The sequence below is a fragment of the Collimonas sp. genome, assembly GCF_035566375.1.
GTDB lineage: Bacteria > Pseudomonadota > Gammaproteobacteria > Burkholderiales > Burkholderiaceae_D > Collimonas.
Map to the genome: position 1 here is coordinate 1 of NZ_DATMRK010000052.1, position 57,051 is coordinate 57,051.

General features: G+C 58.1%; 50 protein-coding genes and 1 pseudogene (1 of these 51 only partly in view). 28 read left to right on the forward strand and 23 right to left on the reverse strand.

Going from position 1 to position 57,051, the window contains the following annotated elements; all coding sequences use genetic code 11:
- Positions 1 to 52 precede the first annotated feature (52 nt).
- The 3 genes from VNZ60_RS17455 to VNZ60_RS17465 are packed head-to-tail and all read right to left on the reverse strand — an operon-like array spanning position 53 to position 2,729.
- A complete protein-coding gene (locus VNZ60_RS17455; RefSeq protein ID WP_325661328.1) occupies positions 53 to 1,063 on the reverse strand; it encodes an ABC transporter ATP-binding protein in 1,011 nt (336 codons plus the stop codon).
- Positions 1,060 to 2,040: an HlyD family secretion protein gene (locus VNZ60_RS17460; RefSeq protein WP_325661330.1), complete on the reverse strand. Its 981-nt coding sequence runs from the start codon at positions 2,038 to 2,040 to the stop codon at positions 1,060 to 1,062. Before VNZ60_RS17460 ends, VNZ60_RS17455 begins: the two co-directional genes overlap by 4 nt.
- A 14-nt stretch (positions 2,041 to 2,054) precedes the next feature.
- Positions 2,055 to 2,729, reverse strand: coding sequence for a TetR/AcrR family transcriptional regulator (locus VNZ60_RS17465; protein ID WP_325661331.1), 675 nt, complete (start codon positions 2,727 to 2,729; stop codon positions 2,055 to 2,057).
- A gap of 307 nt (positions 2,730 to 3,036) precedes the next feature.
- Here VNZ60_RS17465 and VNZ60_RS17470 point away from each other — a divergent pair, with 307 nt between their 5' ends.
- The 3 genes from VNZ60_RS17470 (at position 3,037) to VNZ60_RS17480 (ending at position 6,116) form a co-directional block, all read left to right on the forward strand.
- Positions 3,037 to 3,603, forward strand: a complete 567-nt coding sequence (locus VNZ60_RS17470; RefSeq protein WP_325661333.1) for a hypothetical protein — start codon at positions 3,037 to 3,039, stop codon at positions 3,601 to 3,603.
- A 328-nt stretch (positions 3,604 to 3,931) separates the two neighbouring features.
- Complete coding sequence (locus VNZ60_RS17475; RefSeq protein WP_325661335.1) at positions 3,932 to 4,693, forward strand: DUF8168 domain-containing protein; 762 nt, start codon at positions 3,932 to 3,934, stop codon at positions 4,691 to 4,693.
- Between the two features lie 133 nt (positions 4,694 to 4,826).
- Positions 4,827 to 6,116, forward strand: a complete 1,290-nt coding sequence (locus VNZ60_RS17480; protein ID WP_325661337.1) for a TCR/Tet family MFS transporter — start codon at positions 4,827 to 4,829, stop codon at positions 6,114 to 6,116.
- Between the two features lie 59 nt (positions 6,117 to 6,175).
- Here the strand turns inward: VNZ60_RS17480 and VNZ60_RS17485 are convergent, their stop codons facing one another.
- The 4 genes from VNZ60_RS17485 to VNZ60_RS17500 all read right to left on the reverse strand — a co-directional run bounded on the left by VNZ60_RS17485 (position 6,176) and on the right by VNZ60_RS17500 (position 12,007).
- Complete coding sequence (locus tag VNZ60_RS17485) at positions 6,176 to 7,318, reverse strand: acyltransferase family protein (protein ID WP_325661339.1); 1,143 nt, start codon at positions 7,316 to 7,318, stop codon at positions 6,176 to 6,178.
- Between the two features lie 136 nt (positions 7,319 to 7,454).
- Complete coding sequence (locus VNZ60_RS17490) at positions 7,455 to 8,807, reverse strand: sigma-54-dependent transcriptional regulator (protein ID WP_325661450.1); 1,353 nt, start codon at positions 8,805 to 8,807, stop codon at positions 7,455 to 7,457.
- Complete coding sequence (locus VNZ60_RS17495) at positions 8,807 to 10,591, reverse strand: sensor histidine kinase (RefSeq protein WP_325661341.1); 1,785 nt, start codon at positions 10,589 to 10,591, stop codon at positions 8,807 to 8,809. Before VNZ60_RS17495 ends, VNZ60_RS17490 begins: the two co-directional genes overlap by 1 nt.
- 63 nt (positions 10,592 to 10,654) lie before the next feature.
- Positions 10,655 to 12,007, reverse strand: a complete 1,353-nt coding sequence (locus VNZ60_RS17500) for an MFS family transporter (RefSeq protein ID WP_325661343.1) — start codon at positions 12,005 to 12,007, stop codon at positions 10,655 to 10,657.
- Positions 12,008 to 12,486: 479 nt separating this feature from the next.
- Here VNZ60_RS17500 and VNZ60_RS17505 point away from each other — a divergent pair, with 479 nt between their 5' ends.
- Positions 12,487 to 12,696, forward strand: coding sequence for a SlyX family protein (locus VNZ60_RS17505; protein WP_325661345.1), 210 nt, complete (start codon positions 12,487 to 12,489; stop codon positions 12,694 to 12,696).
- A 23-nt stretch (positions 12,697 to 12,719) separates the two neighbouring features.
- Here VNZ60_RS17505 and VNZ60_RS17510 read toward each other — a convergent pair whose 3' ends face one another.
- Positions 12,720 to 14,531, reverse strand: a complete 1,812-nt coding sequence (locus tag VNZ60_RS17510) for an aminopeptidase P family protein (protein ID WP_325661347.1) — start codon at positions 14,529 to 14,531, stop codon at positions 12,720 to 12,722.
- Positions 14,532 to 14,759: 228 nt separating this feature from the next.
- On the opposite strand from VNZ60_RS17510, the gene fusA reads away from it, so the two are divergent.
- Entirely contained in the window at positions 14,760 to 16,880 is a 2,121-nt protein-coding gene (gene fusA / locus VNZ60_RS17515) for an elongation factor G (RefSeq protein ID WP_325661349.1), read from the forward strand.
- A gap of 42 nt (positions 16,881 to 16,922) precedes the next feature.
- On the opposite strand, the gene ribA is transcribed toward fusA, so the two are convergent.
- On the reverse strand, positions 16,923 to 17,597 hold the full coding sequence (gene ribA / locus VNZ60_RS17520; protein WP_325661351.1) for a GTP cyclohydrolase II: 675 nt from the start codon (positions 17,595 to 17,597) through the stop codon (positions 16,923 to 16,925).
- Between the two features lie 290 nt (positions 17,598 to 17,887).
- Here ribA and VNZ60_RS17525 point away from each other — a divergent pair, with 290 nt between their 5' ends.
- From VNZ60_RS17525 to VNZ60_RS17540, 4 genes are read left to right on the forward strand one after another with little or no spacing between them, the layout of a single operon-like run.
- Complete coding sequence (locus VNZ60_RS17525; RefSeq protein WP_325661451.1) at positions 17,888 to 18,514, forward strand: paraquat-inducible protein A; 627 nt, start codon at positions 17,888 to 17,890, stop codon at positions 18,512 to 18,514.
- Positions 18,511 to 19,245: a paraquat-inducible protein A gene (locus tag VNZ60_RS17530; RefSeq protein ID WP_325661353.1), complete on the forward strand. Its 735-nt coding sequence runs from the start codon at positions 18,511 to 18,513 to the stop codon at positions 19,243 to 19,245. Before VNZ60_RS17525 ends, VNZ60_RS17530 begins: the two co-directional genes overlap by 4 nt.
- Entirely contained in the window at positions 19,242 to 20,888 is a 1,647-nt protein-coding gene (locus tag VNZ60_RS17535; protein ID WP_325661355.1) for a PqiB family protein, read from the forward strand. The genes VNZ60_RS17530 and VNZ60_RS17535 overlap by 4 nt, the downstream gene beginning before the upstream one ends.
- A complete protein-coding gene (locus tag VNZ60_RS17540) occupies positions 20,888 to 21,526 on the forward strand; it encodes a PqiC family protein (protein WP_325661357.1) in 639 nt (212 codons plus the stop codon). The genes VNZ60_RS17535 and VNZ60_RS17540 overlap by 1 nt, the downstream gene beginning before the upstream one ends.
- Positions 21,527 to 21,557: 31 nt before the next feature.
- On the opposite strand, the gene VNZ60_RS17545 is transcribed toward VNZ60_RS17540, so the two are convergent.
- The 3 genes from VNZ60_RS17545 to VNZ60_RS17555 form a co-directional block, all read right to left on the reverse strand.
- Positions 21,558 to 22,292, reverse strand: a complete 735-nt coding sequence (locus tag VNZ60_RS17545; protein WP_325661358.1) for an rRNA pseudouridine synthase — start codon at positions 22,290 to 22,292, stop codon at positions 21,558 to 21,560.
- An 85-nt stretch (positions 22,293 to 22,377) separates the two neighbouring features.
- Positions 22,378 to 22,602, reverse strand: coding sequence for a hypothetical protein (locus tag VNZ60_RS17550; protein ID WP_325661360.1), 225 nt, complete (start codon positions 22,600 to 22,602; stop codon positions 22,378 to 22,380).
- A gap of 100 nt (positions 22,603 to 22,702) precedes the next feature.
- Complete coding sequence (locus VNZ60_RS17555; RefSeq protein ID WP_325661362.1) at positions 22,703 to 24,253, reverse strand: CYTH and CHAD domain-containing protein; 1,551 nt, start codon at positions 24,251 to 24,253, stop codon at positions 22,703 to 22,705.
- A 151-nt stretch (positions 24,254 to 24,404) separates the two neighbouring features.
- Here VNZ60_RS17555 and VNZ60_RS17560 point away from each other — a divergent pair.
- Positions 24,405 to 25,133 (forward strand): annotated as a pseudogene (locus VNZ60_RS17560) (YoaK family protein); the annotation flags it as partial.
- 69 nt (positions 25,134 to 25,202) lie between these two features.
- On the opposite strand, the gene VNZ60_RS17565 reads toward VNZ60_RS17560, so the two are convergent.
- The 6 genes from VNZ60_RS17565 to VNZ60_RS17590 form a co-directional block, all read right to left on the reverse strand.
- Entirely contained in the window at positions 25,203 to 25,634 is a 432-nt protein-coding gene (locus tag VNZ60_RS17565; RefSeq protein WP_325661364.1) for a universal stress protein, read from the reverse strand.
- 205 nt (positions 25,635 to 25,839) lie between these two features.
- Positions 25,840 to 27,282, reverse strand: coding sequence for an aldehyde dehydrogenase family protein (locus VNZ60_RS17570; protein WP_325661366.1), 1,443 nt, complete (start codon positions 27,280 to 27,282; stop codon positions 25,840 to 25,842).
- A 393-nt stretch (positions 27,283 to 27,675) separates the two neighbouring features.
- Entirely contained in the window at positions 27,676 to 29,352 is a 1,677-nt protein-coding gene (locus VNZ60_RS17575; protein WP_325661368.1) for an acid phosphatase, read from the reverse strand.
- An 84-nt stretch (positions 29,353 to 29,436) separates the two neighbouring features.
- Positions 29,437 to 30,795, reverse strand: coding sequence for a glutathione-disulfide reductase (gene gorA / locus VNZ60_RS17580; RefSeq protein ID WP_325661370.1), 1,359 nt, complete (start codon positions 30,793 to 30,795; stop codon positions 29,437 to 29,439).
- A 76-nt stretch (positions 30,796 to 30,871) separates the two neighbouring features.
- Complete coding sequence (locus VNZ60_RS17585; RefSeq protein ID WP_325661372.1) at positions 30,872 to 31,144, reverse strand: DUF2917 domain-containing protein; 273 nt, start codon at positions 31,142 to 31,144, stop codon at positions 30,872 to 30,874.
- Between the two features lie 150 nt (positions 31,145 to 31,294).
- A complete protein-coding gene (locus VNZ60_RS17590) occupies positions 31,295 to 32,155 on the reverse strand; it encodes a fumarylacetoacetate hydrolase family protein (RefSeq protein WP_325661373.1) in 861 nt (286 codons plus the stop codon).
- Between the two features lie 219 nt (positions 32,156 to 32,374).
- On the opposite strand from VNZ60_RS17590, the gene VNZ60_RS17595 reads away from it, so the two are divergent.
- On the forward strand, positions 32,375 to 33,007 hold the full coding sequence (locus tag VNZ60_RS17595; protein ID WP_325661374.1) for a LysE family translocator: 633 nt from the start codon (positions 32,375 to 32,377) through the stop codon (positions 33,005 to 33,007).
- Positions 33,008 to 33,026: 19 nt separating this feature from the next.
- Here VNZ60_RS17595 and VNZ60_RS17600 read toward each other — a convergent pair whose 3' ends face one another.
- The gene (locus tag VNZ60_RS17600) at positions 33,027 to 33,563 is read right to left on the reverse strand and encodes a phenolic acid decarboxylase (protein ID WP_325661375.1); all 537 of its coding nucleotides are present in this window, start codon (positions 33,561 to 33,563) and stop codon (positions 33,027 to 33,029) included.
- A gap of 157 nt (positions 33,564 to 33,720) precedes the next feature.
- Here VNZ60_RS17600 and VNZ60_RS17605 point away from each other — a divergent pair, with 157 nt between their 5' ends.
- From VNZ60_RS17605 to dinB, 3 genes are all read left to right on the forward strand, one after another.
- On the forward strand, positions 33,721 to 34,158 hold the full coding sequence (locus VNZ60_RS17605; protein ID WP_325661377.1) for a MarR family winged helix-turn-helix transcriptional regulator: 438 nt from the start codon (positions 33,721 to 33,723) through the stop codon (positions 34,156 to 34,158).
- A gap of 37 nt (positions 34,159 to 34,195) precedes the next feature.
- Positions 34,196 to 35,617 (forward strand): cardiolipin synthase, encoded by a 1,422-nt coding sequence (gene cls, locus VNZ60_RS17610; protein ID WP_325661379.1) that lies wholly within the window; start codon positions 34,196 to 34,198, stop codon positions 35,615 to 35,617.
- A 132-nt stretch (positions 35,618 to 35,749) separates the two neighbouring features.
- On the forward strand, positions 35,750 to 36,907 hold the full coding sequence (gene dinB / locus VNZ60_RS17615) for a DNA polymerase IV (RefSeq protein ID WP_325661381.1): 1,158 nt from the start codon (positions 35,750 to 35,752) through the stop codon (positions 36,905 to 36,907).
- Positions 36,908 to 36,952: 45 nt separating this feature from the next.
- On the opposite strand, the gene VNZ60_RS17620 is transcribed toward dinB, so the two are convergent.
- Entirely contained in the window at positions 36,953 to 37,567 is a 615-nt protein-coding gene (locus VNZ60_RS17620) for a putative pterin-binding protein (protein WP_325661383.1), read from the reverse strand.
- A 59-nt stretch (positions 37,568 to 37,626) separates the two neighbouring features.
- Here VNZ60_RS17620 and VNZ60_RS17625 point away from each other — a divergent pair, with 59 nt between their 5' ends.
- The gene (locus tag VNZ60_RS17625) at positions 37,627 to 37,935 is read left to right on the forward strand and encodes a hypothetical protein (RefSeq protein WP_325661385.1); all 309 of its coding nucleotides are present in this window, start codon (positions 37,627 to 37,629) and stop codon (positions 37,933 to 37,935) included.
- 73 nt (positions 37,936 to 38,008) lie between these two features.
- On the opposite strand, the gene VNZ60_RS17630 is transcribed toward VNZ60_RS17625, so the two are convergent.
- Positions 38,009 to 39,454 carry an MFS transporter gene (locus tag VNZ60_RS17630; protein ID WP_325661387.1) on the reverse strand — a complete coding sequence of 482 codons (1,446 nt, stop codon included), beginning with the start codon at positions 39,452 to 39,454 and terminating at the stop codon, positions 38,009 to 38,011.
- Positions 39,455 to 39,546: 92 nt separating this feature from the next.
- Between VNZ60_RS17630 and VNZ60_RS17635 the strand changes: the two genes are divergently transcribed.
- Together VNZ60_RS17635 and VNZ60_RS17640 are read left to right on the forward strand one after the other, a co-directional pair.
- The gene (locus VNZ60_RS17635) at positions 39,547 to 40,236 is read left to right on the forward strand and encodes an ArsR/SmtB family transcription factor (protein ID WP_325661389.1); all 690 of its coding nucleotides are present in this window, start codon (positions 39,547 to 39,549) and stop codon (positions 40,234 to 40,236) included.
- Between the two features lie 20 nt (positions 40,237 to 40,256).
- Positions 40,257 to 41,339, forward strand: a complete 1,083-nt coding sequence (locus VNZ60_RS17640) for a DMT family transporter (protein ID WP_325661391.1) — start codon at positions 40,257 to 40,259, stop codon at positions 41,337 to 41,339.
- Positions 41,340 to 41,354: 15 nt separating this feature from the next.
- On the opposite strand, the gene VNZ60_RS17645 is transcribed toward VNZ60_RS17640, so the two are convergent.
- On the reverse strand, positions 41,355 to 42,008 hold the full coding sequence (locus VNZ60_RS17645; RefSeq protein ID WP_325661393.1) for a peroxiredoxin: 654 nt from the start codon (positions 42,006 to 42,008) through the stop codon (positions 41,355 to 41,357).
- Positions 42,009 to 42,160: 152 nt separating this feature from the next.
- Between VNZ60_RS17645 and VNZ60_RS17650 the strand changes: the two genes are divergently transcribed.
- The 9 genes from VNZ60_RS17650 (at position 42,161) to VNZ60_RS17690 (ending at position 52,002) form a co-directional block, all read left to right on the forward strand.
- A complete protein-coding gene (locus VNZ60_RS17650) occupies positions 42,161 to 42,373 on the forward strand; it encodes a GDCCVxC domain-containing (seleno)protein (protein ID WP_325661395.1) in 213 nt (70 codons plus the stop codon).
- A 66-nt stretch (positions 42,374 to 42,439) separates the two neighbouring features.
- Positions 42,440 to 43,390 (forward strand): chromate resistance protein ChrB domain-containing protein, encoded by a 951-nt coding sequence (locus VNZ60_RS17655; RefSeq protein ID WP_325661397.1) that lies wholly within the window; start codon positions 42,440 to 42,442, stop codon positions 43,388 to 43,390.
- 2 nt (positions 43,391 to 43,392) lie between these two features.
- Entirely contained in the window at positions 43,393 to 44,565 is a 1,173-nt protein-coding gene (locus VNZ60_RS17660) for a chromate transporter (protein WP_325661399.1), read from the forward strand.
- Between the two features lie 39 nt (positions 44,566 to 44,604).
- Positions 44,605 to 45,057: a chromate resistance protein ChrB domain-containing protein gene (locus VNZ60_RS17665; protein WP_325661402.1), complete on the forward strand. Its 453-nt coding sequence runs from the start codon at positions 44,605 to 44,607 to the stop codon at positions 45,055 to 45,057.
- 157 nt (positions 45,058 to 45,214) lie between these two features.
- Positions 45,215 to 45,619, forward strand: coding sequence for a hypothetical protein (locus VNZ60_RS17670; RefSeq protein ID WP_325661404.1), 405 nt, complete (start codon positions 45,215 to 45,217; stop codon positions 45,617 to 45,619).
- A gap of 75 nt (positions 45,620 to 45,694) precedes the next feature.
- Positions 45,695 to 47,056 (forward strand): TolC family protein, encoded by a 1,362-nt coding sequence (locus VNZ60_RS17675; protein ID WP_325661406.1) that lies wholly within the window; start codon positions 45,695 to 45,697, stop codon positions 47,054 to 47,056.
- Positions 47,053 to 48,393 (forward strand): efflux RND transporter periplasmic adaptor subunit, encoded by a 1,341-nt coding sequence (locus VNZ60_RS17680; protein WP_325661408.1) that lies wholly within the window; start codon positions 47,053 to 47,055, stop codon positions 48,391 to 48,393. The genes VNZ60_RS17675 and VNZ60_RS17680 overlap by 4 nt, the downstream gene beginning before the upstream one ends.
- Complete coding sequence (locus VNZ60_RS17685) at positions 48,390 to 51,545, forward strand: efflux RND transporter permease subunit (protein WP_325661410.1); 3,156 nt, start codon at positions 48,390 to 48,392, stop codon at positions 51,543 to 51,545. The genes VNZ60_RS17680 and VNZ60_RS17685 overlap by 4 nt, the downstream gene beginning before the upstream one ends.
- A gap of 70 nt (positions 51,546 to 51,615) precedes the next feature.
- A complete protein-coding gene (locus VNZ60_RS17690; protein ID WP_325661412.1) occupies positions 51,616 to 52,002 on the forward strand; it encodes a copper-binding protein in 387 nt (128 codons plus the stop codon).
- A 54-nt stretch (positions 52,003 to 52,056) separates the two neighbouring features.
- On the opposite strand, the gene VNZ60_RS17695 is transcribed toward VNZ60_RS17690, so the two are convergent.
- The gene (locus tag VNZ60_RS17695) at positions 52,057 to 54,129 is read right to left on the reverse strand and encodes an OPT family oligopeptide transporter (protein WP_325661453.1); all 2,073 of its coding nucleotides are present in this window, start codon (positions 54,127 to 54,129) and stop codon (positions 52,057 to 52,059) included.
- Positions 54,130 to 54,338: 209 nt separating this feature from the next.
- Between VNZ60_RS17695 and VNZ60_RS17700 the strand changes: the two genes are divergently transcribed.
- Entirely contained in the window at positions 54,339 to 54,827 is a 489-nt protein-coding gene (locus tag VNZ60_RS17700; RefSeq protein WP_325661414.1) for a (2Fe-2S)-binding protein, read from the forward strand.
- Positions 54,824 to 57,051 carry the 5' portion of a xanthine dehydrogenase family protein molybdopterin-binding subunit gene (locus VNZ60_RS17705; protein WP_325661416.1) on the forward strand. Its footprint extends 109 nt past the window's final position, so 2,228 of the gene's 2,337 nt are visible here — the first part of the coding sequence; its start codon is at positions 54,824 to 54,826; its stop codon lies beyond the right edge, outside the window. Before VNZ60_RS17700 ends, VNZ60_RS17705 begins: the two co-directional genes overlap by 4 nt.

The following is a 57,051-nucleotide window of genomic DNA, read 5'->3' on the forward strand; positions in this document are numbered from 1 at the left end:
TCCTTGAGGACGATGCTCCACCAGCGCGAGAATGATAATCCGGAGAGGCGATTCATGGCGGCTCCCCGAAATTGTCAGTTGAGCGATTCATCATGTAGATGAAGACGTCCTCCAGGCTGGTGTCTATCAACTCCATGCGCAAGTTCTGTCCCTGCGTCATCCGGCGCAGGGTTTGCTCCAGCAGCGCGGCGTCTTTGCCGCACACATGCAGTGAGGTGCCGAACACCACCAGCTGGTCTACCCCGGGCTGCTGGTGCAATTGCTGGGACAGGCCCACCAGCTGGTTTTCCTGGATATCGCCGTTGCGGTTGCTGTAGATCGCCCAAGTCGTGAGCCCCTGCCCGGCCGCCACTTCGGCCGCCGTGCCCTGCACCAGCAACTGGCCGTAGGACAGATAGGCCAGCTTGTGGCAACGTTCGGCCTCATCCATGTAATGGGTGCTGACCAGGACACTGATGCCCTCCGCTGCCAGCCGATGCAACTCTTCCCAGAAATCGCGGCGCGCCGCCGGATCGACGCCGGCGGTCGGTTCGTCCAACAGCAACAGTTCCGGCTGGTGCAGCATGCTGGCGGCCAGCGCCAGCCTTTGTTTCCAACCACCGGAGAGAGCACCGGCGAGTTGCTTGGCGCGGCTGCTCAAGCCGAGTTTTTCCAGGCTCTGCTCAACCACTTCCTTGCGGTTTTTCATTTCGTAGATGCGGGCGACGAAATCCAGGTTCTCGCGGATGCTGAGGTCATCCCAGTAAGAGAATTTCTGCGTCATGTAGCCGACCCGGCGCTTGATCTCGCCGCTTTGCTTGATGATGTCAAAACCCAGGCAGGTGCCGTGGCCGGAATCGGGTGTCAGCAAACCGCACATCATGCGGATCGAGGTGGTCTTGCCGCTGCCGTTGGGCCCCAGGAAGCCGAAGATCTCGCCGCGCCGCACCTGCAGCGACAAGTCTCTCACCACATGCTTGCTGCCGAAGTGTTTGTTGATGCGGTCGACATCGACTACCAGATCACCGTTGGTGTTGCCGGTGCTGTCGGCGTTGCGGGTATTGTTGTCGCTTGCGGTCGTCATGGCATGCTCACTTCGACCGGTTGCCCTGGGTGCAGTTTGAGCGCATCGGCCGGCGCCGGACGCGCTTCTATCATGTAGACCAGTTTGGCGCGCGATTGATTGCTGTAGATGATGGGCGGGTTATATTCGGATTCGGTCGAGATGTAGGAAATGTGCGCCGCTTGATTCGCCTGGCAGCCGTCGCAACTGAGCGTCACGGCCTGGTTCAGCTGGAGCCGACCGAGAATGGTTTCCGGCACGAAAAAGCGGATTTTGACGTTCTCCGGCGGCAGCATGCGCAATACCGGATTGCCGGCCGCCACCCATTCGCCTTCGCGGTACATGGTGTCGAACACCAAGCCGCTGCGGGTCGCGCTCACGGTCTTTTGGGCCAATTTCCAGTCGGCTTGCTCCAGCACCGCCTGCGCCGCCGCAACCTGCGCCTGTTGCGCCCGGATCTGCGCCTCGCGGCTGGGCAGGCGATCCACCGTCAATTGGCTTTGCCATTGCTTGACCTGGGCAGCAGCGGTCTGGGCTGCAGCACGCGAATCGTCGAGTTGCTGTTTAGCGATACCGCCGGCCTGGAACTGGATCTGATCGCGGCTGAGTTGAAGTGCCGCCTTGCTGGCGGCGGCCTGGGCTTGCACCAATTGTGCCCGCGTAACCTCTTGCTCTTGCGGCCGCCGGCCGCTCTGGATATCGGCCAGTTGCGCCTGGGCGGCGCTCAACTGGCGTTGCGCCTGGCGCTGAGCCGCGATTTCATCGCCCGATTCCAGCATGAACAAGGGCGCGCCGATCGCCACCTGCTGCCCACGCTGAACTGAAAGGTGATCAAGACGGCCCGCTTGCGACGAAGCTACATAGACATACTCGCCTTCCACATAGCCTTGCCAATCGTTGTCGTTGTTTGGCGCGCATCCTGTCAACGCCAGATAGCATAGGGACGCGCTTACCAGAGCTGACGATCGATGCGGGCGTTTGGCAAGGCGATGTGACATGGGATTTCCCTTTTTTATTCGTCGGTACGCGTGGTGGCCGGCAGCGCCAGCCCGTGTTGCAATAGCGCCTTGATGTGGCGCTGCAGCAGCGCCTTGTCCAGCAGCGCCGCCTGGTTCAAGGTTGGCAATAGGGGTTTGTTCTTCAAAGTGCGCGCCATCGCCAGCGGCAACATGGTCAAGCCGAGCACCGAGACAAAGATCAGGCTCGGTTCCAGCCCGGGATTAATGGTTCCGGCTTGCTGGCTGCGCCTGACGCTCTCCGCAAACAGAGCCAGCTTGGCCAAGGGCACGCGCCGGACCATGCGCTCGCGCAGCTGGCCGCCGTCGCTCAAGACTTCACGCACCCACAGGGCCGGCATCCACGGCATGTTTTCGGTAGTGGCGATCATGCGCTCGACGATGCCCATGATCATCTGCTCCGGAGACTCGGTGGCGCTGATCGGATCCCAGATACGGTTGACGAACAGGCAGACCCGCTCATCGACCACAGCCTCTATCAGCTGGTCGCGGTTCTTGAAGTAATAATGCACCATGGCCGAGGTGACCCCGGCCTGGCGCGCAACCGCCGCCACGGTGGTCGCCGCGATGCCTTGCGACGAGAACAGCAAGGTGGCGGTATCGAGTAGTTTTTCGCGTGAGTCCTGGTCTGATGCTAGCGGACGTCCGCGGGTTGGCGTTGGGGGGGTCATGCAATTTACATTAATCAATGGATTAATTAATTACAAGGCTGGACGCAAAAGAGAGTGTCTGTTGATGCTGAACAAATGCCTTAAGAAGCATCTGTAACAGATTGATTTAATAGAAAGTCATTCCGACTTGATCGGACAATAAGGCCTTGCCAAGTGGCGAGGGTTACCCGGTTTGATAGAGGCAACATTTCCGTGTATCATTGTTTTTTTTGCAAAACAAATTACGGCTCCAATCAAAAGATCCAGAATTCAATTGATGCAGCTCGCATCAATCTCAACAAATAAAACTCTTTCTCTTTAGCTTCCCATGAAAAAAACTCTACCGCTGCTTTTCGTCCTTTGTGCAATTGCGGGATGTGCGCACACCTCATCAGAAGATGCTGAATCAGACGACAGTGCCGTCGTCAACGTGGTCGCTGAGAACTCTGCAAAAATACGGGTGTTTAATGCCGATATCGTCCACTTGCATCCAGGCAAAAGCTGTTGGGCCTGGAACAATGAGGGCCGTATTACGGCTTCCCTGACCGTATTTTCGCGCTGGGCGCCTAATATAAAAGTCGGTATGCCCAAGCCAGCCGATATTCCAAAAATGTATGGAGAATATGTCGTTCCTGCCGGTCAGCCGCTCACCGTAGAAATAACTTACCGGAATGACGCTTCAGGCATGATAAGCACCTGCGGGCCGGTTGCTGTAACCTTTAAGCCAGAGATTAACAAGTATTACGACACATCGATGTTACATGCAGCATCCCGCTGTACCGTCAGAGTGCGGGAATTAATTGAAACGACGCCTGGCAAAGCCGACCCGATCCCGGTCGAAACTACTCCGGCGGACGCATGTAGTGCATCGGCAAATTTTTGGGGTAGACCATGAGCACTGCGTCAACGCACGCAGGATTCCATGGCGGCTAGTGATTGCAAAGTTGGCTGCTCGATTTCCTGCCAGGTACTCAAACGACTTCCAGGTAGTTGTTTGAATGGACGAGCATTCATGCCCGTCAATAACTCACTAATCGCTTGATTTATTTCTTCCAATGAGAAGAATTTTTTATTTCGCAGACGAAATAAAATCCATCTGGTGACAATTAGCACCGCAAACGCGGCATGTGCTTTATCTTTAGGTCGATACGCACGAGCAGCGAAAGGATGGGTGGCGGCACGTGTAATATGTCAATTTTTTGTTCGCATCTGGAGCCTTTTTAATGCATACAGTCCGCTTTAAAGGAAGAGTTCTCCCAGAAATAATGAAGGTGACCACCACATACAATGAAAGTATCAAGTGGGAATGCCTTGAAGCCGAGACATCGATGGAATTCAACTGCGGCATTGCCAATTCATTGATCGACGTGGAATGCAAGATTCCTGAGTTTCGAGTTGATATTTATCCGGAAATCTATAGACGCGCACTTGATCTTTCTAGAGCGCAGGTAGATTTAGTTGCGTTCAAGATGGGTTGGGGGTTGACCGTCGTTTTGGAAACATTTGTCGACCCGAAAGGCGTGTCGCATCCGATCTGTCATATAAATAAAAAACTCTCTTCGCTATGCACGTCATTTGGCCTAGATGCTGGTTTCGGCGAAATTTGTACTTTGGTGACTCAAAGTCCACAACTTTTTATGGCGCTTCGAGAGTTAATCTCATCCATCTCTTTGCCGCACGTATCTTCGGTAGATGCCGCTCGGGCCATAGAGCGTCTGAAACACCTTATTGCTACACCTGGAGCTAACGATAAGCAAGCGTGGAAAGAATTTCGAGAGGCTTTGCAAATTGATCAGAAATATCTGAAATACATTACTAATCACTCTGCAAAGCCCCGACATGGGAATCCAGATTTCGTATCGGGCGAGGTCACTACAGAGTTAACTTATAGGAGCTGGGCCATCATGAACAGATATTTTGAATACCTGAAACGTGGCGGAGTTCCACTTAGCTCCTCGGAATTTCCGTTGCTCGTAGCCCCGTGATTTAGCGCTCATGTCACTACACGAAACAAGCATCTTTAATTCACATGCAATTTGCCTGCAAATTTGGGAAAGAAAATTCTTGCGATCCCGACCTGCCAGAACAACGCAAGCAAACATACCGGAGCAGTGACGCGTGACAGATTCAGCCCCTCTCTCGAACAACCAAGGCCGCGCTGCGGCGATGCCTTTCATCATGCTGACCGTATTGATCGACATGATCTCGATCGGCCTGATCATTCCGGTGCTGCCGGTGCTGGTTGGGAAATTCACAGGCTCGCAAGCCGACCAGGCGTTCTGGTATGGCGCGGTAGCCTTCGCTTTCGGCATCGCCAATTTTTTCGGCTCGCCGATTCTCGGCGCACTGTCGGACCGCTACGGCCGGCGGCCGGTGCTGCTACTGGGTTTCTGCGGTCTGGCGCTGAATTTTTTCGCGACCGCTTTTTCGACTGCGCTGTGGATGCTGATCGTGGTGCGCCTGATCGGCGGCGCGATGCAGGCCAACGCCGCGGTTTGCAATGCTTATGTGGCCGACATCACCCCACCGGAGCAGCGCGCCAAACGCTTCGGCATGATAGGCGCCATGTTCGGCGTCGGTTTCATCGTCGGGCCGGTGATGGGCGGTTTGCTGGGCGCTGTGAATTTGCGCCTGCCGTTCATTGTTGCCGGCAGCCTGGCCTTGATTAATCTGATGTACGGTTATTTCGTGCTGCCCGAATCGTTGCCGCTTGAGCGCCGTCGCGCATTCGGCTGGGGCGCAGCCAACCCGTTGACCTCCTTGCGCGCCCTGGCGCGCTTGAAAGCGGTGCGGCCGCTGGTGGCGGTGATTGCCTGTAACGGCCTGGCGCAATTCATGTTGTTTACCACTTGGGTGCTGTACACCACGTTCAAGTTTGGCTGGGGGCCGCTGGAAAACGGCCAGTCGCTGGCGGCGGTCGGTATCATGTCGGTGATTGTGCAAGGGGTGCTGCTCGGACCGCTGTTGAAGCGCTTCAGTCCGCAGCGGCTGGCGGTTATCGGCCTGGTTTCCTCCACCGCCGCCTACCTGTTGTGGGGCGCAGCCAGTCAGTCATGGATGATGTATGCGGTGATTTTCGCCAATGTGTTCGGCGCCACTGTCAATGCATCGATCCAGAGCATTATTTCCGGTGCAGTCGATTCGCACAGCCAGGGCCAGACGCTGGGAGCAGTCAGCTCGCTGAACAGCCTGATGGCGGTGATCGCGCCTATCATCGGCGCACCACTGTTGGGTGTGGTGTCGCATTTACCGAAGGGCGACTGGCGGATTGGCGCGCCGTTTTATTTTTGTGCGGCGCTGCAACTGGCGGCGCTGGTGCTGGCTTTCCTGCACTTCCGGCGCCAACGCCGGCAGCGTGTGGAAGTTACACCCGCCAACGCCTCGCTGGAGACGGAAGATGTACTGTAAGCTCGGTCTCGGCGTAGCGCTTACCCTATCGTAGTAGTTACCCTACCCTAGTGATGACCCTACGCGGCAGCCGCAACCGGCAATCCAAAACCCTTGCCAGTGGCACGGGCTGCAAGACGACTCAGCGGAATCTCTACCCAGCGATAGAAAATCGCGCCGGCGGCAAGGCTGGCGGCCCAGGCCAGCAGCATGCCGGCCGCCTGCAGCAGCGGCCGCGCCGGAACAAACTTGGCGAAAGCGGCGTTGACGATCAGGCAGACCGGGAAATGCACCAGGAAGATGGAATAAGAGATCCGTCCGAAGGCGCGGATCCAGGCAAATCGCTGGCGCGACAACAGCATGCCGCGCCGGCTCACCAGCACCAGGGCACAGGCCACCAGCAAGGCGACCACGATGCGACTGCGGAAATCGATCGTCAAGGCGTACAAGGTCGGCAACAGGATTGCCGCCACCAGCAGCGCCACCACGGCCGGCCGCCGGTTCAGGTCGCGCGCCCACCAGGCGATGGCGCCGAGGCCGTAACTGCCAAAGAAATATGGCGCCCAGGCGTCCCAGGCGGCGTCGCGGTTGAAATACAGCAGCGAGGCGCTGACGCCGGCCACTACCAGCACCGGAGCCAGCCATGGCATGGCGCGCCGCTTGGCCAGACCGCCGGTCAGCCACAGCAGCAGGGTCAGCAAGGCGTATAACTGGAAATCGATGGCGACATACCAGGCGCCGGCCGAGATCGATTCATAACCGAGGATGGAATGCAGCAACAAGGCGTGCGCGGCCAGTTGCAACGCGCTCGGCATGGCGGAGATGGAATAGTGCGTCATCCACTGTGCGGCCCAGGCCGAAGCGCCGATCGCCAGCACGGTCGCCACCAGGAACGGCGGCACCAGCTTCATGTAACGGCGCCACAAGACGCGCAGAGGATCGGAGACAGCGGAAACGCCTTGCGGCGACAGCGATTTGGCGGCCAGGAAACCGCCGATCACCAGGAACACCTGGACCGCGATGCGGGCGTAAGAATCCAGCCAGTCGATCAACGTCGGCGCGATGGGACGGACATGATCTGCCATCGGCCCGTAGAACGCCAGATGGTGCAAGACGATCAGCTGTGCCGCGATGACCTTCAGCAGGTCGATAAAGCCGAATTGGAAATTGGAACTACGGTCTGGTGCGTTGGATGAATTTGGCAGTAGCGACGAAACGCTCATTGTTGCATCCATGTTGAAAAAAGATGCCAATGATAAAGATTCAGGCGCGCTTGTCCAGTGGAATATCGTTTTGTAACACTTTCTAAATGCAATAGTATTTTATTGTCATTGCAATCGCCGAATACCTCAGCGCAGCCTATGCCTTACCGACCGCCAGTTGGTACTTTTTTATCTTGTCATACAGGGTTTTCTTGGGCAGGCCTAGCCGATCTGCGGTGATGGCAACATTGCCGTTACTGGCGTTCAGCATTTCCGTGATCAGCATGCGTTCATAGATATCCATTTGCTGCGGCAGCGGCAGGCCGTTGCCGGCATCGTCGCTGTCCTGGCTGGCAAGATCGGCCACGCCCTCCGCCACACCCAGCACCAGCCGATCGGCGAAATTGCGCAGCTCGCGCACATTGCCCGGCCAGTCGCGGGTTTGCCATTGCGCCATTTGCGCCAGCGTCCATTGCGGCAACGGCCGCTGATAACGGATCGCTGCACCCTGGATAAAATGGGCCAGCAACAAGGGAATATCCTCGCGCCGCTCATTCAGGCGCGGCAGGTCGATGCTGACGACGCCGATGCGGTAATACAAATCCTCGCGAAAACTGCCTTGTGCGCTCATTTGCAGCAGATTGGCCTTGCTGGCGGCAATGATGCGGCAATCGATGCTTATCGGTTCATTGCCGCCGAGCCGCTCCAGCTTGCGTTCTTGCAGCACACGCAGCAATTTCACTTGCAAAGCCAGCGGCATGCTTTCGATTTCATCGAGAAATACCGTGCCGCCCTTGGCATATTCCAGCTTGCCGATGCGTCGTTTCTGGGCGCTGGTAAACGCCCCCGCCTCATGCCCGAAAATTTCACTTTCAAATACCGTCTCCGGCAGGGCGCCGCAATTGATGGCGACAAACGGGCCTTTGCGGCCGCTGGCAACGTGCAGCTGACGCGCCACCACTTCCTTGCCGCTGCCGGTCTGGCCATTGATCAGGATATCGACCATGGTTGGACCGACGCTGCGGATCATGGTCCTGACACGTTCGATCGCGGCCGACTGGCCGATCAGGCTTGGCATGTCCGGATGCGCCACCCAGGCCGCTTTGAGACGCCGGTTTTCCAGAATCAGGCTGCGTTTTTCCTGCGCCCGGTGGGCGGTTTCCATCAAGCGTTCAGCGGCGAACGGCTTTTCAATAAAATCGTAAGCGCCGGCACGCATCGCCTCCACCGCCATGCTGACATCACCGTGGCCGGTCACCACGATGACCGGCAAGTCGGGGTCCAGCGTCACTACCTGGCTCAGCAATTCCAGGCCGGAACGGCCGGGCAAACGCACATCGGTGACGATCACGCCGGCAAATCCGGCGCCGAGCCAGGGCTGCGCCTGCTCCACGCTGTCGCAAGCATGGACCGTGAACCCGCCCAGTTCCAGCGTCTGCGTAATCGCGTCCCGCACCGCTTGTTCGTCTTCGATCAATACTGCTTCCAGCGTCGCCACATTTGTCTCCATCAAGATTCAACCATATCCGGCAAAGGAATGCGCAACACGAATTCGGCGCCGCCATCGCCATGATTATTCGCCGTCAGACGGCCGTTCATCGCCTGCACAATCGACGATGAAATGGCCAGGCCCAAGCCTAGTCCCTTGCCGGATGGCTTGGTGGTGAAAAACGGCTCGAACAGATGCTGCGCGACCTGGGCCGGAATGCCGGAGCCGGAGTCGCGGATCCGGATCACCGCCTCGCCCGCCTCGCATTCCAGCACCAGCGAGACGATCTTTTGCTCGGCATTATCCACCGCGTCCAAGGCATTCCGCAACAGATTGATCAGCACTTGCTCGGTGCGTACCGAATCGCCCACCACCTGTGCCGCCTGGCGGATTTCGATCTGCAGCGCGGCGCCATGGGTCTGGAACTCGTTGTGCAGCAACAGTGCTGCTGCCTCTATCGATTTGGGCAAGTCGATGACGGCCACCGCTTCGTGGCTTTTCCTGGAAAAACCGTTGAGCTGGCCGACGATCTTGCCCATGCGGGCGCTGGCGTTGCTGATATGGCTCAGATTTTCAGTGGCTTTGTCGGCTTGCCCGCGCGACAGGAAAGTCATGGCGTTATCGGCAAACGCCCGGATCGCCGCCAGCGGCTGGTTCAGCTCGTGCGCAATGCCTGCCGCCATCTGCCCCAGCATGGCCAGCTTGCCGGCCTGGATCAGCGTGTTTTGGGTCGAACGCAGCAGGTGTTCGGTTTCTTTTAATTTGGCGTATTTCGTTTCCAAGGTGTGATTCGCCACCATCAACTCCTGCGTCCTTTGAGCGATGGTGCGATCCAGATATTCAGCTGACACCAAGCGTTCTTCCAGGCGTCGCCGGCGTTGGTACAAAGCCCACAGGGAAATGCCCGCAATCGCCAGCAACAGCGCCGCCGCCAAAGACCACAGCAAGGCAATGCGGGCAATCCGCGCCTGCGAAGGAAACAGCATCAGCTGCCAGCCGAGGCGGCCGATGCTGCGCGTAACGTGCTGGCCGAACTCTACTCTTTGCGTTTTCGGCAGTGAGGTCACCGGGGTGATCGCCTGGTCGGCGTATTGATGGGTGCCAGTCAGGTTTTGCTGTACCGCGCCGGGCAGCGGATACAGGCTGTGATATTTCCAGGCCGGGCGGTTGCTTAAGAACACCACGCCACTGCTATCGACCAGCGTAATCGGCTCTTCGCTGCTGCGCCAGGTATGCTCGAATTCGGTCAGGTCTATCTTGACCGCCATCACGCCTATCGCAGCATTGGCGCCGTGGGCGGCGGCACTGGCGTAGATCGGCTGGGCGATGAAGTAGCCCGGCACATTGGTGGCGTTGCCGATGCCGTAAAAGCGGCCGGCGTTGCCCTTGATCGCTTCGCGGAAATAAGGACGGAAGCCGAAATCCCGGCCGACAAAAGTGGTCGGTGTATCCCAGTTGCTGGAGGCTAGCGTCATGCCCTTGCGATCCAGCACGTAGATTGCCACCACCTTCGACTGCCGTTGTATCAATTGCAGCGTCAGGTTCAGGCGCTGGATGTTGAGCTGATCGTCCGGCTGCGCCAGTGCTTGCAACACATCGGACTGGAAACCGAGGGCAAACGGCAGTGTCTCGAATTTTTGCAATACCGATTCGAGGTCGAGTGCGATGATTTGCAGTTGCCGTTCGCTGGCTTCGCCGATATCGTCACGGGCTTTCCTGGTCGCCATGACGTAGGTGGTCGCCACCACGGCAATGGCGCAGACAAGCGCCAATACCGTCAGCACCCTCGGCTTTCTTAAGCGCATAAAATAGGCCAATAAGGTGGGCCAATAAGTTAGCAATAAGGTCACCAGCTTGCCAGGCAGTTTTTAACGCGACGCGGCGGACGCGGTACCGGCCGTATATTTTGCGGGTTCAAGCGGGACGTCTTTGAGATAACCTTCCTTGCTCGGATCACGCATCCGGTAGCTGACGACGAGCGCTATCGCGCACATGGCCGAGACATACCAGTAGAAACTCGATTCGATGCCGAACTCTTTCAGCTTGAGTGCGACAAACTCCGCAGAGCCGCCAAAAATCGCGTTACCCACCGCATACGACAGGCCTACACCCAATGCCCGCACTTCCGGCGGAAACATTTCTGCCTTGATCAAACCACTGATCGACGTATAAAAGCTGACGATCGCCAATGCCAGGATGACCAGGCCGAATGCCGCGTAAGGATTACTGACATCTTTCAACGCATGCAGAATCGGCACGGTCGCCACGGTTGCCAGGGCGCCAAACCAGAGCATCGATGTACGGCGGCCGATCTTGTCGGAGAGCGCGCCAAACAGCGGTTGCATCAACATATAAACAAACAGCGCAGCGGTCATTACCGTGCTGGCCGTCTTCGCATTCATGCCGGCGGTATTCACCAGGTATTTCTGCATGTAAGTGGTGAAAGTGTAGAAAATCAAAGAGCCGCCGGCGGTGAAACCCACCACCGTCAGAAATGCTCTTTTATGCTTCATCAAGCCTGCCAGTGTGCCTGCATCCTTGTTTTTGCGGGTTTCCGCGGTCGATGTTTCGCTCAGCGATTTACGCAGATACAGAGCAACCAGTGCTGAAATCGCGCCCAGCACGAAGGGAATGCGCCAACCCCATGCATGCAACTGTTCGGAAGTCAGCAACTGTTGCAAGATGACCAGCACCAGCACCGCCAGCAATTGGCCGCCGATCAGGGTCACGTACTGGAACGAGGCAAAAAATCCGCGCCGGCCTTGCAAGGCGACTTCACTCATATAGGTGGCGCTGGTGCCGTATTCGCCGCCCACCGATAAGCCTTGGAACAGGCGCGCAACCAGCAGCAACGCCGGTGCGGCGATACCGATGCTGGCATAGGTCGGCAAGCAGGCGATCATCAGCGAACCGCCGCACATCATCAGCACCGAGATCATCATTGCGGTGCGCCGGCCATGCTTGTCGGCGATGCGTCCGAACAACCAGCCGCCGATCGGCCGCATCAGGAAACCCACCGCAAAGATGGCGGCGGTATTGACTAGTTGGGTAGTCGGGTTGCCGCTAGGGAAAAACATTGGCGCAAAATAAATCGCGCAAAACGAATAAATGTAAAAATCGAACCACTCAACCAGGTTGCCGGACGAGGCGCCGACGATGGCAAAGATGCGTTTTCGGGTATCCGCTGCGGCGGCATGATCGGATGGGTGAAGTGTGGACATAGTTCTCTCCTGGTTTTAATATTTTTTGTGCAATCACGATGATCTTGCCTCTGCATCACGGTATATCGGCAGCATGCATGCAAGCTGCATCATGCCATCTGAAGGGCACAACTAGCAAAGGGGGGAAATCGTCGGTGGAATTACTGCCGGGCGGAATTCAAGAATTCAGATCGCAGGCAGCGAGGCGGGGTTATCTTGTCTGGCATTTTGTCTCCTATTAATAGTATTTTTTGCATTAAGCACAGCAGACTTCATGCCAGCTCAAGCGCAAAACCTAAGTATTTGATTTATTGGAAAAAATTACGCAGGGATAAACGCAGGGATAATTATTATCGGTGGTTTTTGTGCGGAAATCCGGAATTATCTTTTTATCCGTTCCGGATTTCCGCCCGATCGCGCAGATGCCGAAACCGCATATTCAGTGCTTCAGGATCAGGCTATTGCGTTACCATCTGCCCTTCAAAAAAAGGAACCCGACGATGAATCAAGAAGACCGCATGGTCGATATCGAAATCAAGCTCACCCGCCAGGACGATATGCTGGATGAATTGAACAAGCTGGTGTATCGGCAGCAATTGAAGATAGACCAGCTTGAGGCGCTTTGCGGTGCGCTGGCGCAAAGGATTAAGCATGCCGCGGACAGCAACAATGCGGGCCAGACCGTCAACGAACGGCCGCCGCATTATTGACTATTGCCGATTGCTTATTAATTTCACAACGCCTGGGTCCGGCTTTCGAGCCACTGCTTTGCAGCGCCGGTTACGTGCGGCAACAGACGCGCCCTCACCTCGGCATGATAGGCATTGAGCCAGTCGATCTCGTCGCTGCGCAGTAAACTCAGATCCAGGCAGCGCGTATCGATAGGACACAGCGTCAACGTCTCGAAACGCAGATATTCGCCGAACTCGGTAGTCTGCGCCGGCTGGTTCAGCACCAGGTTTTCTATCCGCACACCCCAATGGCCGGGACGGTAAATACCCGGCTCGATCGAGGTAATCATGCCCGGCTCCATCGCCGTGTGCGCTTCCGGCGCGGCACTGCCGGCAATGACTTGCGGGCCTTCGTGCACATTCAGGAAATAACCGACGCCGTGGCCGGTGCCGTGGCCGTAATCGATGCCGGCGGCCCAGATCGGCGCCCGCGCAATCGCGTCCAGCAAGGGTGATTTGACGGCGCGCGGGAACTGCGCCGAAGACAGCGCGATGACCCCTTTCAACACTAGCGTGCAATCGCGTTTTTGCGCGGCCGACGGCTGGCCGATCGGCACCATCCGTGTGATGTCCGTGGTGCCGCCCACATATTGCGCGCCGGAGTCGATCAGCAGCAAACCGTCACCGCTGATGGTGGCGTGCGATTCGGCGCTGGCCTTGTAATGCGGCATGGCGCCATTGGCGTTGAAACCGGCAATGGTTGCAAAACTCGGGCTGACAAAACCCGGGCGGCGCGCCCGGGCGGCGGTGATGTGGGTATCGACCATCAGTTCGGTCACGGTTTCCTGACCCAGAGCTTGCTCCAGCCAAGCGAAGAATTCGCATAAGGCTGCGCCATCTTGCTCCATCGCGGCCCGCACATGCGCTATTTCTTCGATGCTTTTGCGCGACTTGGCAAAGGTGGTCGGATTGATCGCTTCCATCACTTTGACCGTAGCCGGCACCGCTTGCCGCAATCCCAGTGTTACGCGGCGTGGATCGAGCAGCAGCGTGGCGTCGGCAGGCAAGGCAGCCAGCGCTTCGGCGGCTTGTTCATAGGACGCCAGCGTGACGCCATCTTGCGCGAGCAGATCGCGCAAGGCTGACGGCACTTTGCCATCGGCGACGAACAGCGTGGCTTGTTTCGGTCCGATCAGCGCGTGGGCGACAAAAACCGGATTGTAATTAACGTCGGCGCCGCGCAAATTGAACAGATAGGCGATATCGTCCAGGGTGGAAATGAAGTGCCATTGCGCAGCGTGCTGCTGCATGGCCTGACGCAACTGATCCAGCTTGGCGGCACGCGACAACGGCGCATGCGACGCTTCATGCTGATACACCTCAGTCGTAGGCAAGCCCGGGCGCTCGCTCCAGATCTCGCCCAGCACATCGAGATCGGTGCGCAATTTGCTGCCGCCTTTGGCCAGCGCTTGCTCCAGCGCACGAGCGGTGGCCAGGCCCAGCACTGCACCGTCGACCGCCAGCGTCTGGCCGGCCGGCAGATTGGCCGCTAGCCAGTCGAGGTGCAGCAAGCTGCTGCCGGTTGGCGTTTTCATCAACACGATTTCGGTGCCGGCCAGCTCCGCTTCCGCCTGCGACCAATAGCGGCTATCGGCCCACAAGCCGGCGAAATTGGCGGTAACGATCAGATTGGCGACGGAGCCGGTAAATCCCGACAACCATTCGCGCCCTTTCCAGCGTCCCGGCAGGTACTCGGACAAATGCGGATCTGCAGACGGAATCAGGCAGGCGTCGATATTGTGGCGTTGCATGGCGGCGCGCAGCAGTTGGATGCGCGGTGCGGCGGTGTTTTGGGAAAAGGTTCTGGAGTTCATAGAGGGCGCGATGAAATAGACGATTAAGATGGTTGCCAGGGGCTTGCCTGGATGGGCTGAATCACTTACCGTTAAGTCGGCAAGCATACCACCGGGCGGCAAAAAACGCTGCCTCGCATCTGCTGCAACTGACAATCGAAAAAACGGGTAAGCTCACACGTCAAAGGCATTACAAAAACGATTGCAAAAAAAATCTGATCATCATAATTTCTCACAGAGGAAATCGTCATGACTCGCAAAACTCCCATCGAGCGCTATCGCAATATAGGCATCAGCGCCCACATCGACGCCGGCAAGACCACCACCACCGAGCGCATCCTGTTTTATTCCGGTGTCAGCCACAAGATTGGCGAAGTGCACGACGGCACCGCCACCATGGACTGGATGGAACAGGAGCAGGAGCGCGGCATCACGATCACCTCGGCGGCGACCACCTGTTTCTGGCAAGGCATGGCCGGCAACTATCCGATCCACCGGATCAACATCATCGATACCCCAGGCCACGTCGACTTTACGATTGAAGTCGAACGTTCGATGCGGGTGCTGGACGGCGCCTGCATGGTCTATGACGCCGTCGGCGGCGTCCAGCCGCAATCTGAAACCGTCTGGCGCCAGGCCAACAAGTACGGCGTTCCCAGGCTGGCGTTCGTCAACAAGATGGATAGGGTCGGCGCCGATTTCTTCCGTGTGCACCAGCAGATCCGCGACCGGCTCAAGGGTAATCCGGTGCCGGTGCAGATCCCGGTTGGGGCTGAAGACAACTTCCACGGCGTGGTCGATCTGATCAAGATGAAAGCGATCATGTGGGACGACGCCAGCCAGGGCGTCAAATTCGAATACATTGAAATCCCGGCCGCACTGCAAGCCAGCGCCCAGGAGTGGCGTGGCCGCATGATAGAAGCGGCGGCCGACGCCAGCGATAGCATGATGAATAAGTACCTGGAAGGCGCCGATATCAGCGAAGAAGAAATCAAGGCGGCGCTGCGCCAGCGCACCATCGCCGGCCAGATCGTGCCGATGTTATGCGGCAGCGCGTTCAAGAACCGTGGCGTGCAGGCCTTGCTGGACGCTGTCATCGATTTCTTGCCGGCGCCCACCGATATCCCGCCGGTCAAAGGCCACGATGAGGATGATCTGATTGTCGAACGGCGCGCCGCCGACGACGAAAAATTCTCCGCCCTCACCTTTAAGATCATGACCGATCCGTTTGTCGGCCACCTGAGTTATTTCCGGGTCTATTCCGGCGTCCTGATTTCCGGCGACACGGTGTTCAATCCGAATAAAGGTAAAAAGGAAAGAATCGGCCGCGTGCTGCAGATGCACGCCAACCATCGCACCGAAATCAGCGAGGTATATGCCGGCGACATCGCCGCCGCGGTCGGCCTCAAAGAAGCCAGCACCGGCGACACCCTGTGCGATCCGGGCAGCATCATCACCCTGGAAAAAATGATATTCCCGGATACCGTGATCTCGCAGGCGGTGGAGCCGAAGACCAAGGCCGACCAGGAAAAAATGGGGGTTGCCCTCAGCCGCCTGGCCGAGGAAGATCCCTCATTCAACGTCAAAACCGACGAAGAATCAGGCCAGACCATCATCTCCGGCATGGGCGAATTGCATCTGGAAGTGCTGGTGGAACGCATGCGGCGCGAATTCGGCGTCGACGCCTCGGTCGGCAAACCGCAGGTAGCTTTCCGTGAAACCATACGCAAGATCTGCGAATCGAGCGAGGGCAAGTTCATCAAACAATCGGGCGGCCGCGGCCAGTACGGCCATGTGGTGCTGAAAATAGAACCGCAAGCGCCGGGCAAGGGCTTCGAATTCATCGATGCCATCAAGGGCGGCACGGTACCGCGCGAATATATTCCTGCAGTCGAAAAAGGTGTGCGTGAAACCCTGGCAAGCGGGGTCCTGGCGGGCTATCCGGTGGTCGATGTCAAGGTCACGCTGTTCTTCGGCTCCTCGCATGACGTCGATTCCAACGAAAATGCCTATCGCATGGCGGCCTCGATGGCCTTCAAGGATGGCTGCCGCAAAGCCAGCCCGGCCTTGCTGGAACCGATGATGGCGGTGGAAATCGAGACGCCGGAAGAGAAAATGGGCGATGTCATCGGTGATCTGTCATCGCGGCGCGGCATGATCCAGAGCATGGATGATATCCCGGGCGGGGTCGGCAAGATCGTCCGCGGCGAAGTGCCGTTGGCCGAGATGTTCGGGTACTCCACCACGCTGCGCTCACTGACCCAAGGGCGCGCCACTTATACGATGGAGTTCAAGCATTACGCTGAAGCGCCGGCCAACGTGACCGATGCGGTGGTCAACTCCAAGCATGTGGGAAGCGCCAGACGTTGATGTTTGGCGTGGGCCGGGGCAGCAGCAGCGCCGGCCCGCCTTTCACAACTCGTTTTCGTCCAGATCGTGTTCCAGACCGTCAACCGGCAGCAGGTGGCCCAGTTTCACAGCCTTGGTGTCCAGGTAACGAGTGTTGAACGGATTGCGGTTAAGAATCAGCGGGATCCGCTCGACCACGGTAATGCCGATTTTCTGCAAGGCAGCCACCTTGCGCGGGTTGTTGGTCATCAGGCGCAAGGCGGTGATGTCCAGGTGTTCCAGCATGGTTTCGCACAGGCTGTAATCGCGCAAATCGGCGGCAAATCCCAATTGCTGGTTGGCCTCTACCGTATCCGCGCCGCCGTCCTGAATCTGGTAGGCGCGAATCTTGTTGATCAAGCCGATGCCGCGCCCTTCCTGGCGCAGATACAATATGGCGCCGCGCCCCTCGGCGGCGATTTTTTGCAAAGCCCCTTCCAGTTGCGCGCCGCAATCGCAGCGTTGACTGAACAAGGCGTCACCGGTCAGGCATTCGGAATGGACGCGCGCCAACACCGGCTCGCCGTCGTTGACTGCGCCCAAGGTCAGGGCCAGATGCTCTTTGCCAGTGGCGTGGTCGATAAATGCATGCAACTGAAAGGTTGCCCACGGCGTCGGCAGTGCGCAAGAAGCCACATACTCCAGTTTGTGATCGGCTACGACGGCAGGTAAACTGCTTTTGTTATTAGTGGTGCTCATCTGATAAATTTGTGGTGAATAAAAGGCACGGGATTGCATATATAGCGCGCCTGCAACATGCGTTTCGGTTTTAACATTACATAACCTAGCATTGGGTAGGCATCATTTTACGAGTATTCGAAAAAACACGTATAACGCTTATGCAACTGCGTCATGTAACTGTGCTTTACCCTGGTATTTACTCTGGTATTTGCTCTGATATATGGGTAGGGTCAGCGCGATTTCAACTATCTGCCAGCCATGCGGCGGATTATTGTTAGAATCTCATCTTCTCGATTTTTTAAATGCACATGCGCGAAGTCTCCGACCTGATTGCCTGCGAAGGATGCGACGCCCTGTATCGCAAGGTGCAGCTGCGCCGAGGGGAGATCGCCCACTGCCCGCGTTGCGGCACCGAGCTGGAGCGCAACGCCGGCCGCCAGCGTGAGCGGATCCTGCCGCTGACTGTTGCCAGCCTGATCATGTTCATGATTGCCAACAGCTTTCCCATCGTCGAGATCGAACTGCAGGGCTTGAGCAGCCGCACCACCCTGTTCGGCGCCGTATTGTCACTGACCACCGAAGGCATGTCGCTGGTGGCTTTGCTGGTGCTGGCCACCACCATTCTGTTTCCACTGCTGCAATTGCTGTTTCTGTTTTACCTGCTGGTGTCGCTGGCAAAACAGCGCCGGCCGGCCGGTTTCAGCTGGCTGGTGCGGGCCATGCAAAGCATGCGCCCGTGGGGCATGATCGAAGTGTTCCTGCTGGGGGTGCTGGTGGCGGTAGTCAAATTATCGAATATGGCGACCGTGATTCCGGGCGTAGCCCTGTGGGCGTTCGGGGTGCTGACCGTATTGCTGACTGCGGTAGTTTCTTTCGATCCCCGGCATTTCTGGCAAATGGCGTATGCGGAAGCAAACAAGGAAGGTTCCGCATGAGCATCGACGCCAACGCCGGTACCGGCAGCGCGCCCATCGCCGCTGCCGCTGCCGATGAAAACGAGGACCTGGCGGTGCAAACCGCGGCCGGCCTCGGCATGCTGTCCTGCCATCATTGCGGCACCGTCTGGCGCGATGTGCAGGAGCACGAAGACTGCCAGCGTTGCGGCACTACGCTGCACCAGCGCAAGCCGGATAGTATCAAGCGCAGCTGGGCTTTCCTGATCGCTGCCTGCATCATGTACATCCCCGCCAACCTGATGCCGGTGATGATCACAAAAACCCTGCTTGGCGTGCAAGAAGATACGATCATGAGCGGCGTGATCTATTTCTGGGTGTCCGGCGCCTGGGAGTTGGCGGCGATCATCTTCATTGCCAGTTTTCTGGTGCCCTTGTTTAAACTGGCGTCGCTGATCCTGCTGACCTGGACTGCACAAAAACGCAGCCGCTGGCGCAGCCTGCAACGCGCCAAACTGTATCGCCTGGTGGAAATCATCGGCCGCTGGTCGATGCTGGACGTGTTCGTGGTGTCGCTGCTGGCTGGCCTGGTGCAGATTGAAGGATTCGCCAGGATCACCGCCGGCTTCGGCGTGCTGGCGTTTGCCTCGGTGGTGGTATTGACCATGCTGGCCGCGCTCAGCTTCGATCCGCGCCTGAGCTGGGACGGCGGCGAACCAGCATTCGATAAGAATCAAAGCAAGCAAGTGAACAAAAGTGAAAGCGCACAATGAGTGATGAAAACGCCCTGCCCCCAGCTTCACCCCCCGCATTGCCGCCATTACCGGAACCCAAGCTCAGCCGCAAACGCGACTGGCTGCCATCGCTGATATGGCTGATTCCGATTGTCGCCGCGGTGGTCGGCTTGACGCTGGTGGTCAAGATCCTGGCCGAACGCGGGCCATCCATCACCATCTCGTTCCGCACCGCTGAAGGCCTGGAAGCAGGAAAAACCAAGGTCAAATACAAGGATGTCGACATCGGCCTGGTGCATACCATCCGCCTGAGCAAAGACCGTTCGCACATCCTGGCCGATGTGCAACTGTCGAAAGAAGCCGAAAGCTTCACCGCCGCCGATACCCGCTTCTGGGTGGTGCGGCCACGGGTGGCGGCCTCCGGCATATCGGGTTTGGGAACCTTGCTGTCGGGCGCGTATATCGGCGCCGACGCCGGCGCCGCCAAGGATACCAAGGACACGTTTACCGGGCTGGAAGTACAGCCGATTGTCAGCCTGGGCGCCTCTGGCAAGCAATACCTGCTGCATTCCACCGACATCGGCTCGCTGGATATCGGCTCGCCAATCTATTTCCGCCGCATCAAGGTCGGCCAGCTGGCCGCTTTCGATCTGGACCCCGATGGCAAAGGCGTCACGCTGCGGATTTTCATCGATACGCCTTACGACAAATTCATCGGCGTCAACACCCGCTTCTGGCATGCCAGCGGCTTCGATATGCAAATCAACGCCAGCGGCTTCAAGCTGCGCACGCAATCGCTGGCGACCGTGGTTTTGGGCGGTATCGCCTTCCAGTCGCCGGATGACGAGCTGGGCATCACCGCCAAGGAAAACACCACCTTCAACCTGGCGGCAGATGAAGAAGCCGCCTTGAAGGAACCGGACGGCCCGTCGGAAACCGTGGTGCTGTATTTCAACCAGTCGCTGCGCGGCTTGACGCCGGGCACCACCATCGATTTCCGTGGCGTGGTGCTGGGTGAAGTCAAATCGATAGGCATCGAATACGACGCCAAACGCCGCGAATTCAACATGCCGGTCGCGGTGCAGATTTATCCGGAACGGCTGGGGCGCAAGTATGCCGAAGATGAAAAACATTCCAGCTACACCGCCAAGCAGCGCCTGCAATACATGGTCAGCCGCGGCTTGCGGGCGCAACTGCGCACCGGCAACCTGCTGACCGGCCAGTTGTATATCGCGCTCGACTTCTTCCCGAAAGCGCCGCCGGTCACTATCGATACCTCGGCTACCATCATCGAGCTGCCGACCATCCCTAACAGCCTGGATGAAATCCAGTCGCAGATCGCTGAAATCGCCAAGAAGCTGAGCAAGGTGCCGTTCGACCAGATTGCCGCCGATTTGCAAAAGACGCTGGGCACCTTGAACCGCACGCTGCTCAATGCCGAGCAACTGACCAAGAGCCTGAATAACGATGTTGCGCCGGAAATCAAGGCGGCCATGAAAGACGTGCGCACCACCCTGGACAACGCCAACCGCACCCTGTCCGACAATGCGCCGTTGCAACAAGACATCCGCGCAACGCTGCAGGAACTGACGCGCTCGGCAGCTTCGGTGCGGGTCTTGACCGATTACCTGGAACGCCATCCGGAAGCACTGATCCGTGGCAAGCAAGAGGAAAACAAATAATGCATGCGACCACATCGTCAAAATCAACGCGTTTCTGCGGCATCGCCGCTGCACTACTGTTGGCCGGTTGCGCTTCCGCGCCGACACACTTTTATACGCTGTCGGCGCCACTGCCAACGACTAGCGCGCCGGCTGCCCAGGATGCACGGATATTTATTGAAGTAGTGCCGATAGCCATGCCGGAACGCCTGGTGCGGCCGCAACTGGTGGTGAGGAGCGCCGGCAGCGCCTCCAGCGCTCGGGTGGATATTCTGGAACAGGAACGCTGGTCATCGTCGTTCAACAATGAATTACGGGATGCATTGGCCAATGGCATCGCCAATCGCCTGGGCGCTACCGACGTCAGCCGCAATGGCCGGCCGACTGATCAGCCGGTGTATCGGATTGCCATCGAGTTGCGCCAATTTGACGCAGTGCCGGGCCAACAGGTGCAAGCCACCTACGGTTGGACCATCAGCCGCTCCGGCAGCAGCCGCAGCAGTGCTTGCCAGTTAAGCGTCACAGAAGCGGTGGCCCCGGGTATCGATGCGCTGGTGCTCGGCGTGCAACGCACGGTGGCGGATGCGGTCAACGGTATTGCCGCCAATCTCATGGCATTCAAGGCGAATCCTGCGACAGCCGCGGCCTGTCAAGGCTGACAGACGCCCGGGCGCCAACACGGGAACTCGCTCAGAACCGTTCGTAACCCAGCAGATAACGCCATTCGCCGACCGCCAGGCCAGCCATCGGCAGGCGGCCGATACGAATCCGCTTGTTGGCCACCACTTGCAACCCGACTTGATCGCACATATGCACGATCAAGCCGCGCGACGGCGCCTTGAGGGCGAAACGCAGGCGGGTTTCGTTTTGCCAGCTGACCTTGATCGGCGGCAGCGGCTTGCGGTTGAAACTCAAACCGTGATTCAGCAGCTTAAGGCCGTCAGGAATGATGTCGCCAGCGACTTCGACAATAAATTCATGTTCAATCTTGGCAGCGTCGTCAACCAGCTTGCGGGTTACCCGCCAGTCCTGGGTAAACACCAATAAGCCGCTGGCTTGCGTTTCCAACGGTTCGATCAAATTCAGATTGAGCAGATGACGCTTCAGAAAACGCAATTGGGCCCGGTCATCGGCAGCGCGTTTGTCTGGCATGATCAGATGCGAGGCCAGTTCGCTCAACTCCGGGCCAGCGAACAGATCGAGGCCAGCCGGTTTATGGAACAGGATAGTCACCGGATCTTGCGGCTCCAGCGTGGCGCCAGCCATCAATTCGACCTGTTGCTGCGCGCTGATGCGCAAACCCGGTTCCTCCACCACCTCGCCATCGACCTTGACCCAGCCGCCCTCTATATATTGTTCGGCTTCACTGCGGGAGCAGGAAACCAGGTTGGCGAGATGTTTCGCAAGGCGGATTGATTCGGTCATGTATGAAATTCGTAGACGATAAAACTGCGATAAAACCTGCGGGCGGCCATTGTAACCGCCTTAAGCCTGACTTGTTTTGCCTCACTTACTTGCGATACAGTTCAGGGCGCGACTTGTTGCGCTGTTCGTAAATCGTCTTGGCGTCTTCGCGCGCGCGCTCTAACGTACGCATGACAGGATCGTCGTCATGCAAGGTAAAAAAATCCGCAGCTTGCGCGCGCATCACGTATTTGATCGCGGCCTCATCTTTCAGATCGTATAACTCCACCATCAAGGTGGTGACTTCGTCCAGGTATTCTTCGTAGGTCATGATTTCACTCCGGTGATTCTTGCCGCGCTCGCCTTCATCCACGATGTTACAGGAAGAGCGCGGCGAGCGTATTTTGCACCAAATAGGCCTGAGGACCAAACTATCGGGATGAATGTAGCGGCGCAGGCGGCTTTAGTGCGACGAATTTTTGCCAAAGGCGGCTGATTTTAGGTTTGTTGTGTTTTCGGCCAGAATCCAATAGCTTGACAGCCAGGCGGCAAGATTCTGCCAGCTCGGGATGCTGGTCGGCGATCTGCTGCAGCAGCTGAGCGGCCACATTACGATCGTTGGCGACGCCTAAGCCATCTTGCAGATGGCTTAGCGCCGTCACATAAGCATTACTGGAGGCAAGCGGAAAATAGGCAGAAAAAAATTCGCTGGCGTAACGCAGCTTCTTGGCGGCGATTCTTACCTTATGCCGTCTGGCGGCATTCTGCTGTTTGATCCGGTTGCCGCGCTTCAATAGATTTTTCTGCAAACCGTCAAGTTTCTTGACTGCGAATTTCTTCAAGGGCGCGGACAATGCCGCTATCTGCTCTGCATTTAGCTCTTCACGCCAGCGACGTCCCTCGATCCAGCTTCCAAGCAACAATAACAAACGGGTGTAAGCGCGCGAGTTCACCGCAGTCGCGGCGGCATGGCGACGCCTGCCGGCTTCGCTGAGACTAAGCTGGCGCAAGCTATCCAGTTGCCGCTCATCCGGGCAGCGCCGTACGACATCGGCCAGCGTCGCCACCGCCAGTACTTCCCAATCGCGGGCAGGCCCCAGAGTAGCTGCCAGCCAGGCTAGCCGCTCCGATATTTCCGGCGGCGTCGAAATCGTTTTTTTAAACAGGCTCAGCGTGGCGTACAAGCGCCGCAGACCGACTCGCATCTGATGCACGTGTTCCGGATCGGCGCCATGCAGCAGCCCGTCTTCATTGCCTTGTATCTGCGCCAGGCAGTTGCCGAGCAATGCCTGGAATCCTTGCTCCAGCGACAGCTGCGGTGATAACTTGACTGGCTGTGCCTTGGCTACCAGCGGCGCTTGCGGCGCGTACATGGCGTAACCGCGTTCGGCCTTGCTGATGTTGGCGGCGCGTAACGGCAGAGTCTGTTGCAACGCTAGCGCCAGCTCGAACAAACTCGCCGCCGCACCGGATTTAAGCTCCAGCTCGATCTCGCTGATCGGAACGCTCTTGTCGCCGTAACGGATTTCGCCCTGATCCAGGGCCAGCTCTACTTCGTCGCCAGTCTGCGAGCGAAGTAACCAGATGGTGCGGCGGAATTGTGTAGTGAATATCGGCCGCAAACGCTGGGCCAGGCCTGGCGCCGAGAACATGCCGGCCACTCGCGAGCCAGGCTCCAGCAGTTTCCGCAAGGCCGGCAAATCAGGCGCCGCTGCGCTGATATCCGACTCCCACTCTGGCCGCTGATGCAAACCGGCCGCCGCCTGGCCGCCGCTTTTGCAAGTCTGGACCCAGCGCAGCCCTACTTTGCGCACCCGCAAAGCAGTGTGGTTTTGCTGCAGATACAGATCGGACGTATCAAAGTAAATGCTGGTCAACTGCCGCGATTGCGGCTTGCTGATCGCATAGTGTTTTAACAAGGGATGGCGCCGGAAGCTGGCCACGTCGGCTGGATCCAGCAACAGTTTTAATTCGATTTCCATAGCTTCAGCATACTTCTAAACGACGTGTCCGATAAATAATTGTTTTAGTCGATTTTATTGGAAATAAACAATTTTTACGATTTTTTAATCTACGCAATCAGATGCGGCAGCGTAATATCGTATGCTCGTATGGCCGAAAGAAATGCAATAGATGCCTATCCCCTATTTGAGAAAATTGACTGGCAAAGAGCGCAGCCAGCAGGCAAACCGCCATCTGGCCTTTTTCCTGTCTTTCATCGCAGGCGCGATCAATGCCGGCGGCTTTCTGGCGGTTGGGCAATACACTTCTCACATGTCCGGCATCGTTTCGTCGATGGCAGACAATCTTGCGCTCGGATCGCTAGGGCTGATGCTGGCCGGCCTGGCTTGCCTGCTGTCGTTCCTGGCCGGCGCGATGACTTCGGCGCTGCTGATCAACTGGGGACGGCGGCAAAATCTGCACGCGGAATTTGCCTTGCCATTGATGCTGGAGGCGGCTCTGCTGCTGGTGTTTGGTCTGCTGGGCGGCAATCTGGAAGGTCACAAATGGCTGTTCGTGCCGATGACCGTGATACTGCTGTGCTACATCATGGGCTTGCAAAACGCCATCATCACCAAGATCTCCAAAGCTGAAATCCGCACCACCCATATTACCGGCATGGTCACCGACATCGGCATTGAACTCGGCAAGCTGGTCTATTGGAATCGGCTGGAAGCACAGCACCGGCAGCCAGACGTGATCGCCGACCGCGACAAATTACGGCTGCTGAGCACTCTGGTTACGCTGTTTTTCAGCGGCGGCCTGATCGGCGCGATGGGCTTCAAACATATAGGCTTCATCGCCACTGCTTTTCTTGCAGCCACCTTGATGTGCCTGGCGATCGTGCCTATCGTCGATGATTTCCTGAAATTCCGACGTAAAACTTGAAGCGCTTCAGTTACAGGTCCGGCAAACGGAAACAATCGCTATTCAAGGACGAACAGCAACCAGAATACTGGCTTTCACCCGCTCGATCAGCAACGCATCCATGGAACCCCGCCACCAGCGCATGGCAAATGTCTTGCGGCGTGAATGGCCGACGATAATCAGGTCGATCCCCAATACATCCGCCAGCACACCGATGACGTCGACCGGCTCGCCCATTTGCAGATGAGGCACCACGTTCAGTCCAGCCGCCGCCATCAGCGCCCGCCCCCGCGCCAGTTCCTGCTCCATGACTTGGCGCTTGCAGGCGAACTCAATCTCAGGCGCGTAGCCGCCCGCCATGCCATGCGGAGAAAGCTGAATCACCGCCAGCAGATGGATCTCCGTCGAAGCAGGCGGGTTAAGCTGAATACATTCGTGCAGAGCGGATTCACTCTCCGGCGTACCGTCGTAGGCGACCATGATTTTCTTGTACACGATAAACTCCTGCCAGGATTCACCACCTATTGCCATCGTATTCGATGAGATCGAGCGATACAGGTATTGTGCGCTCTTTTCGATGCAAGGGATTACCGTTGCCCGGCCTAAAGTGCGGCTTTAGAAGCGAATGCTTCCCTGGCAGTCGATTGTGCCGCAGCCATCGATTCACCACCGACGCCCGCTATCAGCGAACGGCAAAACTTCATACCGTCTTGATGAACAGGGCAATCAGTTTGCGCGTCAAACCGGTATAGGGTGGGAAGAACATTTTGGCCAGCATGATGCGATTGCGCACCACCGCCCTCTCATGCGAAAACGCCAGGAAGCCGTGATGGCCGTGAGCGCTGCCGATGCCGGAATTGTTAACCCCTCCGAACGGCAGATTGCCGTGCAAAAACTGCACCACGCAATGATTGATGCAAGCGCCGCCCGAGCTGGTCTGCTGCATCACCTTGGCGATATTTTCCTGCTTGCGGCTCCATACATACAGAGCTAGCGGCTTAGGCTCGGCATTGATGCGCGCAATCACCGTATCCAGCTGCTCATAGCTGATAATCGGCAGCAGCGGCCCGAAAATTTCTTCGTGCATGATGCTGGCGTCGTCCGGAATGCTGTCCAACAGGGTTGGCGCGATGTAACGCTGGGCCTCATCGACCACACCGCCGGTGACGATTCGCGCACCGCGCGCCGTGGCGTCATCCAGCAGGGTTTTGACGCGCGCGGTATGGCGCTGATTGACGATACGCGCCAGGCTGCTGCTATCGATTTGCTGCGGCCCCTTGCCATAGGCGCTCTCCAGCGCCGCCACACAGTGCCCCAGAAAAGCCTCTTTGACGCTGGCGTGGACATAGATGTGATCCGGGGCAATGCAGGTCTGGCCATTGTTGGTGAACTTGGCCCACAGGATATTTTGCGCCGCAGCTTGCAGATCCGCCGTCTCGTCGACAATGGTTGGCGATTTGCCGCCCAGCTCCAGCGTGACGCTGGTCAGATGCCTGGCCGCCGCAGCCATGACGATTTTGCCGACAGCCGGCGAACCGGTGAAGAAGATGTGATCGAAAGGCAGGTCAAGCAGCGCCTGCGCGACCGGCGCATCGCCCTCGAACATCGCCACTTCATCTTCGCCAAATGCCGAACGGATGATTTTGCCGATCACGGCTGAAGCATGCGGCGTCATTTCCGACGGCTTGATGATCACCGTATTGCCCGCCGCCAGTGCCGACACCAGCGGCCCCAGGCTCAGGTTCACCGGATAATTCCACGGCGCCACGATCAGCACGCGACCCTTCGGCTCGTACTGGGTATAAGCCGAAGTGCCGATCATCATGCGCGAAGGCCAGACTTTTTTCGGTTTCATCCAGCCGCCCAGCTTGCGGATGGCGTCGTTGGCTTCGGCGATCACCGGCAGAATTTCGGTCAGTTCAACTTCGGCGGCAGGTTTGCCGAAATCGGCGAAACCGGCGGCAATCACCTCATCCCTATGGGCCAGCAGCGCAATCTTCAATTTCCTGATTTTCAGCAGACGCTCGGCTTTGCTTGATTGCCGCAAGCGCAGAGCCGTGGCTCTCTGAGCATCGAATACGCGCTGGATTTCCTGGCGTGTCTGATTGAATTCGGTGTCGGCTGGAGTCGTCAACGTGTTCATGGCTGGCCTTTGGCAATTGCATTTATGTTCGGCAATTAAAGCACATCGCGCATGGTGCAGGACCGGGTTTTAGTCGAGGGCTTCTTCAATTTCGCCGTGATCATTCTCTTGCCCGAGCTCAAGCCCTGGTTTGCTGCAAGCGCTGCCGCAATTGCCTGTGGCAAGCATTGACGAGACCTTGTTCTTCATCGATCAACAACGCCTGATGGGCCGAGGCATAGGTTATATCGATACGCATCTGCTCGCCAGCTCAGCCATCCATGTTGTTCGTTTGTGGACCCGAGACAAACGGCTCAGGAGCATTGCCGACCACATGGGGCTGAGCTATCACCCCGTCTAGCAAGTTTCAAGGCAAACGAATTTCACTCACCTCATGCACTTCCGGCCAGCGACCTATGCCAAATTCAAGGTATTGGTCAAATCCCCTAGCGGCGTTTGCCGATTTTCGCGGAACGCCTGATCACGTGCGATCAAGGCATCCAGCTTGCGCAAGCCGTGCAGGCGGGTAATGAAACGCATGATGGAAGTGGTGTCGTACACCGTGTGATCGACAAAGCCCTTCTTTGCATATGGCGAAATGACAGTTGCCGGAATCCGTGAACCCGGCCCCCAGCGATCGCCTTTTGGCGGCGCCACATGGTCCCACCAGCCGCCGTTTTCATCGTGAGTGATGATCACCATCATGTGCTGCCATTGCGGTCCGCGCTGCAGATGCGCGATGACGTTGGCGATGTGACGATCGCCGGATTCAACGTCGGCATAACCGGCGTGCAGGTTCAGATTGCCTTGCGGTTTGTAGAAGCTGACCTGCGGCAAACGCCCGGCGTCGATTTCCGTCAGGAATTTGTTGGTGGCAGGATCGTCACCCAGCCCGGCATCTTTTAAATGCGTTTCGCGCAACGCCGTGCCGGGCGCAAAACTTTTGAAGTAATTGAAAGGCTGGTGATGATATTGAAAATTCGGCACCGCATCATCATTGGCCTTGCCATCCAGTGCCGCTTGCCAGGCGCCGGAATACCAGGCCCAGCTGACGCCTTTTTCCGACAAACGATCGCCGATGGTTGCGTAGGTTTGCGGCGGCAACACCATTGGATCGTCGGCATTGGCGTAAGCCGCATCGCCGCCTTTCACCGGTTTGACGAAACTGGGTTGGTACGGCGGCGCCATGGTATTGACGGCATAGCCGTCCGGCGTCAGGGCGCGATCGCGCAGGAATTTGGGCGGGCCGTCGATGGCCGAGGCTGGATTCTTGTCATCCAGTTTCAGGCGCGTGCCCTTGGGGTCATCGCCCTCCACGGTCGACACATTGTGCCGCGCCGGGCTGTTGTGGACGTCGGGATAGTACGGCGTCTGCCCGGAAATCAGGAAGATATGGTTGAGATAGGAGCCGCCGAAAGCCGACATGAAAAAATTGTCGCACAAGGTGTATTGCTCGGCCAGTTTCCACAAGCGCAGTTTGCTGGCGGTTTCACTGTAATGTCCCATGGTGAGCGCACCGGAATCGGCCCAGGCCACGAACTGATCATTTTTGCCGCCATTGATCTGCATCTGGTTTTGATAAAACCTGTGCCACAAATCACGCGTGATCACGCCCTGCGGCAAGAGTTTGCCATGCTGGTCGCTTAATTTGAACGGGACGTTGGGCAAGCCTGTAATCTGGTCCTCGGCAATCACATAACGTTGACCATCAACCTGTTGCGCCTGCGGCACCAGACCGCCCCAGATCTTGGGTAGTTGCGCCAGCGGTGTTTTACCGTCGCGGTCCAGTTGCGTGTAGCGCGCTTGCAGCTCTTGCGATAGCGGCTTTTGCACGCCGGGGAAATTACCGTACAAGTTATTGAAACTGCGATTCTCGGCGTAGATCACCACCACATGCTTGATGGCCGTTTGCAGTTGCTGGTCCAGCAGTTTTTCCTGAGTGGCGTCGGCGATTTGCTGGTTGCCGTCGCTGGCGCAGTCGGACAAAGCCAGACTGGCGCCCACTGCAACTACGCTGCCGAGAAAGCGCCGCCGTGTGAAACCTGCCGCATCATCTTCTGTCAATTCCGGTTTTTTTTCATTTTCGTTCATGGCTGCGTGTGCGCTGATCTGCGCTGATCTGATTTCACAGCTTGCCATATTAGCAGCAGACGTCCCGTTGTTGGCGTCAGTTTGTCAATCCGGGCGTGGCGTTCTCAGCGTAACAAATTCTTCGGCCGAGGTCGGATGTATGCCGATGGTGTCGTCAAACACGCGCTTGGTGGCGCCGGCGCGCAAGGCCACGGCGATGCCCTGGATGATTTCCCCGGCGTCCGGCCCCACCATATGGCAGCCGAGCACCTTGTCGCTGGCGGCGTCGACTATCAATTTCATCATGGTTTTTTCATGGTAGTCGCCCAGGCTCAGCTTCATCGGCCGAAACCGGGTTTCAAAGATTTTCAGCTGATGTCCGGCCTTCTGCGCCTGTTCTTCCGTCAATCCGACCGTGCCGATGTTGGGCAAGCTGAACACTGCCGTCGGAATCAACTGATAATCCACCGGACGATATTCCTCGGGGCGGAACAAACGCCGCGCGACGGCCATGCCCTCGGCCAGCGCCACCGGCGTGAGTTGCACCTTGCCGATAACGTCGCCCAATGCCAGGATGCTTGGTTCCGAGCTGCGGTATTCCTGGTCAACCTTGATAAAACCCTTGGCGTCCAGCGCCACCTCGACATTTTCAAGACCCAGATCGTCCAGCATCGGCCGCCGGCCGGTGGCGTAGAACACGCAATCGGTGTCGAGCACACGGCCATCCTTCAAGCTCACCTTCAAACTGCCGTCGGCCAGCTTGCTGATGCTGGCGATGTCGGCATTGAATTGCAGGTCCACACCCTTCTTCAGGAATTCGTCATTCAAATGCTGGCGTACACCATGATCGAAACCGCGCAAGAACAGATCGCCGCGATACAGCAAGCTGGTCTGCGCTCCCAGACCATGAAAAATCGAAGCGAATTCGACCGCGATGTAACCGCCGCCGATCACCAGCACGCGGCGCGGCAATTGTTTCAGAAAGAAGGCTTCATTGGAGGTAGTGGCAAATTCCTTGCCCGGGATATCCGGCACTTGCGGCCAGCTGCCGGTGGCAAGCAGGATGTTGGCTGCCCGTATGCGCTGGCCGTTGACCTCGACCGTGTGTTTATCCAGCAGCCTGGCGTGCCCCTCATGCAAGGTGACGCCGCTGTTGAGCAACAAGCCGCGATAGACTTCGTTGAGCCGGTGAATCTCGCGGTTCTTGTTGGCGATCAGCGTGGGCCAGTCGAATTGCGGCTTGCCTGCGCTCCAGCCGAAACTGGAAGCCTGCTCGAAGTCCTCGCTGAAATGGGCGCCGTAGACCAGGAATTTTTTCGGCACACAGCCGACATTGACACAGGTGCCGCCCAGATAGCGGCTTTCCGCCACCGCCACGCGAGCGCCGAAGCCGGCAGAAAAACGCGCAGCGCGCACACCGCCGGAACCGGCTCCGATCACAAACAGATCGACATCGAAAGACATTGACATTCTCCGCGGCCATGATCAGGCCAAGACGCTCGGCCACAGCGGCGAGCAATGTCAAATATTATGTCATTGATTACGCCAGCGTCTGCTCATAGGTAAAACTGGAAGCCTTTAAAGCGGTGATCACGATGCGTTTTGCGCCATGCATTTCAACATCCTTATTTTCATTCAAGAAAATATCTCCTTTGAAATCTGCCGCGGTAATCCATAACAAGCCGCTCAGGCACTTGATTCTCTCGCCCTGTTTCAAGGTTTTCTGAATTGAGATCGTCTGATCCTCTGCCAGATAGATGATGTTGTGGGTGTGTTCGCGTGTCAGCAGATGGCTGATGTCTTCTGATTTCATGGTTTTGCCTCGGTAATTGGTGTCAATCGAGTCAAACACTGATTGCCGTTCATTATTATTAATTCCGGCAACCAACACAATCCAGGAAATCAGAACAACACTTGTGCGCTCCAGGCACAAATCAAAACTGGCAGCCGAACTGGCAACCGCTTAATCCAGCAAGCTCTCATCCCATTCGTGAACGGTCTGCTGCTGTTCTCCAAGGCCGTCGATACCGAGTCTTATCACGTCGCCGTGCTTGAGATAAAGCGGCGGCTTTTGCCCCATGCCGACGCCAGGCGGAGTGCCGGTCGAAATGATGTCGCCCGGGTACAAGGTGGCGAACTGGCTGATGTAATGGATCAGGAAAGCGACATTGAAAATCATGGTCTTGGTGCTGCCGTTCTGGAAGCGCTTGCCGTTAACTTCCAGCCACATCGAAAGATTTTGCGGATCCGCCACTTCGTCGGCAGTGACCAGCCACGGACCGACCGGACCGAAGGTGTCGCAACCCTTGCCCTTGTCCCAGGTGCCAGCGCGTTCGATCTGGTATTCGCGCTCGGAGACGTCGTTAATCACGCAATAACCGGCGACGTGCGACAAAGCCTGATCCAGCGCCACATAACGCGCCTTGCTGCCGATTACCACGCCCAGTTCCACTTCCCAATCGGTCTTGACGGAATTCTTCGGCATCACCACTGGATCGTTAGGGCCGCCGAAACAGCTATTCCATTTATTGAACAGCACCGGCTCCGGCGGTACCGGCAAACCGGATTCGGCAGCGTGGTCGCTGTAATTCAAACCGACGCACATGAATTTTCCCAAACCCGTGAATGGGGTGCCGATGCGGCCTGGAGAGCTGATTTGCGGCAGGCTGGCGGGGTCGATTTCACGTAACTTTGCCAGCCCTGCAGGCGTCAACTGTTGCGCCGTGATGTCCCGGATCACGCCGGACAAATCACGCAGCATGCCGTTGGTGTCCAGCATGGCTGGTTTTTCCTGGCCTTTGGGGCCTACTCGTAATAACTTCATCTATTGCGTCCTTTTCAAAAACCGTCTTGCGTACAAATCGAGATTGGCGGGGCCAGACCAGGCCACCCAAAGTCACTTAGCCAAAAGCCTAGGAGCGGAGCGATCCCCTGTCAAGCGCGCACAAATAGCTATGCGGATCTGGCGGTTTTACCGCAAAATACGCAGGCTACGCTGGCCCGGGTTTACCAACCATCTTCTGCAATCGCTTTGGGAACATTCATGCCGAATCTTAATTTACTGCTGGGTTTTGCGCTGGTCGCCTTCGGCATGGTGCTGACACCCGGCCCGAACATGATTTATCTGATCTCACGCTCGATCTGCCAAGGCCCCAGGGCTGGCTTCGTGTCGCTGGCCGGCGTCGCCACCGGTTTTGTCTTTTACATGCTATGCGCCGCTTTCGGCATCACCGCCCTCTTGTTTGCGGTGCCGCTGGCCTACGATATTCTGCGTTTCGGCGGCGCCGCCTATCTGCTCTACCTGGCCTGGCAAGCGGTTAAACCCGGCGGCCGCTCGCCGTTCGCGGTACGCGACCTGCCCGCCGACAGCAACCGCAAGCTGTTTTTGATGGGCTTGTTCACCAATCTGCTCAACCCCAAGGTCGCCTTGCTCTATCTGGCGCTGTTGCCGCAGTTTATCGATCCGAACGGCGCCAGCATCCTGGTGCAGTCGCTGGTGCTGGGCGCAATCCAGATTATCGTCAGCATTACGGTCAACTCGATGGTCACGCTGGCGGCCGGCTCGATTGCCGGTGTACTCGGCAGCCGACCCAGCTGGCTGCTGATCCAGCGCTGGCTGATGGGCACCGTGCTGGCCGGTTTGGCAGTGCGGATTGCACTGCAGGCGAGGAAATAAGACGTGTTCGAGCGACAACTCAGTTGCAACGATCCGAGAAACCCTGCGGCAAATCGCCCGGCGCTATGCTAATCACACTCTCGTCATTGATTCCGACGTCCTCCAGCCACGTAATCTTGGCAAAATCCGGCACGACGTAAATCGGATAGGTTGGGCCAGCATCGCGATAGGCGTGCATTTGATCCAGATGATCATTCTGGAAGCAAACGGTGCGACTGCCGTTTTCCTCGACCCAATGCGGGAAGAAAATCACGCCATGCAGCAAGCGTTGGCCCGGCATCACATTGACTGCCACCGAAGTGCCGGTCGGTTCGCTCCAGGATACTTTGAAGCTATCTTCGCCCAGTTGCACTAGATCCACGGCCTGTCCCTTTACCCAGCGGCCGCCGACCATACCGCTATGAATCCGGTAATCAATAGTGTTTGCATTTTTCACGTACATCTCATATTGCCAACCGTTGGCGTAAGTGTAAATAAAACGCTTGCCGACAATCCCGGACAAATCTTGTTGCGGAATCGGGTTGCTAACGGTTGTTTTGCTGAGGTCGAAGGCCATGTTGATTTCCTTTTTATTGAATGCAGTAAAGATGTGACTCACGGGCTCACATCACGTAACGCCAATTTTGTTTTGCTGGCAAAATTATTTTATATACAAAATATTTTGTTGTCAAAATCAATTTGACGCAAAAATAATGCCCATGCACAATACGGCAATGGATACTGCTACTGAATTTGGGCGCATGCTAGGGCCGTTGCGTCGCGCCGTGATGCGCCAAGTGCGCAACACGGAAGGCTTGCCAGATTTGCCGGAGGCGCAAGTCGAGCTGCTAAGAGCGCTCACTGAAGCGGGGCCAACTACGCCGGGCGAGCTGGCTGTACGTTTGAAAATCGCCCCATCCACGGTCAGCAATCTGGTGCGTGCGATGAATACAGCCGGCCTGCTGGAACGCGTGCCGTCATCAACCGACTTGCGCACCGCCACCCTATCGACCTCTGCCGCCGCACGCAATTTGCTGGAGCGTTACGACCGCACCAGCGCCGCCACTTTGAAGAAGGCGATGCAACAATTGGATGCAGATCAACAGCTATTGCTTGATCGCGCCATTCCGGCCCTGGCTGCACTATTGGTGACGCTGGAACGGAAAAATTAGCTAAAATGCAATTTTAACGAGTGTCGGAGTCAACTGAATGCCGCATTTTCCGCTTGCCTTGATTTCTGCTGTCGTTCTACTGTTGCATGCCGCCGGCATCGTCGCCGCGATCCACGCTTTGATGCACACCCGCACGCCGCAGGGCGCGGTAGCCTGGGTGTTCGGACTGGTGCTGCTGCCCTACTTTACTTTGCTGCCGTATCTGTTCCTTGGCAGTAAACGTTTCACCGGTTATGTTGAACTGCATCATTCACGGCAAGCGCGCTTGCGTCAGCTCGACGATCCTGCTGCGCTAGCCTTGTCTGCACAGTACCCGCCGCACACCGGTGCGCAGCGCTACCAGGGCATCAGCAAAATGCTGGGCGTGCCGTTTCTGAGCGGCCATCGCTTGCGCTTGCTGGTCAACGGCGCGGCTAGCTTCGATGCGATTTTCGCGGCGATTGCCGGCGCTGAGCACTACGTGCTGGTGCAATTCTTTATCATTCACGACGATGAACTGGGCCGCCGGTTGCAAGCAGCGTTGCTCGAACGTGCCGCCGCCAGCGTGCGTGTCCATGTGCTGTTCGATGGCGTCGGCAGCCATGATCTGCCCGCCTCATATAGCACGATCCTGCGCGCCGGCGGCGTCCAGATCCATCAATTCGCCACCCGCCGCTGGCGCAACCGGTTCCAACTCAACTTCCGCAACCATCGCAAAGTAGTGGTGGTGGACGGCTGGCGCGGTTTTGTCGGCGGCCTCAACGTCGGCGATGAATATCTCGGCCGCAAGCCGCCGCTGGCGCCGTGGCGCGATACGCACATGGAATTGCAAGGACCGGCGGTGGCCGACTTGCAACTGGCGTTCGACGAAAACTGGCATTGGATCACCGGCCAGCCGCTGTCCTTGTTGCCGCCGCGCCCGTCCGCAGGACAGGCCACCAGCCTGATTGCCGCCACCGGGCCGGCCGATGCGCAAGAGACCTGCTCGCTGCTCTTCGTGCAGGCGATCCACGCCGCCCGCCACCGGCTGTGGCTGACCACGCCCTACCTGGTGCCCGACTCTGCCGTCAACGCCGCCTTGCAACTTGCGGTGTTCCGCGGCGTCGACGTCCGCATCCTTATTCCGGCCATCCCGGACCATCGCACCGTATTCCTGGCCTCAACCTTGTACGCGCATGAGTCGGTGCGCGCCGGCATACGCATATTCCGCTATCAACCCGGGTTTACGCATCAGAAAGTGCTGTTGATCGACGACGACACGGCAGCGGTCGGCAGCATGAACCTGGACAACCGTTCACTCCGGCTGAATTTCGAAATCACTGCTTTGAATATCGATACGGCGTTTGCCGCTGAAGTCGAACAAATGCTGCAGGCTGATTTCGAACAGGCGGTAGAAATCGATGTCGCTGACTATGAGCGCTTGCATAACCTGTATCGGGTGCTGATCCATGTCGCCCGCTTATTTAGCCCGGTGCTATAAATCCGGCGCCGATAGAAGAAATTGCCTTAAACGCAATAAAATATTTAATTGAGGGATCGGATTTTCATAACTGTATTTATATACAGTAGTGGTATCCTATGGCCGTATTAAATATCGCTTCTCTCTGACCTCATGCTTTCGCCAATTCGTCGTATTGCACACTTGGATATGGACGCATTCTATGCGTCGGTAGAGCTGCTGCGCTACCCGGAGCTGCGCGGCCAGCCGGTGGTAATCGGCGGCGGCTCCAGGCACAAGCCCGAACCCGACGAGGATGGCCAGCTCCGCTATTTCAAACTGCGCGATTATGTCGGCCGCGGCGTCGTCACCACCTCCACCTACGAAGCGCGCGCGCTCGGCGTGTTTTCCGCGATGGGCATGATGAAGGCTGCCAAGCTGGCGCCGGATGCGATCCTGCTGCCGACCGATTTCGACTCTTACCGGCATTACTCCCGGCTGTTCAAGGCAGCGGTAGCCGAGATCGCCCCGCTGATAGAAGATCGCGGCATTGACGAAATCTATATCGACCTGAGCCAGCATACGGACGACATCCGGGTTGTAGCGCAACGCATCAAAGACGCCGTGCGCCAGGCCACCGGATTGTCGTGCTCGATCGGCATCGCACCCAACAAACTGCTAGCCAAGATCAGCTCGGAACTGGAAAAGCCGAACGGTCTCACCATCATTACCGAAGCCGATATCCAGTCCCGAATCTGGCCGCTGGCGGCGCGCAAAGTCAACGGCATCGGCCCCAAGGCAGCCGAGAAGCTGACGGCGCTCGGGCTGCACACCATCGGCGAATTGGCCGCGGCTGATCCAGCCGTGCTGCAAGAAAATTTCGGACGCACCTATAGCGAGTGGCTGATGCGCACTGCCAACGGTCTGGACGAGCGCCCCGTCGTCACCAGCTCTGAAACAAAATCGATCAGCCGGGAATCGACTTTTGAGAGAGACCTGCACGCCAAGCTGGATCGCCAGACGCTGACGCCGATGTTCACCGATCTGTGCGTACGGCTTGCCGGCGACTTGCAAAGAAAAGGCTATCTCGCCCGCACGGTGGGAATTAAATTACGCTTCTCTGACTTCCGCATCGTCACCCGCGATCTGACATTACCCAACGCTACTGACGACGCAACTGCGATCCGGCAAGCAGCGGGAGAATGCCTGCGCCGCGTCACATTGGACCGGCGCTTGAGATTGCTGGGCGTGCGCGCCAGCGCATTAAGCAGAAAAGATGAAGCCTTGAGCGAGGCAGCCGTTTTGCAAGGCGAATTGTTCAGCGACGAATGACCAAGCAACGCCCCTCCGTCTCGCCTATCCATCTAGCTCCTTCCTCTACTTACTGACGGCTACCTCAATGCAATACAAGCCCCACGGGCAAAGAGCGAAACGCTGGTTCAACGGCTTTTGCGCCTGTTCGGCAACACGATCGGCATCATAGATCGCGAAGATCGGGCCCAGACCGCCGATCGCCAACGGTTTGCCGTCGATATGCGTGGCCAGGATGTAGCCATATTTCCTGAGCTGGGCGAAACTCAGCTGCGGCATATAGCCGTCGACCGAATGAAACACGATCTGTGTCTGCGGCGCTTTGCTCGCCCCCAGCATATCCAGCACGTCGGCCAGGCGCGGACCGCGTAGCTGATGCGGCTTGGCGTCGTATTCCAGGGTCGGATTGATAGTCACTGCGGGCAGCTTGGCGAGCGCGGCCAGATCGAAGGTATAAGCGCTGTCGAACTGCACGCTCTGCTTGTGCATCATCTGGTCGATCACCGGATCGGTCGGTCCGCGGTTGCTGCGCTCGATTGCGCCGAAAACCGTCAATACCGCCGGCGCAGCAGTTTGCGGCCGGCTTGCGGCGGTGGCAGCCGCATACGCCGGCACGGCAGAGATTCCCAAGGCGCCCGCAAGCGAGGCGGTGGCGGTCGACAGAAATTGGCGCTTTTTCATTCAAGACTCCGTAGCAAAGGGATTCAAAGAGATTCGGCCGATGTTACACGAAGTTACGAATGGGCAATACCGTCATTGTCAACCGAATATCGCCCACCGCGTTTATAAGACAACCCGCTGCAGATGCGGATTGTAAAACCCAATCAACGGAAGGAATCAATATGAAAAAGCTATTTGGTATCGCCGCTCTCCTCCTCGCCTTGACCCCATTCGCACAAGCCCAAAACATGGGCGACCCGCTGGCCGGCCATCCGGACGCCCGCAATGACCGCCAGGTTGAAACTGCAAAACCTGAGGCTGCAAAGCATCACGGCAAAGCGGTAAAACACCATGCCAAAGTTGAAAAAAAGGCTGAAGAAAAAAAATAATTTGTAGCCGATGCGCCAATGAAGACGCCTGCTCACAAGTCTGAGCAGGCGTTTTTTTATGTCTATGGCACAACTACTGTGTACCAGCCACAGGCCGCACCAGATAACCCAATCCCGCTGCAATCACCAACAATACGGTCGCCGTCCACATCGCGATTCTGACGCCGCTGATCACGCCGCTGGTCACGCCATTAAGCACATTCCCGCCGAAGCTATCGCTGACCAAAGCGCCAAATACCGCCACTCCGACCGCGCCGCCAACTTGCCTGGCGGTATTCAGCACTGCCGATGCGGTGCCCGCCCTGGCCTTCTCCACACTGGACAATATCGACGTTGTCATGGCCGGCACCGCCAGCCCCATGCCGGCCGGGATCAGTACGAAGCCCGGCAGCATCTGCCAGAAACTGACATGGGCCGCAATGCCGATAGTTCCCAGCAAGCAATAGCCCAAGGCGCCGATGAGGCCGCCTAGCACCATCGGCAAGCGGATGCCGGCGTGCCCGATCAGCCAGCCGCTGACCAGGTTCGAAAAAATGAAAGTCCCGGTCAACGGTAAAAACGCCAGCCCTGCTTGCAGCGAACTGTAGCCCTGCACTTTTTGCAGATAAAAGCTGATCACGAAAATCACGCCGTAGTAAGAAAAATTCACCAGCACGCCGAACAGGACGGCAGCGGTAAAACTAATCTGGTGAAAGAAATTTAAGGGCAGCATCGGATGCGGCACTTTCTTTTCCACCATGATGAATGCTGCCCCCGCGATCAGCGCCAGGCCGAATCCGGACAGCACCAACGGATGCCACAGGCCTAGCGGATGGAGTTCAATCACCGCGCCCACCAACCCCGTCAGCGCAAAAATCGCCAGTATCTGTCCCCGGAAATCGAAGGAATGAGTGTGCTGCTTGGCGGCCATGGCAGGCACCACGCGCATGGTCAGCAGGAAACCCAAAGCGCAAATCGGAATATTCACCAAAAAAATACTGCGCCATCCTGCGGCCGCCAGCAGCAAGCCGCCCAGCACAGGGCCGGCGGCAATCGAGACGCCGCCTGCCGCGGTCCAAAGTCCGATCGCCTTAGCCAATAATTTCTTATCGTGAGCGCAAGCACGATTCAGGATCGCCAGCGAACTGGGCACCAGCAACGCCGCGCCGATTCCCTGCAGCGCCCTTGCGCTGTTCAGAAAACCGGCATCTGGCGCCAGCCCGCAGGCGATCGAGGCCAAGGCAAACAGCAGGAATCCGGCCAGGAACAAGCGCTTGGAGCCGAATTTGTCTCCCAGGGCCCCGGCCGACAACAGAAATACCGCGAAACCGAGGGTGTAGGCGTCCACCACCCATTGCAAGGCCGAGACACGCGCGTTCAGATCGGCGCCGATCTGCGGCAAGGCGACGTTGACGATGGTGATGTCTAGCTGGACGATGATAAAAGCAAAGCTGCTGGCTGCAATCGTCCAGCCCACTGCAGCGCTTGGCGCTTTCGCAACAGACGTGGCGCTGGCTTGCGCCGGGAGGGGGTATGTCATCGCAACGGCTCCGTTGGCTGAGTAATCAAGACCTGATTCTGGGCTTGTTGCGGCCGCTTGTCACACGACAACAGTACGGTTACCATCAAACTATGAACGACGAACCCGACCTCGGCCGACTGGCCCGCACCATCGGCGATCCGACCCGTATCCAGATGCTGGCCCTGCTCATGGAGGGCCGCGCGCTGACCGCCAAGGAACTGGCTTATGGCAGCGGCATCAAACCGGCTACCGCCACCGCGCATCTTAAGCAATTGCTCGACGACAGATTGCTGGACCTGACCACTCAGGGACGCCACAAGTATTTCCGCCTTGCCTCGCCGGAAGTAGCGCGCCTGATCGAATCATTGATGGTGTTTGCTCCGCAACGCAAACGGGTTGCCCCCGGCAACCGTAACGACGCCATCTGCACCGCCCGCTTCTGCTACGATCATCTGGCCGGTAAACTCGGCACTCAACTGACCGAGGTCCTGCTTGCCCGTGGCTGGCTCGACAACGATGACGGCATATTCACAGTCTCGGCGCAAGGCGAAATCTGGTTCCAGACTTTCGGCATCGATACCCAGGCATTGGCCAAGAACCGGCGCCAGTTTGCGTATGCCTGCCTGGACTGGAGCGAGCGGCGCGATCACCTGGCCGGCGCCTTAGGGGCGACGCTGGCAAAACGTTTGATCGAAATCGGCTGGCTCACCAGAAGCAAACATTCTCGCGTGGTATCCATCACGCCGGAGGGGCGCACCGGATTGAACGCACAGTTCGGGATTGACTTGCATCACGAATGACACTTAACTAAGAAAATCCTATGCATCAAGGTGTTTTATTTGCATTACTTGCGGCGGCGCTGTTCGGCGCCAGCACGCCCTTTGCCAAGCTGCTTGTGGGACAAGTCTCGCCGGTCATGCTGGCCGGCCTGCTGTATCTCGGCAGCGGCCTCGGCCTATCTCTGTGGTACGCGCTCCGGCACAGAATACAGCAAGGAATACGGCAAGGATCTCCACGCGCGCAAGCAAGCGACGGCGCGCTGAACAAAGCGGATTTGCCGTGGCTGGCAGCGGCGATTTTATGCGGTGGCGTCGGCGGCCCGGTCTTGCTGATGCTCGGGCTGTCGCTTACTCCGGCTTCCAGCGCCTCCTTGCTGTTGAATATGGAAGGCGTCCTGACGGCGGGCCTGGCATGGTTTGTTTTTAAGGAAAATTTCGATCGCCGGATCGCGCTCGGCATGTTGCTTATCGTGCTTGCCGGCGTGCTGCTGTCATGGCAGCAAGTGCCGGAATTCGGCGTTCCCTGGGGACCTTTGGCGATTCTGGCGGCCTGCCTGTGCTGGGCCATCGATAACAATCTGACGCGGCGAATTTCCGCCAGCGATGCAGTCCAGATCACCGCCATCAAAGGCATGGTCGCCGGCCTGGTCAACCTAGCGCTGGCCTTGCTGCTGGGAGCGTCTGTGCCTGGGTTCACCAGTATCGGCGCGGCTGCGCTTATCGGCTTCTGCGGCTACGGCGTCAGTCTGGTGCTGTTCGTGCTGGCGCTGCGCCATCTGGGTAGCGCCAGGACCGGCGCCTACTTTTCAGTAGCGCCATTCATCGGCGCCGCGATCTCGCTGCTGGTCTTGCATGACACGGTGGGCGGCCTGTTCTGGCTGGCCACCGGCTTGATGGCGCTTGGCATCTGGCTGCATTTGACAGAAAGCCACCAGCACCAGCATACGCATGAGGAAACCGAACATGCGCACAGCCATCGGCATGCTCCGCACGATCCGCATCACCAACATCAGCACGACTTTGAGTGGGATGGCCGCGAACCGCACAACCACCCCCACCGCCATCTGCCTATCAGCCATAGCCACGCGCATTACCCGGACATACATCACCGGCATGGCCATTAGCCTTAGCCGGAGCCTTTACTTCGGTTGCGCCACTACCCGTAAATACGGTTTCAAGGTCCTGAAGCCCTGCGGATACTTCTTTTTAGCGTCTTCGTCAGAAACCGAGGTGGGGATGATGACATCCTCGCCTGGTTTCCAGTTCACCGGCGTGGCCACGGTGTGCTTGGCGTTCAGCTGAATCGAATCGAGCAAACGCAGCACCTCATCGAAATTACGGCCCGAACTCATCGGATAGACGAACATTGCCTTGACCTTCTTGTCCGGCCCGATCAGGAATACCGAGCGCACGGTGGCGTTGTCAGCCGCGCTGCGCTGCCCGCCGCTGGCGTTGGGATGAATCATGTCGTAGAGTTTCGCGACCGTCAGATCGGCGTCGCCAATCATTGGATAGTTGACCGCGTGGCCTTGCGTCTCCTCAATATCCTTGGCCCAGGCCGTGTGGTCGCTGACCGGGTCCACGCTCAGCCCCACGACCTTGGTGTTGCGTTTGTCGAACTCCGGTTTCAAGCTAGCCATGTAACCCAGCTCGGTGGTACAGACGGGCGTGAAATCTTTCGGATGGGAAAACAGGATGGCCCATTGATCTCCGATCCACTCGTGAAAGTGGATCTTGCCTTCCGTGGTATCGGCAGTAAAATCAGGGGCTACATCACCTATGCGAATGGTCATTTTCAGTCTCCATTATGTGTGTGTCGGAATATCCGGGCCATCACGGTGCGATGGCCTTGCCAAACCCTAAACCCTGCCCGCAGCAGTCTTGATTGAGCATCCTGAAATAATCATTCTAGACAATCGCCCTGGTTTTCATAGACATCTCTGAGATGAACGCCGTCATCCTTGAATCCATCCTGACTTGCCCGCAATGCGGTTTTGCCAAGCTGGAGACCATGCCCACCGAGGCTTGCCTGTTCTCTTACGAGTGCACTAGCTGCAAGGCGCTGTTGCGGCCGAATCCGGGTGATTGCTGTGTATTTTGTTCCTTCGGCTCGGTGCGATGCCCACCAATTCAGCTGCAGTCGAAGTGCTGTGATTAACCGCCCCCATTCTTCGCAAGAAAAGTAAACTTGTAGGTAATTCTACTTATTAGTAGAATCATCTACATGAACACCTATTTATCGCTCATTACCAGTCTGCCCACAGAAAACGCCACGGCGCGCATGCGTGCCTGGCGCGCGCTCAAGGCATCCGGCGCCGCCGTACTGCGTGACGGTGTCTATCTGCTGCCGGAGCGCGAGGCTTGCCGCAACACACTGGAAGCAGTCGCCGCCGACGTGCTGTCAGGGGGCGGCAGCGCCTTGGTGCTGCGCGTCGAGGAGCCCGACGGCGCGCATTTCATGGGGCTGTTCGATCGTAGCGAGGACTTCTCGGGATTGCTGGCAGATGTCGCCAAGCTAAGGGTAACGCTCACAGCCGATACGGTGCTGGACTCGCTCAAGCAGATTCGCAAGCTGCGCAAGACGTTTGCCAGCCTTGCCGAGATCGATTTCTTTCCCGCTGAAGCTCAACGCCAGACCGATGCCACGCTGCAAGAACTGGAACTGGCTGCGGCCCGTGTCCTGGCGCCAGATGAACCGCACCCGGTCGACGCCACCATTTCCTTGCTGCCGCTGAATCAATATCAGGGGCGCACCTGGGCCACTCGGCGCCGTCCTTGGGTAGATCGGCTGGCCTGCGCCTGGTTGATCCGTCGCTTCATCGACCCGCAAGCCCGCTTGCTATGGCTGGCCAGCGCCGCCGACTGCCCGGCCGACGCCCTCGGTTTTGACTTCGACGGCGCCGCCTTCAGCCATGTCGGCGGCCGTGTCAGTTTTGAGGTGATGCTGGCAAGTTTCGGCCTGGAACAGGCCGCGCTCCAGCGGCTTGGCGCATTAGTGCACTACCTTGATGTCGGCGGGGTGCAACCGCCTGAATCCGTGGGAATTGAAAGCGTTCTTGCCGGGCTGCGCAAGGCCATCACCGATGATGATCAACTTCTGGCGACAGCCAGCAGCGTATTCGATGGATTGCTGACCGCCTTTCAACAAGAAACCTCACCGCAACAGGGATCGTGATCATGGACCAAGCGAGCAAACCGACTTACACCTTGTGGCAACTGATCTTGTACTTTTTGCGCTTGGGTACATTTGGCTTTGGCGGGCCGGTCGCGCTGGTTGGCTACATGCACCGTGACCTGGTCGAACGGCGTGGCTGGATCAGCGAATCGGACTATAAGGAGGGGCTGGCACTGGCCCAGATCGCACCGGGTCCGCTGGCCGCGCAGCTCGGAATCTATCTGGGTTTCGTGCACTTCCGGCTGCTCGGCGCCACAGTGGCGGGACTTGCGTTCGTATTGCCGTCGTTCCTGATGGTGGTGGCCCTAGGCTGGGCTTATGTCGCCTTTGGCGGTCTGACCTGGATGCAATCCGTGTTCTACGGGGTGGGCGCTTCCGTGATCGGTATCATGGCTATGAGCGCACATAAACTCGCCAGCAAGAACCTGGGGCGCGACAAGCTGTTGTGGGGCATCTTCTTATTGCTGGCAGCCGTGACCGTCATCACGCAATCCGAAATTGCCTTGCTGTTCATCGGCGCGGGCGTGCTGGTCTGGGTTATACGCTGCAAACCTAGGTTCGGCGCATCGAGCCTGGCCGTGCTGCTACCCACACAATTACCTAATATCGCTCTTGCCTCCGCAACCGATGCCAATACGCTGATCCAGATCGCGCTGTTCTTCACCAAGGCCGGCGCCTTCGTGTTCGGCTCGGGCCTGGCTATCGTTCCCTTCCTTTACGGCGGTGTTGTGACGGAACATCACTGGCTCACCGAAAAGCAATTCGTCGATGCCGTGGCCGTCGCCATGATTACTCCCGGACCGGTGGTCATCACTACCGGTTTCATTGGCTACCTGATCAGCGGCTTGCCCGGCGCCATCCTGGCCGCCATTGGCACGTTTGTTCCCTGCTATCTGGCGACCGTGATCGCCGCCCCCTATTTCAAGAAGTACGGAAAACTGCCGGCGCTGATCGCATTCGTGGACGGCATCACTGCGGCAGCCATCGGTGCTATCGCCGGCTCAGTGGTGGTGATAGCGCAGAGGTCCATCACTGACATCCCGACTGCTCTGCTGGCGCTTGTGACTGCAGCGCTGCTGTGGAAATTCAAGAAGCTGCCTGAACCCATTATCGTGATTGGCGCGGCGCTGATCGGGATAGTGATTTACCCCTTGATGCACCATCGAACGATTTAGCGACAATGAATTTGGCGACAAGCCTAAAGGAGCGACATCATGCAATGGATTACCCGCGAACGCCCAAAGATCGACCGCATCGCCTGCCCTTGGCTGGTGCTCCGCTTTATCGATGAGCAAGCCGAATTTCTCTACGTTCCACCCGGCGACGTGCTGCGCGTTGCCGATCAAACCGGCGCGATTCCTTATGACATACCGGGTGTTGAGCTGACTCACGACGGCGAGTTGTGCAGCTTCGACGCCTTCCTCAAGAAATACCGCCTCGATGATCCGGCTTTGCAGCAGCTCGCGCTGATCGTGCGTGGCGCCGATACCTCGCGCCTGGACTTGACACCGCAATCAGCCGGGCTGTACGCCTTGTCTCTCGGGCTATCGCAAAATTTCAGCGATGACCATGCCATGCTCAAGCACGGCATGGTGATGTATGACGCGCTCTATGCGTGGTGCAAGCACTGTCAAAGTGAAACACATAACTGGCCGCCGAAAATGTGACTAGATCACGGTCCGGCTCAATGGAGGGATTTCCCCAGATTTGCGGACGCTTCCAAATATCTCTTGACCTTCCCACAGGGGGAACGCTGACAATAGGCATTGCTTGACAATAAATATCGTTGTTGCTTACCATAATTTAAGCAAAATTTAGAAAACAATGAAACTCTCCCGTCCATCCCGCTTGATTGCCGCACTCATCGTGCTGGTCAGCATGCTGTTCATGCAGCTTGCTGTGGCGGGATACGCTTGCCCTGGTTTTAATATCGGGCAGCTCAATGAGGCGGCGTCGATGGCCATGGATGGCGATCAGGCGATGGCCGGGTGCGCCGGCACGGACAAGGCACAACCCAGCCTCTGTCACGCGAATGACCAAGCCGGCAACCAGTCTCTGGACAAACCATCCATCCCGCATGTGCAGCCGTTTATGGCTGCCACGCTGACACTGGTATTCCGCGACATTGAGATCGCCGACAATGCCGTCGAGGCCCAACCCAATTCTCTTCTTCTGACGCGATCTACCGCGCCGCCGCTAGCCATACGCAACTGCTGTTTCCGGATTTAACCTCCAGGATCGCCTAGTCCGCCATCGCCGTGCCATCCGCACGTCCGATGTTGTCACTCGCTATCTGGAGATTTCATGTCATCCTCATTTCCCGCGCGCCATCCGGTGCGCAATGCGGCTCTTCGGGTTTCCGTAAGAATCGGCCTCAGAATCAGCTTCAGAATCTGCCTCACTGCGCTGGCGGGGTCGTTGGTGTTCGCTGCCAACGTCTACGCGGTCGACGCGCCGTTGACGCTGGCCGAAGCCCAGCGGCGCGCCGTAGAACGCTCGCGTCAACTCGCTGCACAGGATTTTTCTATCGCGGCTTCGCGCGACATGGCGGTCGCCGCCGGTCAGTTGCCCGATCCGGTATTGAAAGTCGGCATCGACAACCTGCCGGTCACCGGACGCGACCGTGGCAGTCTCAATAATGACTTCATGACCATGCGCCGGGTCGGCGTGATGCAGGAAATTACGCGTTCCGACAAACGCCGTCTGCGCTCTGACCGCTTCGAGTTGGAAGCGCAAAAGACCATTGCCGAGAAGACCGTGGCAACCGCCGCCATTGAGCGTGATACAGCCCTGGCTTGGCTCGACCGCTATTACGCGGACGCCATGGCAGCGGTCGTCGCCGAGCAAGGTGAACAAGCTAAACTCGAAATTCAATCGGCCGCAGGCGCCTATCGCGCTGGCCGAGGTAATCAAGCGGACGTCTTCGCCGCCCGGAGCGCACTGGCGACGTTCGATGACCGTGCCAGTGAAATACGGCGTCGCGTGCATAACGCCAATACCATGCTGGCGCGCTGGATCGGCAATGTCTCGGACCTCTCTTTGGCCGACAAGCCTGCGACCGACACCATCCGACTGGATCCGGCCACGCTCGATAGTGCGATTGCCCACCATCCAGAAATTGCCGTCTTGACCAAGCAAGTCGATGTAGCCCGGACGGAAGCCAAGCTGGCAAAAGCCAACGAAAAATCCGACTGGACCGTTGAGGTGGCATTCCAGCAACGCAGTGCGGCTTTTTCCAACATGGTGTCAGTCGGTCTTTCGATTCCTTTGCAGTGGGATCGGCAGAATCGCCAGGATCGCGAACTCTCTTCCAAACTGGCGCTGGTGGAACAAGCCAAGGCCGAGCGCGAGGACATGCTGCGCGCGCATGTTGCCGAGACCCGCAGCATGATCGACGAATGGCAAAACGATCGTGAGCGCTATGCCCGTTATGAAAACCAACTGATCCCGCTGGCCAATCAACGCACGCTGGCGGCAATCACCGCCTATCGTGGCGGCAAAGCGACTCTGGCCGATGTGCTGGCAGCACGCCGCAATGTTATCGAGATCAGGATCCAGGCGTTGCAACTGGCGGCAGAAACCGACCGCCTGTGGGCTCAACTCAATTTCCTCTTCCCCGCCAACGATGCAATGACGCCTATGGCGATGAATCAGGAGACCCAATGAAGAACAACAAAATAATTCTCGCCGCTATTATTGCCGCTCTCCTCGGAGCGGCCGGTTATGGCCTGTATCGAATGGGCATGAGCCACGGCAAGAACATGGCCGCCCCTATGTCGAGCGCGACGGCGTCTTCGCCAGTTGGCGTGTCGAAAACCGGCGACTCCGGCAAGAAAGTGTTGTATTGGCACGACCCGATGGTGCCGGACCAAAAATTTGACAAGCCGGGCAAGTCGCCGTTCATGGATATGGAATTGGTGCCGGTCTACGCCGATGACGCCAGCGACGACGGCAAAGTCAATATCAGCCCGCGCGTGCAGCAAAATCTTGGCATTCGTACCGCCGAAGTCACCAGGGGTAATTTGACATCGGCAGTAGTTGCCGTGGGTAGCGTCGCTTACAACGAACGCGATGTTGCGGTGGTGCAGGCCCGCAGCAATGGTTTCGTCGAACGGCTGTATCTGCGCGCCCCGCTTGATCCGGTGCGCAAAGGGCAAGCATTGGCTGAAATGTATGTGCCCGAGTGGGTCGCTGCACAGGAAGAATACCTGGCGGTCAGGCGCATGCAAGGAAACGGCGTCGACGAGCTGCTTGGCGGCGCACGTCAACGCATGCGCCTGGTCGGCATGACTGACGACCAGATACGCCTGGTGGAAGCTAGCGGCAAGGTACAAGCGCGCCTGACTATTTTTGCGCCGATCGGCGGCGTGGTCTCGGAACTCGCCGTGCGAGAAGGCATGACCGTGATGGCTGGCGCCCCGATGTTCAAAATCAACGGCCTGGCTATGATCTGGGTCAATGCCGACGTGCCGGAGAGCCTGGCGGCACAGGTACGCCCCGGAAATGCGGTCGAAGCGCGTACGCCGGCGTTGCAAGGAACCGTGTTCAAAGGCAAGGTCAGCGCGATTCTGCCGGATGTGAATCCTGCAACCCGCACGCTCAAGGCGCGCATTGAACTGGCCAACCCTTCCGGCCAACTGGTGCCTGGCATGTTTGCGACGATCAGTTTTTCATCTGTCGCGCACAAAGATATCTTGCTGGTGCCAACCGAAGCGGTGATTCAAACCGGAACCCGTAGCGTTGTCATGGTGGCGCAAGGGAACGGCAAATTTATTCCGACCGAGGTTGAAATTGGTAATGAAAGCAACGGCCAAACCGAAATTCGCAAAGGATTGGGTGCAGGACAAAAGGTGGTTGTCTCCGGCCAGTTCCTGATCGATTCCGAAGCCAGTCTGACGGGCACAGAGACACGGATGGCCGCCACCCCTGCCGCAGATAAGCCAGATGAAGCGATGGCAGAGGCGCTGAAGACGCCTGCAAAGCCAACAGGAGCCAAGCAATGATCGCCAAGCTGATCCGCTGGTCCATCGTCAACCGCTTTCTGGTGCTGCTGGCGACACTGATGATCAGCGCCTGGGGCATCTGGTCGCTGGCGCGTACGCCACTGGATGCGATCCCCGATCTGTCGGATGTGCAAGTCATCATCCGCACCAGCTATCCGGGCCAGGCGCCGCAGATCGTTGAGAACCAGGTCACCTATCCGCTAACCACCACCATGTTATCGGTACCGGGCGCAAAGACGGTGCGTGGCTATTCATTCTTTGGCGATTCCTTCGTCTACATCTTGTTTGAAGATGGCACCGATCCCTACTGGGCTCGCTCACGCGTGCTGGAATACCTGAACCAGGTACAGTCGCGCCTGCCGCCGCAAGCCAAAACCGCGCTGGGGCCGGATGCCACCGGTGTCGGCTGGGTCTACGAATATGCTTTGGTCGATCGCAGCGGCAAGATGGATCTGTCGCAGTTACGGGCCTTGCAGGACTGGTTTCTCAAGTACGAGTTGAAAGCGGTATCCAATGTCTCGGAGGTTGCCAGTATCGGCGGCATGGTGCGTCAATACCAGATCGTGCTCGATCCGGACAAGATGCGTGCCTATAACATCGCGCAAGGCAAGATCATCGACGCAGTGCAGAAAGCCAACCAGGAAACCGGCGGCTCGGTGCTGGAACTGGGCGAGGCCGAATACATGGTGCGCGCTTCCGGTTATCTGAAATCGCTGGACGACTTCCGCAAGATTCCCTTGATGACGACCGACGCCGGCGTATCGGTGCGGCTGGGCGACGTCGCCCGGATTCAAGTGGGGCCGGAGATGCGGCGCGGGATTGCCGAATTGAATGGTGAAGGCGAAGTCGCCGGCGGCGCAATCATCATGCGCTCCGGTAAAAACGCCTTGCAAACCATCGCCGCCGTGAAGGCCAAGTTGGAACAGTTGAAGGCCAGCCTGCCGCCTGGCGTCGAGATCGTCCCAACCTATGACCGCTCAAGCCTGATCAAACGCGCGGTAAGCAACCTGCAGGAAAAGCTGATCGAGGAGTTCATCGTCGTCGCCGTGGTCTGCGCCATCTTCCTGTTTCACCTGCGTTCGGCGCTGGTTGCCATCATTACGCTGCCGATCGGCGTTCTGATCGCCTTTATCGTCATGTATTACCAGGGCGTCAACGCCAATATCATGTCGCTGGGCGGGATTGCGATTGCGGTCGGCGCCATGGTCGACGCTGCCGTGGTGATGATCGAGAACGCCCACAAGCATATTGAAGCCTGGAACCACGCTCATCCTGGTGAAAAACTCAAAGGAGATGATCACTGGCGGATCATCGGCGACGCCGCCGCGGAGGTCGGCCCGGCGTTGTTCTTCTCGCTCCTGATCATCGTGCTCTCGTTCATTCCGGTATTCACGCTGGAAGCGCAGGAAGGCCGCTTGTTTTCTCCACTGGCATTCACCAAGACTTATGCGATGGCGGCCGCCGCCGGCCTGGCCGTGACGCTGATTCCGGTGTTGATGGGCTATCTGATCCGGGGCCGGATTCCGGATGAGCAAAGGAATCCGTTGAATCGCCTCCTGATTGCGCTGTACCGTCCCTTGCTCGATATCGTGCTGCGTTTTCCCAAGATGACCCTGCTGGCGGCGGCATTGGCCGCGCTTCTGACGATCTGGCCGATGACCCGGCTCGGTGGCGAGTTCATGCCGCCGCTGGATGAGGGCGACTTGCTGTACATGCCGTCGGCATTGCCTGGTTTGTCGGCCGGCAAGGTAGCGCAATTGTTGCAGCAGACCGATCGGCTGATTAAAACCGTGCCGGAGGTGCAAAGCGTGTTCGGCAAGGCCGGCCGTGCCGAAAGCGCCACTGATCCAGCACCGCTGGAAATGTTTGAAACCGTGATCCAGTTCAAGCCGCACGATCAATGGCGCGCCGGCATGACGCCTGACAAGCTGGTGCAGGAACTGGACCGGGTGGTCAAGGTGCCCGGGCTGTCGAATATCTGGGTACCGCCGATTCGCAATCGGATCGATATGCTGGCCACCGGCATCAAAAGCCCGGTTGGGGTGAAGGTCGCGGGCGTCAGCCTGCAGGAAATCGACCGCATTACCGGCGCTATCGAAAGCGTCGTCAAGAAGGTTCCCGGCGTCTCGTCGGCGCTGGCAGAACGTTTGAACGGCGGCCGCTATATCGATGTCAACATCGACCGCGATGCGGCCGCGCGTTATGGCTTGAATATTTCGGACGTGCAAAGTGTCCTGTCGGCGGCGATCGGTGGCGACAACATCGGCCAAACCGTCGAGGGATTGCAGCGCTTTCCGATCAACGTGCGTTATCCGCGCGAGCTGCGCGATTCGGTCGAGAAACTGCGGCAGTTGCCGGTATTGACGGAGCGTGGCGCTCAAATCCAACTGGGCGATGTCGCCGCGATTCGCATCAACGATGGCCCGCCAATGCTGAAAAGCGAAAATGCGCGGCTGTCAGGCTGGGTCTATGTCGATATCCGCGAGCGTGACCTGAGTTCGACCGTGCACGATATGCAGCAAGCCGTGGCCAGGGAAGTCAATTTGCCGGCGGGTTATTCGATCGCCTGGTCGGGCCAGTTCGAGTATCTGGAGCGCGCCACCGCCAAGCTCAAAATCGTGGTGCCGGCCACCTTGCTGATTATTTTCATCCTGCTCTACCTGACCTTCAAGCGCTTCGACGAAGCGGCCCTGATCATGGCGACATTGCCGTTTGCGCTGGCGGGCGGCATCTGGCTGCTGTGGCTGCTTGATTATCACCTGTCGGTTGCCGGCGGCGTCGGCTTCATTGCCTTGGCCGGCGTCTCGGCCGAGTTCGGTGTGATCATGCTGCTGTATTTAAAACAAGCTTGGGAACAACGGTTGGCCAGCGGCAAGAACAGTGAAGCCGATCTGCTCGATGCGATACGCGAGGGGGCGGTGTTGCGGGTACGCCCCAAGGCGATGACCGTAGCCGTCATCATCGCCGGGCTGCTGCCGATCATGCTGGGTAGCGGCACCGGCTCGGAAGTCATGCAACGCATCGCTGCACCGATGGTGGGCGGGATGATCACGGCGCCATTGCTGTCGATGTTTGTAGTTCCTGCAGTTTACCTGCTGTTGCGTCGGCGTCAGATCCGTGCGGTCAGCGCTAGGCTGCTGATGGCGGCATAGAAACGGATGAGTACCATCTGCTTCAAATCACTACTAAATCACCACCCTCAACTTTAAAAAGGAAAGAAACATGAAACCGATCGCAATCCTGCCCGTGATTCTGGCACTGTCCGTATCCGGAGTAGCTCTCGCCCAGTCTGGCGGCGCCAAAAACATGGATATGAAGGGTATGGACATGAAGCCCATGCCGATGGATAACATGAGTTCCGGCTCCGCTGCGAAGGCGGCAGTTCACACGGCCACAGGCGTGGTGAAGGCGCTTGATACGAACAAGGGCAGCGTGACACTGGCGCATGGACCAGTCAACACTCTGAACTGGCCGGCCATGACGATGACCTTCGTTGTGAAGGACAAAAAATTCTTCGATAAACTCGCTGTCGGCAACAAGGTGTCCATCGATTTCACTAAACAGGACACGGCACAGGGCACGGCCTACGTGGTTACCAGTGTGAAGTAAGCGAGCTTGAAAGGCTATCGCACACAATCTGCAATAGCCTCCTTCACCGCCGGCTTATGCCTTCTGTGCAGTCAATACACGACGCGAGAAAACCCAGGCTACCACCGCGAAGACAATCAGGCCCAGCCATTGCGCGGTATTTTCAAAAGACCCGCCCACCAGCGCCAGCGGCGAATCGTTGCCGGTAAAACCGATGATGGCTGCCATCAGCACCCCCACCAGGCTTTCGCCGACGATCAGGCCGGACGCCAGCAGCACGCCGCGCCGGTTCGAAGCTTCGGCGAATTGCTCGTAGGGCACGCCCTGCTTCTGCGCACGCTTTTTCAGAACGCGTTCAATCACCCAGGCCAGCACGGTGCCCAGCACCAGGGTCGAAGCCACCGTCGGCGGCAGGTAAATGCCAATCCCTACCGCCAGCACCGGCAAGCGCGCCACGCCGCCGCGGTGACGCAGCACTTCATCGATCGCCACCAGCACCACGCCCAGCCCAAGGCCGATCAATATCATGTCCCAGTTCAGCTGATGGGTAAAAATCCCGGTCGCAATCGCGGTCATCAAAGTCGCTTGCGGCGCCGACAAGGCATGCGTCACATCCATCTCGGCACGCGGCATCGCCCCGGCGAAACCGTAGGCGTTGTACAGCAACTCAAGCACCGGCGGAATCACCACGGCGCCCACCACGCAGCCGATCAGCAAAGCTACCTGTTGGCGCCAAGGGGTGGCGCCGACCAGCCAGCCGGTTTTCAGATCCTGCAAGTTATCGTTGGAAATGGTGGCCACGGCGATCACCGCCGAGGTGGTAAAGATCGCCAGCGCAATCCCCAGCTTGTTGCCGCTCTCGGTAGCCAGCAAGCCGTCGCCGCTGCCGACCAGCAAAATCAGCAGGGAGATCAGGACTACGGCAACGATGCCGACGCCGGAAATCGGGCTGGCGGAGGAGCCGATCAAACCTGCCATGTAACCGCAGGCGGCGGCGATCAGGAAACCGAAGATGACGGCGAACAAGACGCTATAGGCAACCAATCCCCACACCAGGCCGGCAGACAAAGGCGCGGCGCTCAGGAAGCTGGCAAAGGTAGCCACCAGGATCGCCACCAGCACCAGCGTAATGCCGATGATCCAGCCCGGCGCCATATCGCGCTCGGTACGCGGAATATTGATGCGGCCGTTACCGCCGCGCAAAGCCTGGAAGGAAGTCTTGATCCCCTCCAGCATCGGCTTAAACAGCGTGATCAGCGTCCACACCGCAGCCACGCCGATGGTGCCGGCGCCGATGAAACGTACGTCCTTGCTCCATAAGCCGGTGGCATATTTGGCCAGCGTCACGCCGTCCGGGATGCTGTGCATTGAAGTCAGCACCGGCACGGCTACGCCCCAGGCAATCAGCAAGCCGATCAGCATGGCCATGCCGGCCACGATGCCGATCAGGTAACCGGCGCCCAGCAGGGCCAGCGAAAATCCAGCGGACAAACGCACTACTGCGGGACCCGCAGCGAACCACAGGTTGATGCCTTCTCCCAGCACCCGGAAGCCGGATGAGAACAAGGTCACAGCGGCGGCGGTGAAGCCGCCGGCCATGATGTCGACGATGCCGGTTTCGGCCTTGGCTCCGGCCTTGCCGGTGGCAGCGTCGAGTTCGACTTCGGCGCTACCGACGCGCAGGATTTCGGCCGCCGCCACGCCTTCCGGATACGGCAGGTCGCTTTGCACCACCATCGCGTGCCGTAACGGAATCGTGAACATCACGCCCAGCATGCCGCCGGCGGCGCAGATCGCCAGGGTCTGCCAGTAGGGGAAACCCTGCCAGTAGCCGATCATCACCAGTCCAGGCAGGATAAAGATAATCGAAGACAAGGTGCCGGCAGCGGAAGCCTGGGTTTGCACCATATTGTTTTCAAGGATATTAGCGCTCTTGAACATGCGCAGCACCGCCATGGAAATCACGGCGGCCGGAATCGCAGAAGAAAAAGTCAGACCGACTTTCAAACCCAGATACACGTTGGAAGCTGTGAATACTACCGTTATCAAAGCACCTAGAATGATGCCGCGCAGCGTCAGCTCGGGCAGGGAAACATTGTCGGAAATGCGACCGCTTATTGAGCCGGCTAATGAACCAGTTGTGGGCATAGGAACAGACATCGGAACTCCATCACCAAAATTACAATCTGCCGATTATCCTCGAAACAGTTGCTGGTCATCAAACAATTTAAGTTCGGTCTACAATGCCAAAGCGCGACGTATCCCGTCAGAAAGTTGCCAATCCGGCTATACTGCTCCGGATTTATATTTGCCCATCAATAGCTTATCAACCCCAAGCTGGAAAGGTAGAACCCACCATGACGAGCCTGAACATCAACGGCAAACAACATGAGATCGACTTACCCGAAGACACCCCGCTGCTGTGGACCCTGCGCGATCATGTCGGCCTGACCGGCACCAAATTCGGCTGCGGCATGGCTTTGTGCGGCGCCTGCACCGTGCATCTGGACGGCGCACCGATCCGCTCCTGCATTACCCCGATCAGCGCCGCCGCCGGCAAGAAAGTCACCACCATCGAAGCGATCGCCGAAGACAACATCGGCCACGCCGTGCAAGAGGCATGGATTGCGCTGGGCGTGCCGCAATGCGGCTACTGCCAGGCCGGTCAGATCATGTCGGCCACCGCCTTGCTGAAAACCACCGCCAAGCCGACCGACAAGGAAATCGATGACGCCATGAGCGGCAATATCTGCCGCTGTGGCACCTATACCCGGATCCGGGCGGCGATCAAGCAAGTTGCCGCAAAAGGAGTCAATAAGGGAGTCACTAAGGGAGCCGCAAAATGAGCGCCGCCTTTGATTTCGACAAAGATAGCGCTAACACCGCTACCGCCGCCGTTACGTCCATCAGCCGCCGCAGCTGGCTCAAGGGTGTCGGCGCGTTTGCCGGGCTGGCGCTGACGGTTGGCGTGAACGGACTGGTACTGGCAGCCGATCCTGCCCCGGCAAAAAAATACGGCGGCGCCAACATGCCCGGCGGCACCGTCAACGATCCCTTGATTTTTGTTTCGATCGGCGCCGACGGCATCGTCACCATCGTTGCCCATCGCTCGGAAATGGGACAAGGCATCCGCACCAGCCTGCCGCTGGTGGTGGCCGATGAGCTCGATGCTGACTGGGGCCGGGTCCGTATCGTGCAAGCCAACGCCGACGAGAGCCGCTATGGCAACCAGAATACCGACGGCTCGCGCAGCATGCGCCATTTCTTTATTCCCATGCGCCAGGTCGGCGCCACCGCCCGCCTGATGCTGATTGCCGCCGCCGCCACACGCTGGAATGTGCCGGCAGCAGAAATCACCACCAAAAACCATGAAGTACTGCACGCCAAGAGCGGCCGCAAGCTGGGCTACGGCGAACTGGCGGTCGACGCCGCCAAGCTGCCGCTGCCGCCGGCGGCGCAAGTGCAACTGAAGGACCCCTCGCAATTCCGCTACATCGGCAAGGATACTTTCAACAGCGTCGATTTCCGTAATATCGTCACCGGCAACACCCAGTACGGTATCGATACCCGCCTGGAAGGCATGCTGTATGCGGTAATCGCAAGGCCACCGGTGTATGGCGGCAAAGTGGCCAGCTTCGATTCTGCTGAAGCCTTGAAAATCCCCGGTGTGGTGAAGGTAATAGAACTCAAGGGCAGTCCGCCTCCAGCCAAGTTCAATCCGCTGGGCGGCATTGCCGTGATTGCGCGCAATACCTGGGCTGCAATCAAGGGCCGTGAAGCATTGAAAATCACTTGGGATAACGGCCCGCACGCCAGCTACGATTCGACTGCGTTCAAGACCACCTTGCAAGAAGCCGCGCGCAAGCCGGCCAAAGTGGTGCGCAATAACGGCGACACCATGGCCGTATTAGGTCAAGCCGGCAACCGCATTGAAGCTGAATATTATATTCCGCACCTGGCCCACGCCACCATGGAGCCGCCGGCCGCCACCGCCCGCACCGCCAAAGGAAAATGCGAAGTCTGGGCTTGCGTGCAGGACCCGCAAGCCACGCGCGATACCGTTGCCGGTCGCCTCGGCTGGAAGACCGACGACGTCAAGGTTAACGTCACCTTGCTGGGAGGCGGTTTCGGTCGCAAATCCAAGCCTGATTTCGCCGCCGAGGCAGCGCTGCTGTCGCAAGCGATGGACGGCACGCCGGTGAAAGTAACCTGGACCCGTGAAGACGATCTGCGCCACGACTACTTCCATACCGTCTCGCTGGAGCACATGGAGGCCACGCTCGACGCCAAAGGCAAACCGTTGGCCTGGCTGCACCGCAGCGCGGCGCCAACCATCGCTTCGACCTTTGTCGCCGGCGCCAAGGGCGAACAGCCGGGCGAACTCGGCATGGGAGCGATCAATATCCCGTTCGTGATTCCCAATATTCGCATCGAAGCGCCGGAAGTCGAAGCGCACACCCGGATCGGCTGGTTCCGTTCGGTCTACAACATCCCGCACGCGTTTGCGGTGCAATCGTTTGTGGCCGAACTGGCGGCCGCAGCCAAGCGCGATCACCGGGAATTCCTGCTGGAACTGATCGGCCCGGCGCGCCAGATCAATCCGCAAGAAATGTCGGACAGCACCAACTATGGCGAATCGCCAGTTTTGTATCCGCTCGATACCGGCCGCATGCGGCAAGTGGTGGAACTGGCGACCAAGGAAGCCGGCTGGGGCCGCAAGCTGCCCAAGGGGCATGGACTGGGCCTGGCGGTCGCCTACAGTTTCATGTCGTATGTGGCGGCGGTGATCGAAGTGGTGGTTGGCGCCGACGGCGAGATCAGCATTCCGCGGGTCGACATGGCGATCGACTGCGGCCCGCAGATCACGCCGGACCGGATCCGTTCGCAAGTCGAAGGCGCCTGCATAATGGGCTTGAGCCTGGCGATGACGGGCGAAATCACCTTCAAGAACGGCAGCGCCGAGCAAGGCAATTTCCATGAGTACGAAGTGCTGCGTGCTTTCAGCGCCCCGCGCGACCTGCGGGTGCACATAGTGCCGCATAAGTACGACATGCCGCTCGGCGGCGTCGG

Excerpts from the sequence above, each read along its gene's own strand:
- VNZ60_RS17455 (WP_325661328.1), bottom strand. The coding sequence starts at position 1,063 with ATGACGACCGCAAGCGACAACAATACCCGCAACGCCGACAGCACCGGC.
- VNZ60_RS17460 (WP_325661330.1), bottom strand. The coding sequence starts at position 2,040 with ATGTCACATCGCCTTGCCAAACGCCCGCATCGATCGTCAGCTCTGGTA.
- VNZ60_RS17465 (WP_325661331.1), bottom strand. The coding sequence starts at position 2,729 with ATGACCCCCCCAACGCCAACCCGCGGACGTCCGCTAGCATCAGACCAG.
- VNZ60_RS17470 (WP_325661333.1), top strand. The coding sequence starts at position 3,037 with ATGAAAAAAACTCTACCGCTGCTTTTCGTCCTTTGTGCAATTGCGGGA.
- VNZ60_RS17475 (WP_325661335.1), top strand. The coding sequence starts at position 3,932 with ATGCATACAGTCCGCTTTAAAGGAAGAGTTCTCCCAGAAATAATGAAG.
- VNZ60_RS17485 (WP_325661339.1), bottom strand. The coding sequence starts at position 7,318 with ATGAGCGTTTCGTCGCTACTGCCAAATTCATCCAACGCACCAGACCGT.
- VNZ60_RS17490 (WP_325661450.1), bottom strand. The coding sequence starts at position 8,807 with ATGGAGACAAATGTGGCGACGCTGGAAGCAGTATTGATCGAAGACGAA.
- VNZ60_RS17495 (WP_325661341.1), bottom strand. The coding sequence starts at position 10,591 with ATGCGCTTAAGAAAGCCGAGGGTGCTGACGGTATTGGCGCTTGTCTGC.
- VNZ60_RS17500 (WP_325661343.1), bottom strand. The coding sequence starts at position 12,007 with ATGTCCACACTTCACCCATCCGATCATGCCGCCGCAGCGGATACCCGA.
- VNZ60_RS17505 (WP_325661345.1), top strand. The coding sequence starts at position 12,487 with ATGAATCAAGAAGACCGCATGGTCGATATCGAAATCAAGCTCACCCGC.
- VNZ60_RS17510 (WP_325661347.1), bottom strand. The coding sequence starts at position 14,531 with ATGAACTCCAGAACCTTTTCCCAAAACACCGCCGCACCGCGCATCCAA.
- fusA (WP_325661349.1), top strand. The coding sequence starts at position 14,760 with ATGACTCGCAAAACTCCCATCGAGCGCTATCGCAATATAGGCATCAGC.
- ribA (WP_325661351.1), bottom strand. The coding sequence starts at position 17,597 with ATGAGCACCACTAATAACAAAAGCAGTTTACCTGCCGTCGTAGCCGAT.
- VNZ60_RS17525 (WP_325661451.1), top strand. The coding sequence starts at position 17,888 with ATGCGCGAAGTCTCCGACCTGATTGCCTGCGAAGGATGCGACGCCCTG.
- VNZ60_RS17530 (WP_325661353.1), top strand. The coding sequence starts at position 18,511 with ATGAGCATCGACGCCAACGCCGGTACCGGCAGCGCGCCCATCGCCGCT.
- VNZ60_RS17535 (WP_325661355.1), top strand. The coding sequence starts at position 19,242 with ATGAGTGATGAAAACGCCCTGCCCCCAGCTTCACCCCCCGCATTGCCG.
- VNZ60_RS17540 (WP_325661357.1), top strand. The coding sequence starts at position 20,888 with ATGCATGCGACCACATCGTCAAAATCAACGCGTTTCTGCGGCATCGCC.
- VNZ60_RS17545 (WP_325661358.1), bottom strand. The coding sequence starts at position 22,292 with ATGACCGAATCAATCCGCCTTGCGAAACATCTCGCCAACCTGGTTTCC.
- VNZ60_RS17550 (WP_325661360.1), bottom strand. The coding sequence starts at position 22,602 with ATGACCTACGAAGAATACCTGGACGAAGTCACCACCTTGATGGTGGAG.
- VNZ60_RS17555 (WP_325661362.1), bottom strand. The coding sequence starts at position 24,253 with ATGGAAATCGAATTAAAACTGTTGCTGGATCCAGCCGACGTGGCCAGC.
- VNZ60_RS17570 (WP_325661366.1), bottom strand. The coding sequence starts at position 27,282 with ATGAACACGTTGACGACTCCAGCCGACACCGAATTCAATCAGACACGC.
- VNZ60_RS17575 (WP_325661368.1), bottom strand. The coding sequence starts at position 29,352 with ATGAACGAAAATGAAAAAAAACCGGAATTGACAGAAGATGATGCGGCA.
- gorA (WP_325661370.1), bottom strand. The coding sequence starts at position 30,795 with ATGTCTTTCGATGTCGATCTGTTTGTGATCGGAGCCGGTTCCGGCGGT.
- VNZ60_RS17585 (WP_325661372.1), bottom strand. The coding sequence starts at position 31,144 with ATGAAATCAGAAGACATCAGCCATCTGCTGACACGCGAACACACCCAC.
- VNZ60_RS17590 (WP_325661373.1), bottom strand. The coding sequence starts at position 32,155 with ATGAAGTTATTACGAGTAGGCCCCAAAGGCCAGGAAAAACCAGCCATG.
- VNZ60_RS17595 (WP_325661374.1), top strand. The coding sequence starts at position 32,375 with ATGCCGAATCTTAATTTACTGCTGGGTTTTGCGCTGGTCGCCTTCGGC.
- VNZ60_RS17600 (WP_325661375.1), bottom strand. The coding sequence starts at position 33,563 with ATGGCCTTCGACCTCAGCAAAACAACCGTTAGCAACCCGATTCCGCAA.
- VNZ60_RS17605 (WP_325661377.1), top strand. The coding sequence starts at position 33,721 with ATGGATACTGCTACTGAATTTGGGCGCATGCTAGGGCCGTTGCGTCGC.
- cls (WP_325661379.1), top strand. The coding sequence starts at position 34,196 with ATGCCGCATTTTCCGCTTGCCTTGATTTCTGCTGTCGTTCTACTGTTG.
- dinB (WP_325661381.1), top strand. The coding sequence starts at position 35,750 with ATGCTTTCGCCAATTCGTCGTATTGCACACTTGGATATGGACGCATTC.
- VNZ60_RS17620 (WP_325661383.1), bottom strand. The coding sequence starts at position 37,567 with ATGAAAAAGCGCCAATTTCTGTCGACCGCCACCGCCTCGCTTGCGGGC.
- VNZ60_RS17625 (WP_325661385.1), top strand. The coding sequence starts at position 37,627 with ATGGGCAATACCGTCATTGTCAACCGAATATCGCCCACCGCGTTTATA.
- VNZ60_RS17630 (WP_325661387.1), bottom strand. The coding sequence starts at position 39,454 with ATGACATACCCCCTCCCGGCGCAAGCCAGCGCCACGTCTGTTGCGAAA.
- VNZ60_RS17635 (WP_325661389.1), top strand. The coding sequence starts at position 39,547 with ATGAACGACGAACCCGACCTCGGCCGACTGGCCCGCACCATCGGCGAT.
- VNZ60_RS17640 (WP_325661391.1), top strand. The coding sequence starts at position 40,257 with ATGCATCAAGGTGTTTTATTTGCATTACTTGCGGCGGCGCTGTTCGGC.
- VNZ60_RS17645 (WP_325661393.1), bottom strand. The coding sequence starts at position 42,008 with ATGACCATTCGCATAGGTGATGTAGCCCCTGATTTTACTGCCGATACC.
- VNZ60_RS17650 (WP_325661395.1), top strand. The coding sequence starts at position 42,161 with ATGAACGCCGTCATCCTTGAATCCATCCTGACTTGCCCGCAATGCGGT.
- VNZ60_RS17655 (WP_325661397.1), top strand. The coding sequence starts at position 42,440 with ATGAACACCTATTTATCGCTCATTACCAGTCTGCCCACAGAAAACGCC.
- VNZ60_RS17660 (WP_325661399.1), top strand. The coding sequence starts at position 43,393 with ATGGACCAAGCGAGCAAACCGACTTACACCTTGTGGCAACTGATCTTG.
- VNZ60_RS17665 (WP_325661402.1), top strand. The coding sequence starts at position 44,605 with ATGCAATGGATTACCCGCGAACGCCCAAAGATCGACCGCATCGCCTGC.
- VNZ60_RS17670 (WP_325661404.1), top strand. The coding sequence starts at position 45,215 with ATGAAACTCTCCCGTCCATCCCGCTTGATTGCCGCACTCATCGTGCTG.
- VNZ60_RS17675 (WP_325661406.1), top strand. The coding sequence starts at position 45,695 with ATGTCATCCTCATTTCCCGCGCGCCATCCGGTGCGCAATGCGGCTCTT.
- VNZ60_RS17680 (WP_325661408.1), top strand. The coding sequence starts at position 47,053 with ATGAAGAACAACAAAATAATTCTCGCCGCTATTATTGCCGCTCTCCTC.
- VNZ60_RS17685 (WP_325661410.1), top strand. The coding sequence starts at position 48,390 with ATGATCGCCAAGCTGATCCGCTGGTCCATCGTCAACCGCTTTCTGGTG.
- VNZ60_RS17690 (WP_325661412.1), top strand. The coding sequence starts at position 51,616 with ATGAAACCGATCGCAATCCTGCCCGTGATTCTGGCACTGTCCGTATCC.
- VNZ60_RS17695 (WP_325661453.1), bottom strand. The coding sequence starts at position 54,129 with ATGCCCACAACTGGTTCATTAGCCGGCTCAATAAGCGGTCGCATTTCC.
- VNZ60_RS17700 (WP_325661414.1), top strand. The coding sequence starts at position 54,339 with ATGACGAGCCTGAACATCAACGGCAAACAACATGAGATCGACTTACCC.